Source organism: Exiguobacterium sp. EA-TM-5 (genome assembly GCF_053878415.1).
Genome location: NZ_CM132670.1, coordinates 2,557,126 through 2,614,796 on the forward strand (window position 1 = coordinate 2,557,126; position 57,671 = coordinate 2,614,796).

The window sequence follows — 57,671 nt, forward strand, 5'->3', positions numbered from 1 at the left end:
ACCAAGACTCAAGCTCGATCGGAGTTAATTGTTTCGCACCGAGACGGATGTTTTGTTCGACGTTCAAATGCGGAAATAATAATGAACGCTGAAACATCATCGTCACCCCTCGCTGATTCGGTGAAAGGGCGGTGACGTCTCGGTCACCGAACTGAATCGTTCCACTCGTTACACGTTCAAGGCCCGCAATCAGGCGAAGTAGTGTCGTTTTCCCACTACCGCTCGGTCCGACTAAAGCTACACATTGTCCAGACGCGATCTTTAAATCGATATCAGATAATACATGCTTCGTTCCAAATCGTTTATTGACCTGTTGTATCGTGACTTCCATTTAAACGCCTCCGTACGATTCGTATCCAACTAGAAAAAATAACGGCTTGTAGAGCATAAAAGAAAACGGGCAAACCGATTAACCAAAGTGTTGCCAGTCGAGCCGCCTCCTGAGAATTACCGGAATACGCCGGAAACACTTCCAGTGCGATCATACGGACGATTCCGCCACCGATTAACGCAACGAGCGCATACTGACTGATCGTGATCACCGTGACCAGTAATGTGACCGATTGTAGTGTCGATCGAAGCATCGGTCCCGTCAAATAAAACCAACGTTTAAAACGATTTCCCTCGATCAAGACCATCTGTTCGAGCATCCGTTCTCCAAGCGCCTGAAATCCGTTCGTGTACAAGCGAACCGTATACGGTAAGGTCGGCAGAAGCAAGACGAGGAGGACACCCAAAAACTGATCTGCTAGACCAAGACGAATCCACGTCAAATAAAGACCAAAAGATAGCAACAAGATAGGGACGAACAGCGGTAAACTAATCAAGAACTCCGCTACACGTACACGTTTCCCCGTTTGAAAGGCGATTGCTTTTCCTGCCATGTACCCGAATAGATGATTCAACAACACGACAACACAAATCATTGTGACGGTCGTGCCAAGCGTTGCTTCAAGACGCGGATTCCAGCTCCATTCTCCCGGAATCAATCCAATCAAAGGAAGGATGAAGAGAAGGACAACGAATACGATCACACTGATTTTTTTCATTCACTTCGCCCCCTACTAATCTTCGCTGCAAGCGGGCGCGTCAAACCAGTCATGAGCAACAACAGGACAAAAAGTCCTCCCGTCAAGACGACACTCATTGCAAAAGCGAGTGGTTGCTCTGATAAATCGCCTTGTGTATACAAATCAAACGCATAGACTCCAAGTAACTTCGGATAGGTCACACCAAGCAACGCCGGTATTTCATACGCGAACAAGATGAAGGCAAGTAAGATAAAGGCTGCTTCAAGTATCGGTACAAGTAGAAATACACCTCGCGCATGCCAAAAGCGGCGCACAGGCGACAAACCGAGCATCATACCGAGCTCTTGGTAACGTGGATCAAGACGCCGGACCACCGGTAAGAGATAAAAAAAGACGAACGGAATCTCTTTATATAGATAGGTCAGGATGACACTAAAATAATTTCCTTCATGCGGTCCAATGACAGGCACATCGCTCAAATAGAGGATCGCGAGATACGCCGCTCCTAAATGAGGAATGAATAAAGGAATCGCAAGTAACGCTGCTAATCGTGTTCTACTCAAGAGTCGTGCGAGCACTACTCCAATGATCAGCGCGAGCACCGTACTGACAATCGCCACGTAACTACTAACAGCTAGACTTTCTAAAAAAACGTCATCCGTCAGTAGCTCGTGGTAATCGGCAAGTGACGTCATTGAGATACTTACCCATACCCCGTATAAAACCATTCCTGCCATCAAGATGGCAGCAGGATACGCGTTACCGCGCCACACGAGACGGCCATTCCTTACGAATCATCTCGAAGATAGATGGATCAAGTTCCGTTCGGACCTTTCCTTCAAAGACACTTGGCTTCGGTGTCGACGGTGCAGCCGGTACGTCAGCGAACTGCTTTTGTTCTGATGTATTCAGTGTCGATAAATCAAGACTCGTTCCGTCTCCCCAGTATGTCGCATCATATTTTTTTAGTTGCGCTTCTGGTGACAACAACGTATTGATTGTAACGAGGGCACCTTTCGGGTTCGGCGCGTTGAACGGTACGGACAGGAAATGCGTCGACGCGATCGAACCATCTTTTAGAACGATCGGTCGCGTTTGTTTCGGAAACGTTCCGGATGTTACTTCTTGTTCTGCCCGTCGTTCATTGAAGCCCATCGTGAAATCGACGTCTCCTTTTGCATACAGCTGATCGAGTTGTGCCAATGTTTTCGGATACGTCTTTCCTTGTTTCCAAAGATACGGTTTGATTTCGTTCAAATAAGCCCACGTCTTCTTAAAGTCTGCTTTTGGATCCTTTAACGTTTCATTCGATTCGACCCCATACATGACGTGGCGGACGAAGGCATTGCCCGTAAAGTCCGTCACTTCCGGATAAGTGAAGCGTCCCGGATTTTCCTTGACCCAAGACTTCAACGCTTTCAAGTCGGTCGGTGGCGACTTCACGTCGGCTGCGTCATAATGCAACGTGTATTGAACTTTTCCCCAAGCCGCTTCGAGATCTTCTGTTTTTGTACCACTATCTGAACTTTGCGCGGCAGCATCGACATACTTCATGTTCGGTAGGACTTTTGTGATTTCGCCATACAGTAAGTCATCTTTTTTAGCATTCAGGAAGTTATCGCCATTGATCCAAACGACATCGATGACACCTTTCTCTTTATTCGCCTGCTTCTCAGCACGTAATTTTTGGATGATATCCGCCGTCTCGATTGGTACGCGTTCTAGCGTAATATTGTGTTCCTTTTTAAGGCGAGGTGCCACGTACTCATCGATATAGGCGTTGATTCCGTCATCGCCGCCCCACATATACATCCGGACCGTCGATTTTTCTGCTTCTTTTTCAATTGATTGATAGCTCGTTCCTAAGACACTTTTCGGTTGCGGTGTCGTAGCCGGCGTGCCGCACCCTGCGAGCAGCGTACTTAAGGCAAGAAAGCTGATTACTTTTGTTTTCATTCGTCGTTCTCCTCCGTCATCACTTTTTATCGAAACCCGATTTGCCTAACCACTCGATGAGTCGTGGCATGACGCCGTACCCTTTTGCTGATAGCTCCATCCACCACGGTGCATTGACCTCTCGTTTCCGGTGTCTCATCGCCCGAACGACGGTCTGTGATAGTTGTTCTTTTGATAAGACAATTGATGCGACGTTTTTTTCGTATTTCCGACTGATATCGGCTCGAACAAAGAATTCCGTCGCAATCGGTCCAGGATTGACTGTCATGACGTGGATGCCTTTGGGGCGTAACTCGAGACGTAGTGCATTCGAAAACTGCAACATTGCCGCTTTCGTCATGCAGTAGATCGTCGACTTCGGTGTCGGTAACTTTCCCGCCTGACTCGCGACATTGACGATCATACCCCCCTCTTTCAGTAAAGGCAGACAGGCTTTCGTCAAACGGACCGGACTTAAGACATTGATTCGGTGCATCGACTCGATCGTCTCAATCGAGGTATCGTCTAGGAAACTGAATTCCCCGAACCCCGCATTGTTAACTAGTACATCAATTTGCTTGTAGCGATCAGACAATGTTTGCGCAAGTACTTCCGGTGCTTGTTCTAAGTCGTAGACAAGATAGTCTGCTTGAAGTTCAGACGCGAGCGTTTGTAATCGTTCCTCGCGTCGTGCGACTAAAATCAAGTTTGCCCCTTCCTTGTGTAAAGTACGGGCTAACGCTTCCCCGAGTCCACTTGAAGCTCCTGTGATGACAATCGTCCGATTGATAAGTTGCATTAGATGTCCTCCGTTTTCGAATAGTAGAGGATCCCTAATCGTTTTTCGACCGTAATCGCACCCCGTGCGACAAGCGTATCAAGACGTGCCTTCATTTCACTCATGACGAGCGGGAATGATTTTTTTAATCGATTGCCGTACGTCTCTTGTGCTAATTCGAATAACGTATGCTCTCCTGAAAAATATTTGAGTAGTTGATCGCCACGCGCCTTACGTTGCATCAACCGTTCTTCGACGAGCGTCGCAACATCGCGAATCGGAGCACCATGTCCGGTGTAGGCGATTCGAATGTGTTCGCCTTGTAGTTTTTCTAAGGAGTCAAGGTACGCAAGGACAGGTCGTTTCACGAGCGCATCATCCCCTGGTTGCGGTTGTTCAAGCAACGGGTTCGGCTCGACTCGATCGAGTAGATGATCGGCCGCGAACAACACGCCATCGTCACTTAAAATACCGATTTGGTCACTTGCATGTCCCGGTAGTTCGATGACACGGTATCGCCCAGACGGTGTGATGGCATCGCCTTCTTGTAATGTGAAATCGAGCTGACCTTTTCCAAGCCATTTTAAGGCAGATTGATAGCTCGGTAACATTGCTTGAATGGCTGACGGAACACCAAACGAGGTCGCCAATCGCTGCAAGAACGCATCTCCATTGTTTAAGAAGGACTCATCTTGCTCCAAGTATGGGCGTAAACGCGCATGTCCATAGACAGGAATGCCTTTCTCTGAAAAGCGATGTGCCATCCCAGCGTGATCCGCATGGTGATGCGTCACGATGACACGATCTAAATCCTCGACTTGAAGATCATGTCGTGTCAATGTTTGTTGCATCGCTTGCCACGCTTCAAGTGTATCGGGTCCACAATCAATAAGGATGTTCTCCCCTTCTGTTCGTAATACGTAGCAATTCACGTCTCCTACTGGAAATGGTGTCGGAATCGGAATCGAAATGATTTCGTCTGATACAATCATGCCTACACGCCTCTTTTCTCTCGTCCATTTTCTTTCATTATAGAGAGAATGAAGCTATAGCGCCAAACTTTGTGCGTCAACGGATAATATTTGTTGTCTAGCTTACGTTAGCACTTCAAAAACGGATGCACAAAAAACCGACCTTTCCGCAGATTGAAAGGTCGGTTAAGAACTTATTTTAAGTTAAGAACTGTTAATTTATCGCGTGTCATCGAAGCGAGGCTTCGTCCGACACCTTGTACACCGAGACCCGATGATTTAACACCGATGAATGGGAAGTGGTCAGGACCACGTTCCGTCCGACCATTGATTTGCACAGAACCTGTTTCAAGCGCATCCGCTACAGCAAACGCTGCATCAATGTTTTCTGTGAAGACACTTGCTTGAAGACCATACTCTGATTCGTTTGCGTACGCGATCATTTCGTCAACCGAGTTGACGCGGATAATCGGAAGGACTGGTCCGAACGGTTCTTCCCACGCAACACGCATGTCGCGCGTCACATTATCAAGAAGTGTTGGCTCGATCAAGTTCGATGTACGACCGCCACCTGTGACGAGCGTTGCGCCTTTTTCAGTTGCATCCGTAATCAATCCTTCGACGAAATCAGCAGATTTCGTATCGATGAGTGGAACGACGACACTGTCTTGTTCAGGTGAACCGACTGTCAATTTCGCAATACGCGTGTTGAGTTCTTCAATCAACGCATCTGCTTGATGATCAAGGACGAAGACACGTTTGATTGCTGTACAACGTTGACCCGAGTACGAGAACGCCCCACTGATGATATGATCTGCCGCGAGCGACAAGTTTGCATCTTCAAGGACGAGTGCTGGGTCTTTTCCGCCAAGCTCAAGGACGAGTGGAATCATTGCGGATTGACGCGACAAGTGTTGTCCTGTTCCTGTGCCACCTGTGAATGTGATCATGTTGATCCCTGGGTGAGCCGTCAAATAGTCACCGATGACTGATCCACGACCTGTGACGATGTTGACGAGTCCAGCTGGAAGACCTGCTGCGACGAGCGCTTCGACCATCAAGATTCCGCTGATTGAACCTTGTGTTGCTGGTTTGAAGACGACCGCGTTCCCTGTCATGAGTGCAGGTGCAAGTTTTGCTGCTGCCAAGTTGACTGGGTAGTTAAATGGTGAGATTGCAAGTACGACGCCGAGCGGTGCTTTTTTAATGACCGCGATTTTTTTCGCACTACCGCCTGGGAACGAGTCCCCTTGCATCATCTGACCGTCAAAACGAAGACCTTCTTCCGCTGTATAACGGATGATTTCAGCTGTCCGTTTGACTTCTTTAACGCCATCCGCGCGTCCTTTACCAACTTCGCGCATGATGACTTCACCGATTTCGTCTGCACGTTTCTCAAGTTCCGTTGCCCAAGCATGAAGCAATTCAGCCCGCTTGTTCGCTGGTTGTTTCGCCCACTCTGCTTGCGCCGCTTTCGCTGAAGCGATGGCACGGTCGACTTCTGGTTTTGTCATCGCTTGAACGCGACCGACAAGTTCCTCTTTATATGGTGAAGAGATTTCAATCGTCTCTTTTGATTCACTTTCATGCCATTGTCCATCTAGTAAAAATGTGTAGGTTGTTGCTGTAGTCATTCCACTCTACCTCCATTTATTTTTATCTCTCTCATTTCAGTGTGTGGCTGCATAGCTTATTGTAATCAATTGGTCAGACAAATGCCAAACTTTTTGCTTAACATATTATGAAAGCGATTACAACACTTTTTTTGTCAATTCAGAACTAGAATTTTCAGCGTAGCATGCCGATAACTAGTCAGAAGTGAAGTGAAGGTAATGGAAAGGGGCATAACTACATGTACAATCAGCACGATATTTTATTAGAAGCCGGCACGAACGAACTCGAGATCGTCATCTTCCATTGCGGTCCGTATACGTTTGGTATCAACGTTATGAAGGTCCGGGAAATCATCGTTCCGCTCCCGATGACACCACTCCCGGGTACACCGGATGCTGTCAAAGGATTAATTGAACTCCGCGGCGAGGTCATGACAGTGATCGATTTGCCAACAGTTATTGGTGTTCCTCATGACGAAGCAACCGAGGATCGACTGATTATCTGTGAATTTAATGGAGAAAAGAGCGTCCTACGTGTCGATTCGGTAACAGAAATTCGTCGAATTTCGTGGGAGCAGATCGATACACCAAACGAACTCGCTCGTGGGATCGAGGGACTAACGAACGGAGTCGTCAAAACGGGCGACAAAATGATCATCTTACTTGATTATGAAAAAATCGCCCTTGAGCTCTCACGCAAAGATATCTTCGCCCGCGAAGAAGGACGTCGCGTCCAGTCTCGTGATCGGACTGATAAAGTCATCTGGATTGCCGAAGACTCGGAAATGCTGCGGACATTAATCATCGAAACACTCGAAGAGGCCGGCTATCACGGACTGAAATGGTTCATCAACGGAAAAGACGCCTTTGATGCCTTCGAACAAGGAAGTAATTGTGATCTCCTCATCACGGATATTGAAATGCCGAAGATGGATGGACTTCATCTGACAAAACGGCTTCGTGAAGACGATCGTTATGGTGAGTTACCAATCATTGTCTTCTCGTCATTGATTTCCGACGATTTACGACATAAAGGTGAATCTGTCGGTGTTAACGCTCAAATCACAAAACCGGAAATCGGTCGCCTGATCGAGACAGTTGATTCATTCGTCCTATAAAAATAAAAAAGCCGACGAGATGTCGGCTTTTTTGATGTATGCGATTCCTCAACGCAATGCGTCAAGATTTTTTCCAGTAAAAACATCGAGCCAGACAACTCGGAATTCGACCATATCCTGTTCAATCCGATCAACGATTCCTTGGGTTCCAGTCATCGAACCAGATTCTGCTTCTTTTTCAAGCAGTTCGAATTCATCAGCTAAATCATCGGCAGCGACGGAATAGGAAGCACCTTTTAACAAGTGAGCTAACTTTTCAGTTTGCTCAGCGTCTTGTTTAGCAACGGCATCTTTTAGTTCAGGAAACTTTCGATCGAATTGTGCGATGTACGTCTCTCCGATTTTTTGGAGAAACGCATGGTCCCCACCTGCGATCGATTGAAGTTCTTCGAGCTTTTTAGCATTAAAAAAAGGCATGTCTTTCCCTCCTCTATTTTCATTTTATCACTAATCTTCGTAAAAAAAAATCGGAGAATCATTTACACACCATCGCTTCTATTTCTATAATGAGACAGTGAAGAGCAGGAGGGATAGACAATATGTTGACGATTTATCGAAGCGATGTCACCGGGGCAGTCAACGAGATACAGGAGTTCACGAAAGGTTCCTGGATCCATCTTGTCAATCCGACAAAGGATGAAGCCGACCAAGTCATCGCTGCTACGAAAATTCCAGAGGATTTCATTTATGACCCTTTGGACGTGGAAGAAAAGCCACGTTTTGAAAAAGATGAAGAAGGCTTACTGATGATCGTCGACGTTCCCTACATCGAGGAAGAATCATCAGGACGCCGTTATAATACGATTCCGCTCGGTATCATCGTGACATCTCGTCATTTCATCACGGTCTGTTCGCAACAGCTCGACGTGCTGACGTTATTCTCAAGTGGTAAGTTGCGTGGATTCCGGACGAATTATCGATCGCGATTCGTATTTCAGATTCTCTACAAAGTCAGTTCCTCGTATTTACGTTTCTTGCGTCAAATCGATCGTCGCATGGATGAACTCGAGGAAGAGCTACAACGTTCAATGCGAAATCAAGAAATCTTTCAATTAATGAACCTCCAGAAATCATTAGTCTATTTCATGACATCCTTGAAATCGAACGATGGTGTACTCGACCGGATCATCAAGACACCAAGTCTTGAGAAACACGAAGACGATGAGGACTTACTCGAAGACGTCTTCGTCGAACACCGACAAGCAATGGAAATGGCACAAATCTATAAAGATATCATCAGCTCGACGATGGATACATTCGGTTCCGTCATCTCGAACAATGTCAACTTCGTCATGAAGTTCCTTGCCTCGATTACGATCGTCATCTCGATTCCAACGATGATTTCCGGAATGTTCGGGATGAACGTTCACGTTCCGTGGGAAGGTGAAGTCATTGGTTTCTGGATTGTCTTCGGAATGATGATTTTTTTCTCTGGTCTTGCTGCGTTTATTTTATGGCGGAGAAGGTTCTTCTAGAGAGCATTCATTCGAAACGAAACAAAAGACCAAGCAACGGTAAGATCCGTCGCTTGGTCTTTTTGTGTACTTTAGTTAATCTCGACTGTCACGAGACAAAGATCATCCGCTTCATCGCTCTGATCCGGTTGGATCAACTGGTGAATGTTTGGTCCTTGTTGTTCAATCAAGTTCTGGATCGCGTGGATCCCTTCATCAATGCCTTTACTATAGAGTTCCATGAAGCCGTCCGTATAGAGATAAACACATCCTGGCGAGACGATATCGATCGTCTTACTCGAATATGTGGAGTCTTCGAACATACCGACTGGAAGTCCCGTATTCTCAAGCGGAATGATTTGATCATTCATTCGTAGTAAACCAGGTGGATGCCCTGCGTTCGCATAGCTGAGTTTCATCTCATCTAAGTCGATATACAGGTAGACGGCTGTGAAATAGATTTCTGTCTCGTCCCCTGGGAACAATCGACTCATCTGTTGATTCAACTCTTCAAGGACTTGAGCCGGATCACCGATTCGGTGTACGAGTTCGAACAAAATCGAACTCATTCCCATCGTGATTAAGGCAGAAGAGACACCATGCCCCATAACATCGAACAAGATGATGCCGTATTTATTCTGAGAGATGCGATACCACGCATACATATCCCCCGCTAATTTCTTAGACGGGATATACGTCGCCATGATCCGGATCTCATCATCCTCGATATTGGCACTAAGCACACTTTGTTGTAATTTTTGCGCTAAATCAAAATCTTCTTGCAAGACTTTTTCGTATCGCTTCCGCGCATCGATTGCCTGCTTCAAGCCGACTGCATTGCGAACTCGTGCGAGCAATTCCGTTTTACGGATTGGTTTCGTCGTATAATCTGATGCTCCTGCATCAAGTCCATCAACGATATCTTCTTCATTTGATCGCCCGGAGACAATTAGAATCGGCAACTCATCGAGACCGAATCGCTTTCGAATCAAACGAGTCGCCTCGATTCCGCTGATCCCCGGCATTTCAACATCGAGGAGAACGACGTCCAACTGTTCAATGAATAACGGATCCTCCATCAACTCAATTGCTTCTTCCCCACTCATCGCTTTGACGACGTCATATCCTTCATTTTCTAACAATCGCTCTAGGAGCATCAAATTCGTTAATTCGTCATCTACGACCAAAATACTCATGCGCCGTCACCTCGTTCCGTTTAACATGTTTATCTGACATCAGTTTAGCACACAACCTACAATTTCGTTTAGACGGAAGCTGCGTTTTCCGTCATACTAGAAAGTGAACGAAAGGAGGAGTGGACTATGTGGTTATATGTCGTCTCCATTCTCATCATCGTATTCGTCTTGGTCGCCTCGATCATCGTCATTTCGAAAGGATATGGCTACAAGGGCAACAAAGATGATATCGAAATCGATTATGATGAAATCAACCGAAAACTTCGTCACGAAAATGATGATGATTCATCCAACAAATGAACCTCTTAGACCATCATATCACGATGGTCTTTTTTTATTCATTTCAAATACATGTTATTTTTAGATGTTTTTGATTCACTCACAAGGGTATATCCATATCATGGTTAAATATTATCTCAAGGGAGTGTTCATCATGGAACCGAAACTTCAACATGATCCACACGCAGCGCACGCAGAACATCCGAATCGTCAGTTTGATCAAGAAGAATCATCAGGTCGTCAAGTCAATCTCGTCACAGGGATGTTGCTCGGTGCCCTTGTCGGTGGACTATTGACGCTACTTAGCTCTTCGTCCCGCCAAAACACAAAACAGAGCTTACGTGGTGCGAAGGATTCCGTTTCCACACTCGCGTCTTCCATCAAGGAAGACCCGTCAGGAAAAGCATCACAAGTCATCAATCAAGTGAAAAGTGCTTCAAGTATCATTCAAGAAGTTGCATCTGACGTTCAAAATGTCTATGACAAAGTGAACACAGAACTAGAAACAGTGAAATCAGATGCTTCGACAGTGAAAGACACTGTCAATGAGACGAAAGGTGACTTGAGTGCGATCAGCAATAAAGTCGTCGAAGCGAAGGACGTTGCACTCGGCAAAGAAGAACCACCCGCTGAGCATGATGCTTCTGATCACCAAGCAAGTTCTTCTCAAAACTCTGAGGAAAAGCATAAAGGCGAAGGCATCTAATCACTCCGGTGCACTTCTTAAATCACCCTGACGTGTTCAACACGTCGGGGTTTTTAGCGTAAAAACTGTACAACGATTGCGACGCGTTCGCGCATCCCGAAGCGGAGGACTCCTGAAAGTGGTGTCTCAGCCGGAATCGCATCCGTCTGCAACCCAAGTTGTTTCGCCTCTTGTCGCGCACGATACAGGTGAAAGTCTGAAGTGACGATGGAGACGCGACGAACGTCCTTTGGTAACAAGTCTTTTGAGAACTGCAGATTTTCTGTCGTTGACGTCGAGCTCGACTCAAGTATCAAGCGTTCCTCTTCAATACCAGATGCCACCATCCCCCGTCGCATCGCTTCTGCTTCAGAGATGTCTTCATCCGCTCCTTGTCCACCGCTCAAAATAAAGCGGACTTCAGGATGTTGTTTCCCATATGTCGCTGCCGCCTGAATACGGTTATGTAAGATTTGCGACGGTTTCTCTCCTTTGACACCAGCACCGAGGACAATGACATACGGTGACGTGCCATCAGCAAGTGGTCGTTCTCCTCTATTGACGAAAATTCCAACGCTATACCAGAATGCGACGCAAGCGACGATTCCACTTCCAACTACCCATTTGATATTTCGTTTGTTAAATATGCGTTTGATCATACCGTACGACCTTTCTGATAAAAATGGCTTACGAGATAGTGTACGGCTATTCTTTCCAAAAGGTTTCAGTTCCATGTAACGTGAAGCAAGTTGTTCTGTATCCTAATAAAAAAATGCGATCTTCTCCTCTCCGAGAACATCGCATTTCACAATTTACTGTTCAGGCATCAATTTCCCCAAATTGATGTCACGTATTCCGGATGATCGATGAATGGATTCCGGTTTTTTTGCCACTTCTCGAAGATGACATCATTGCGACGCATTTCGAAGCTATCGACTGGGTCGAGTTTGTTCCATGCTTTTAGCGTTGATAATTTTCCGTGTAACGGATTCGTTCCGTTGTTGACATTCTCTGAAGCTTCGAGGTCGATTTCCCCGCCACCTTCATAACGAACTGCCATGTAGAAGATCATCCGTGCGATGTCACCTTTGACGCGGTTCGGTGGTTCCCACGAATCGCCGTCCCGGTAGCAATCGCATCCACTATACTTCGTACCACCATTGTCGAAGTCAAGGTTGCCCCGTGCACTGTTGACGACGACATCTTCCGGGCGTAAGTGATGCAAGTCTGTTCCTGGTCCGTTAGCTGTTCCAAAATCACCGTGCGACTTTGCCCAGACGTGTTCCCGGTTCCATTGACCGACATTCCCACCATTGTTGCTCTTCGAAATCGATTTCCCCGTGTATAACTCGATGACGTTGTTCGCATTATTTGGATCTTGATCTGTTTCTTTCAGTGCAGTCCATACCGTATCGTATGACACTTGTGTATGGTTATCGATGATATCGTGCAGCGATGCCTTCAACGCTGCCCCTGTTTTTCCTGCTGCTGGTAGATAGTACGCATCGATTGTCGATTGCGACGTGACCATCTGTGGACCTGCCGAAACTTGTTTTGGATCGACTGTTTTTGCTGTGACCGGTGTAAAGACGATTGACCCGAGTGCAAGTGTAGCGGCAAGCGCACCTGTGACCTTTGACTTCCAGTTCATGTGTGTTCCCCCTCGAATGGTATGTATGAAAGCAGTTGTTACACGCTCATTTTCACATCGAATCCATTCATGGTGGAAGATGGACGATAGACCTGCTTTTTTGATGTTGAGCGTTCATTCAGATTATTCATCGAAAGGCAACGGTTAGATGGTCCTGATTTTTTTCATCCAAGACGTCAATATCATTAAAATATTTCCGCTAACGAAATATTCTAGGGTCAAAAGTCATGAACAAAAGAGACTGACAAATAAGAATCCGGGACGATATTCCTTCTCTTCAAGACTTCACTATAATAAATTATGCAAGCGCTTTCACAAATCATAAGGAGGTCTTTACGTGAAACAAAAAGGATGGATTTTAGCAACTGTCGCATCTGCTGCTTTTTTAGCGCCACTTGCGCAACCGATTGCAGTCGGTGCAACAGCTGACAATGGTACGATGATGCAGTACTTCGAATGGTACGTACCAAATGACGGCAATCATTGGAATCGTCTCGGCAGTGATGCGACAAAACTCGATCAACTCGGAATCACATCGGTCTGGATTCCGCCTGCCTACAAAGGTACCTCGCAAAATGACGTCGGGTACGGTGCCTACGATCTGTACGATTTAGGTGAATTCAACCAAAAAGGAACGGTTCGCACGAAGTATGGCACAAAGGCACAGTTAAAGACAGCGATCGGTCAATTGCATACTGCAGGTATCGACGTCTATGGTGACGTCGTCATGAATCATAAGGGTGGCGCTGATTTCACGGAAGCCGTGACGGCAGTCGAAGTCAATCCAGGCAACCGCAACCAAGAAGTCTCTGGTGACTATCAAATCCAGGCGTGGACAGGCTTCAACTTTGCAGCACGGAATAATCTCTACTCAAACTTTAAATGGAAATGGTATCACTTTGACGGTACAGACTGGGATCAGTCTCGCTCAAAAAGTGCTATCTATAAATTCCGTGGAACTGGTAAGGCATGGGATACGGATGTCTCAACTGAAAACGGCAACTACGATTACTTAATGTATGCCGATCTCGATTTCGATCACCCAGAAGTCCAACAAGAAATGAAGAACTGGGGCAAGTGGTACGTCAATGAACTCGGTCTTGATGGGTTCCGCCTCGATGCCGTCAAACATATCAAACATGGATATTTAGCGGACTGGCTCGCGAGCGTTCGTCAGGCGACGGGCAAACCGCTATTCACGGTCGCCGAGTACTGGCAGAACGATCTCGGAACGTTACAAAACTACTTAAGCCGGACGAATTATCAACAATCCGTCTTTGATGCCCCGCTTCATTATAAATTCGAACAGGCAAGTAAAGGTGGCGGATACTACGATATGCGGACGATCTTTGACGGAACACTCGTCAAGAGTAATCCAGTCCAAGCCGTGACACTCGTCGAAAACCATGACTCGCAACCTGGACAATCGCTTGAATCAACAGTTCAATCATGGTTCAAACCACTCGCTTACGCGATGATCCTGACACGTGAACAAGGATATCCATCGGTCTTCTATGGTGATTACTATGGAACAAAAGGCACGTCGACCCGCGAAATTCCAGCACTCGCTTCGAAAATTGATCCGTTGCTCAAAGCACGGAAAGACTTCGCGTTCGGAAAACAAAATGATTACCTCGATAACCAAGACGTCATCGGTTGGACACGAGAAGGTGTTTCAGATCGTACGAAATCCGGGCTTGCGACAATCCTCTCAGACGGTCCAGGCGGTAGCAAGTGGATGTACGTCGGTCTTCAGAACAAAGGAGAAGTCTGGACGGACATCACTGGTAACAATACAGCATCCGTCACGATCAACCAAGATGGCTACGGTCAATTCTTCGTCAACGGTGGTTCGGTTTCCGTCTACCGTCAACAATAATCACGTAAAAAGGTCTCTTCCGCATGATACGGGAGAGACCTTTATCTATCATTCAGCTAATCCAATACTCGATTTGATATGCTCTTCCGTCTCAATCGCCTGTAAGAGGAAATGCGCTACATCCGCTCGATTGATTTGTTTCGCATCTTCCGGTACGCCTACGTCAGCTTGACGATAAAGTCCAGTCAATGGACCGTTCAGTAAACGAAGTGGTCGCGCCACCGTATAGTTGACGTCTGCTTGCTGAAGGAGCGCAATCGCTTGACGGTGATCTTTCAGTGGATTTTTCAAAATACGTTGGGCAAGCATCCCTTGCACGCCCGGTAACTCATCATCAACACCGGCAGAGGCGACGTAACCAATCCGTTCCACTCCCTGTTTTTTCATCGCTGTTACGATTCGGACGAGACTCCGCTCTAAAAAACCACTATAGGCAAGACTCTCCGTACCAAGCGCCGTTAATACAGCATCTTGTCCGGCAACTGCAGCTGTCACTTCTTCTTGAGTGAGAACATCTCCTTTGACGACATGTAACCGTTCGTCGCGTAGCGTTAGTTTTTCCGGACTCCGGACGAATGCCGTGACCTCATGTCCGTGATCGATTGCCTGTTTAACGAGCTCTTGTCCTGTTTGACCAGTTGCTCCAAAAATAATTAACTTCATACAAAAACATCCTTTCCCTTTCAAGATCCACTGATTCAATCATACCCTCAGTGCTTGAAAATGAATCGTCCCACCTTGTCTTTATTTTCAGAAAATTGTTTTTATTTGTTAAGCGTGTATGCTAAAATCTTCCTAAGTACATATGGATATTTTTTCCTTAATTAATCGAATTGTCATTTTCTTGTTCCTTTATACAGACGGAGAGGAGGAATATGTGTGTTACGGCAACGCTTCATCATGTCGCTTGGTGTCATTTTGATTGGACTATTTTTGTTTCAAACTACCGCGACGTATATTTACACGCATTACATCATGCCGGATCCTTTTAAAAAGCCTTCGATGGCAGAGGCTGATGCAAACGGCGAAATCATTTTTAAAAACGATCGCCCATCTTCTAAAGCGAGAGGCAAAATGCCTTTTGAACCGATTGATCCACGACCTGGTCCAAAGGAGCTCTGGAAATCCTTTAAATCGGATGCGTCTAACTCTCCATTTTTTTATCTACAATACATCATTTTAATCACCTTGTTTAGTCTCATGATCTGGAAACTCGTTCAGTCACGTCGCGTGAAAAAACGACGTCATTCTACAGGAGAAGTAACGGATGACGTTCCACTCGCTCAATCAATCTTTCGCCCTGCTTCTTTAAGAAAATCGCCTTATCTGTATTCATCGTATTCGTCTTCACGTGTCCGCGATCTCGTCATCCACTTTGAGAAACGTTTACCTCGCGGTCAACAACGACGCCCGAACGAGACACTTGAAGACTGGTTACGTCGGATTAAGATCCCTGTCGATTTTCAGTTGTACCGGAATATCCGTTACGGCGACATGTCGGAAACAATCGTCACGGACGAAGAGATTCTACGCTTTGAACAACAATTAGCACGCTACTCATCACTTTAACCTTGGAGGGATTTCCTGTGAAACTACAACAATTAAAAGACCAACTCAATTCCATCTATCTCGGTAAACCAGACGTCATCGATCTCTGTCTGACGGCACTTATCGCTGAAGGACACATTCTTCTTGAAGATGTACCAGGAACCGGTAAAACGATGCTTGCGAAAGCACTCGCTCAAAGCTTCGAGAGTGCCTTCTCCCGGATTCAATTCACAGCGGACCTTCTCCCGTCAGATGTCATCGGTTCGGACTTCTTCAACTTAAAGACCCAAGAGTTCGAAAATAAACGTGGTCCGCTGTTCGCGAATGTCGTCTTGATTGATGAGATCAACCGTGCCGTTCCTCGGACACAATCGGCATTGCTTGAAGCGATGGAAGAACGCCAAGTCTCAATCGGCGGTACAACCTATCAGATGCCAGCCCCATTCTTCGTCATCGCGACACAAAACCCAATCGAGTCAGCCGGAACGTTCCCGCTACCAGATGCACAACTCGACCGGTTCATGGTCGCGATCGAAGTTGGTTATCCGGACTTCGAGAACGAACGCCGCTTGTTGACTGAGATTCTAACGAATGTTCGTCGTTCAGCTGTTGGGATCGCGTCAGGTGGAGACTTGATTTCCTGGCAGGAAGAAGCACGTCGTGTCCACGCATCACAAGACGTACTCGATTATCTATTACACATCGTCCAAGCGACACGGAACCATGAACTCGTTGAAGTTGGGGTTAGTCCGCGTGGCGCAATTGCGTTACTCCGTGCTTCCCAAAGTTATGCTTTCTTGAATCAACGTGATTTCATCATCCCAGAAGACATCAAACATCTTGCGAAACACGTCCTCTCCCACCGTTTGACACTGACACTCGAAGGCGGAATCAAAACGACGAAAGCCGGTGTGTTAACACATATTCTCGATGACGTTCCAGTTCCGGTCGAAATGGGGTGATACGTCATGCAGATTGAACGTTCCGTTCCATTTTGGCTAGAGCGTCGGTTATTTCCACTGTACGTCACAATGACGTTCATCTTCTTATTCATTCCAAGTCTTTCCGTCCTCGGTTTTTTGTTCGCAGCTTTGGCGACGATTCATTTCGTCGTCGGTCGAACAGAGAAACAGCTCCGTCGGGACGTGGCAATCGAATGGAAACACTATGAATCGTTAATGTTTAATCAAGAACAGACATCGCTCCACTTACAAGTCTTCGGCGTCGAATCTTTAAGTCAGCTCGGACTCGAAGCGACACTTCGTTTGCATACGGATGGTGTCATCTTTCCAGAGATGGACCCGCTTCACCCAGCAACATTTCATGCGGTGATCGACTCGGAAGATGACGTGACGATCCCGATTCAGACCGTTCGACGTGGACCGGCCGAGTTCGATGAGATCATCTTGACAATTCGCCTGCCTTGGAAGATGGGTGTCTATCTCTTTACGTTCGATACTTATCCGTCGTTTACGGTCTTACCATCCTTGACGGCACAAGCAACACCCTTGCTTTTGCAACGTTTACGAATCGGTGACCGACCAGACCGGTACTCACCGCTCAAGAACAAACTCGTTCAGCTTGGTGCAAAACCTTATACAGCGGAACCGTCAAAAGAGATTGATTGGTATGCGACGGCGAAGACCGGTCGGCTGCAAGCAAAAGTGTTCGAAACGAGTAATCAAGACACGTTTACGATTGCCTTGAATTTATCGGCACCAAGCGGCTACGGGCTCCATCAACAATTCGAGACATTCATCGAACAAGCAGCGTTTTTAATTAGTGAATTGATCAAGGAAGGCTGCAAGATCGAACTATTCCTCAATCGACTCGACGGAGCAAACCGGATGACGCATCTTTCGTTACAAGAAGGACAACCACAATTAAAGCATGTCTTAATGACCCTCTCGACGGTCTCGACGCGCGATTCGTTCATCGCGACACAACAGTTCGAACGCTACGTGCTTCGCCGTAAGCATATGAACAGTCAGTTGATCCAGATTGGGAATGACCGGATCCTCGCTATCGGTTGAGGATCCAAAGAAAGGAGTTTCTCACTTCATGGCTTTTATCGCTCGAAAATCGATGCAGCTCATCGTGGCATTTTTTGTCTTGATTGCGATCAGCGCCCTTCCGGCGCTCGTCGCACAAATGAAGTTCCATCCAGCAAGCTACTGGGAAGGTCTCAAGCAGCAATTTGCTCAATTAACGAAACTTGATGAAATTACTTATTTTAATGTAACGGCTCAAAAACAAGTTCTGCTACTCCCTTCTTTACAACCATACATTCAAGAGACTTTAATCATTTTTACGACAGCTATGCTGATTTCCGCGATAGGCGCCATTCTTTACGCCTATCTGTTTTATCGAAGTGGTCGCCGAACACGAACAGTGTTGAAACAGGCGACACGGACGCTTGAGATGGTCCCAGACTTATTTTGGATTATTCTCTCACAATTCCTCGTCATCTATTTATTTAAGATGACAGGCTATAACAAAATTGAGATTGCAGGAACCTATGCGGATTCGATTCGCTTTTTACCGATTCTCACGCTGACGTTGACAACACTGTTCTTCTTTATCAAATGGTTGACGACTCAAGTCCTTGAACAAGAAGCAGCACCATTCCTTGAACTAGCACGGGCAAAAGGTATTCATCCAACTGCTCTATTCTGGAAACATCTACTGCCAACGATGATCTATCGATTTTATCTATTTTTCCGAGCTAATATCATCACGGTCTTATCGAGTCTACTAATCATTGAGTACACGTTCCAAGTACAAGGGCTGTTTCGATTCGCTCTTTATTTTGGGCAAATGCCAATTTTGATGGTCATTTTATTTTTAATCTATCTACCGATTTTTATCATTGATTTACTGGCAGAATGGCTTATTCCTCAGGCTTGGAAAGGAGGGATTTGATGCGTCGAACGCTTATGCGAGATCCTATCTTTTGGCTCTGCGCCTCACTTCTTATTGGCTTATTACTTCTAAGTTTCGGTAATACGATTTTCCGCGATGGTCATGTTGACCAAATCTCGAATCGTTATGCTGAGGACGGTACATTCCTTGCGACGTCGCCTCTAAAACCATCGAGCGATCAATGGCTCGGTACGGATCGTTCCGGCTATGATCTCTTTCAAATGATGATTGAAGGTTTTAAATGGACCATTGGTGTATGTACGATTGTTGCTCTTAGTCGTATGATTCTCTCGTTAATCATTGCGATTCCGCTAGCTTTCCGAAATGCTCGCGTCAATCAATACTTGAAACTTGTCCTTGACGGCTTTTTAGTCTTACCACTCTCTCTCGTTGCTTTATTGCTGCTCTTCTCATCTCTTTTTTTTACAGACTCGACTGTGGTTCCACCACTATTTAATCGTGTGTCATTTGAATTGACTATTTTAATTCTACTAGGTCTGCCCTCTTTATCGCTCTATCTGATTGCTGAAACTCGTCAGTTACTCAGTCAAGAGTTCATGATTGTCGCCCAGACGCTCGGTGGTAGTCCATGGTATCGATTCAGACGTCACATTTGGCCGCACCTTGTTCCAACGTTGACAATCGTTTTTATGCAACAGTTCATTCAAACATTGATGTTACTGATTCATTTATCACTCTTAGGCATTTTCTTCGCCGGCACAGTCGCTTTATATGAAGGTGTTATGCCAACGATTTTTGAATGGTCATCGATGTTCGGCTATTACTTCAACCAGTTTTCCGCAACATCTTGGCTCAATCATATGTTCCTCGTTCCGCTTATTGGACTAGCATTAGTCGTCTTTTTCAGTAATCTATTCATGAGTCGCCTCGAACGGGCTTTCCGTTTCCGCCAGCAACTAAAACCAATCAAGCTATCGGCATCTCGTGCCCAAGACGAAGCAGCCGCGACGTCGTTGGTTGATCCCTTTACACCCGTTGCACTGAAATCCCATCACGATTCTGATTGACAATCCATTTTTTTCCTCTTACACTAGAAAAAAACATGAAATGAGGGCGTCCGATGTAAATCATTCTGAATTCTCACTCCTAACTAAATACGTACGATATGGAGGTCATTCAGAATGAACCGGTTTACGCTTTTATTGGTCAGTCAATGGATTGCGAATGCGGGAGATGCGCTCTATATCGTCTCCCTGATCGCGATGATTTATCAAACGACAGGGCAAGCGAGTCTCGCTGCCCTGTTTCCTGTTCTCGTCACAGCAGGGATGACAGGAAGTGGCTTTTTATTCGCTCAAGTCGCTCAACGAGTCCCACATGCATCTTTATTATTTAGTAGCCAGCTCCTCAAGACGATTCTTTTAGGCATCATCTGGGGACTTGATTTATCACTGCCACTCGTTCTTGGGCTCGTTGGTTGTATCGCCTTCTTCGACGGATTTGCTCGTCCGATCGAGAGTGCTTTCATCCCTCGACTATGCCAAGACGTTCAAAAGGCAAACAGTCTCGTACAAGGTTCGAATCAAGTGATTCAGCTCGTCATGTGGCCGCTCGGTGCCATTCTCGTCAGTCTGTTATCGCCGCTTTCCGTCTTGTCCGTCTCAGCGGGTCTCTTTTTAAGTGCAAGTGTCATCAGTTATCTGTTTTACCGGAGCGTCCGTACTTTAGCTGATCCAGCAATGGATGGTGAAGATATTTCCTTCCGGTCAAGCATTCGCTATACACGAGCACACCCTTACGCGAAAGCCAACACGTACCTCGTCGGAATCGATGCGTTCGTCAGTACGGCTTGGATTTCTGCATTGTTCCTCGTCTACATCGACACCCACTTCCAGTTATCAGAACGCTGGTGGGGTATTCTAAACGCCTTTTATCTACTCAGTATGATTGCCGGTAGTTATATGATGTTACGTCGTCGCGGGACGCGTTCTTTGCTTTATCGCAGCATCGGCTTATCCATTGGGGCGACTTTCTTGTTCGCCTTCGCTCCGGTCGTCACGCTTGCCGTGATCGCCTGCCTATTTCAAGGCTTCGCCAGTCAAGTCCGGGCAATTGAGCTAAATACGTTGTTGCAAACGACGACACCACTCGAACGGTTACCATATGTCTACAGCATTCAGCAAACCGTTTACGCACTCTGTTTCTGTCTCGGCAGTTTATTATTCGGCTGGCTCGCTGATCTGTTTGCGATTGAGTTCGTCTATGCACTCGCAGGCGTTCTCTCCCTATTGATGTGGCAACCAGCTCGTCAGTTATTAAATCGTTCGATGCCAACACAAAAACAAGTATCGTAATTATCACGCAGAAGGACAAAGGTCATCGCACCTTTGTCCTTCTTTTTGATTCAGTTCCGACGCGTTCGCGTCATAACATACAATAGGAGTAACACAAGTGCGACGAAACCAAGTGCAGCATACGTCATCTGAAGCGAGAAAGTATGTTCGATCAGGATGAACAACATTCCGGTCCCAAGAACTGACACACGTTCGATGACCGAGATCAGCGACGTAAATGTCGCGCGTCCGTTTTCTGGTGCTACTTCTTGAATAATTGTCGTCACATACTGCTCTACCCAGCCGTAACACAAGTACAACAGACCGAGTAACCCGATACTGATCAGCGGTGACGCCACTGACAATCCAGCAAGGCAGACGATGTAGATCATCGCCCACCCGACGGGCGATCGAACCCGTGACAAGGACGCACCGATTGCCTGCATGAGTTGAAGCAACACGAAGACGAGACCCATATAGATCATCGGTATCGACTGGTCACGTAAATAAAGTTGCCAAAACTCATCAACGAAATCAATTGTTGCTGCGTATAACAAGACAAGGCAAAGGATTCGAACATAAACACACCGGATCGAAAACGCTTTGAGCAATGCCAAAAATGAATGAGACTTCTCCTCTGTTATCCGAGGTGCTTCCTTCAGGAAACACGATAACAGCACCGTTCCGAGTAAGACCCACCAAGATACTTGATAATGCCAGATCAAGTCGACGAATCGGACCGCATAACTACCTATGAGCGCTGCAAGTCCTGCCGTGAGCAAACCACAAATCGATATCATCCGCCAAATCACTTCAAATCGCACCGCTATCCCATGCATATGCAATGTTTCATAGACGTGTGCTTCAAGCGCTCCACTAAGTGCTGCGCTACCGATACCAGCAAATACCATCGCTAAGAGGAATGCAGATAGTGAATAGGCTTCAAGCAACACCGTGAACGATAACCACTCGCATACAAAACCAGCCAGAATGAATGGCTTTCTACCCCATCGATCGGATAATAGACCAAACGGCACCTCACAAATCAACATCACCCAAGCAAAGACAACCTCAGCGATGACGACATCAGCAATACTCATACCGCGTGCTTCCCAGTAGAATCGTTCAATCACATAAGCCGGAATGAACGCACTACTCCCTTCCATGAGTGCCCAAAGAATGATCGATCGCCGGACTTAACAAGGCCATCTACTACGCCGCATCTCCTCACTTCCTTTCTTTTTTATATAACTCGATTCCCGTTTCGTAGGTAAAATCAACAAAAAACGTCCGTTTGATTTCATGAACAGTCAAACGGACGTTTTGGATTTTAACACTCGTCAACTGATTCTGTAACCGGGACAACGGACTGAACGATCGGCAATTCGACGATGAACACCGAACCGACACCTTCTGTTGATTCGACATGAATCATCCCTTCGTGTGAACGAACGATTTCCTGACAAATCGCGAGCCCGAGACCCGTACCGCCGATTTTCCGACTATCGGAATTATCAACGCGATAAAACTTACTGAATAGTTGTGGCAACGCATGACGGGGAATACCGATTCCTTCGTCTTCAATTTTTAACTGAACGCGATCTTCGACTTGACGCATCGTGATCGTAATCTGACCACCATCCGGTGAATACTTAATCGCATTATTAATGAGATTCGTAAATAGTTGACGCATCTTTTGCTCATCAGCATGAATCCGTCCTGTCGTTGATTCCTCGAAATCAAGGACGAGTTCATGATCTTTCGCCGAAGCCGTATGGAACTCGGCCGTCTCCTGAATGACTTTTATCAAATCGAGCGGTTTGAATTCATACTGTTGCTGACTCGACTCCATTCGTTGTACGTCTAAGAAGTCATTGACGAGATTCGTTAACCGTTCGGTTTCAGCATGAATCGTCTCGAGATACCGCTGACGTTTGGATTCATTGACGTCTCGCGCAAGCATCAATTCTGTATAACCGTAAATTGACGCAAGTGGTGTCCGCAATTCATGTGATACGGTTGAGACGAACTCCGATTTCATCCGATCGATTGCTGTCTCTGCCGTCACGTCACGTAAGACAAGCATTGTGCCGCGGAAACAACCGCCATAATGAATTTCTTCTGCATACAACGTGATGAATCGTTCTTCTTTATTCAAGGACAACGATAAGCTTTCTGTCGGAATTTCCTGGCTACAGACGTGATCCATATAGGTTAAGAACGCCTCGTGTTGATCGACCTGCACCGCTAGCTCTTCGATTTTAACATCAAGCGTCATCAACCCTTCATCCGCGACTTGATCATGTGCAGGGTGATGGAACAACGCGAGCAACGGTTTGTTCGCAAAGATCGTTTCCCCTTCGATATAAATGACAGCCTCTCGAATCGAGTGAAGGAGTTTCGACGTTTTTTCGCGTTCTCGTTCGACTTCCTCAAAGACACGCATCCGGAGCAAGGAGAGTGCCAATTGACGCGAGAACGACCAAATTTCGTTCGTCTGATCTTCCGTGAAGGCATCTCGGTAACGAACGAGATAGATACTCGCAATCATCGTATTCGTTGCTGGGTCCATGACCGGTACGACAATTTCATACATTGTGTACGGATATGGAAGTGGATGATGACTTGCGACTTGTTTACTTGAGCGAACGGCGCGTTTGTTCAAGCGTGCGCGTTCGATTAACGATGTCGAAGCATGCAGTAACTGATGCTCTTGTGCTGTCGTCATCCCGTACGAGACGATATCCGTATAACGGTCTTGCTCTAAGAAAACAATCGCGCCAAGTTCAGCATCAGTGATCGTAATCAACTTTTCGATGATCGCTGGGTACGCCGTCAACGTTTCACGCGAAGCAAGCGTCTCCGTCAACTCGTTTCGATAACGCAAATGCGTCTCGTTACGTAACGTGATATCAAGCGCTTCTTCGAGTTCTTCCTGTTGCGATTGCAGTTCTTCTTGTTGCGCAATCAACTCTTCCTGCTGACTTTGCAGTTCATCATTACTTGAGACGAGTTGGTATTTTTGACCCGAGATAGCGGCTGCCATCTGGTTAAACGTCGTCGTCAATTCACCAATCTCATCTTGACGGTTCGTGATGACGATTGGTGTCGCATCCTCACCATTCGCGAGTCGTCCACTTTCGCGGTTCAATTGACGCAACTGACGTGTCAAGCGACGAACGAACGGTCGCACGAAGACGAGTGTGATCAATAATAAAATCGCGATATTGACCGCTCCGAGGATTTGTGACGAGTTGACTTGTTTGCCGAGTCGTTCTTGTGCTACCGTCTCTTGATCATTTAAGGAATTGCGATACTTCGTAAAGACCGTCTCCATATCGACGATACTCGAACTCATATCAGCTGCACTTTTCGTTTTGATATTGAACTTCCGCTGTGGATCGAGTGTTTTTGATTTCGTAACTTTCCCGAGTGTCGGCATCTGTAAGAATGGTTCCGTCACCTTACCGTCTTTTTTCGCCGCGACATAGTTGATGAGACTTGGCATGACACGTTGTGTATAGGCGGTATAAAGTTCCCGAGCGTCCGTTGCGTATTGTCGTTCTTCTTTAAAACGTGCATTGCGCTCGAACCAAGTCGTTTGCCGGTTGATACCGTTCTTTTTCGCTTCGATTTCCTTTAACATCTCTTCGTCGCCTAGTAAGACGAAACCACGCACTTCATACTGCATGCTTTGCCACGACTCATATAAATCGGTCGCCCGTGTCCGGTGCTCATTTAGCATCTTCAACTCTTGTCGTGATTCATCCACCTGTTGTTTCGTATATAGGTAAACACCACCAGTCGTTAACAGCAGTGTCAAAAAAATCACATAAAACGCGGACATGATTTGACGTCCAATCGTTCGATTCAGCCATGTTTTCATTGGAGGAATTCAACTCCTTTCCCTTTACCCATATCCAGCAATAAAGGTATTCCCGTCCATTCATTGTAAACTTTTTTCAATCGATACACAGTATTCTGCTCAAAAAGATTTCAATTTCATACAACTTTAATCTAAATCGTTGTATATGACAATTAGATGTCACGATTTGACGGTTTCCAATAAAAAAAGAGCCTCTCAGGACTCTTTTAATGATGATGGTGATGACTATGACTGTGATTACGGACCGGCTGTTCGTCTGCTAAATGATCTGCATCCAAAATACCAAGCCGTAAATACTGGGCTAACACTTGTTTTTTTGTCGTTTCCGAAATCTCGTCCGCTCCTTGAACGAGCTTTAAAATACCCGTCGCAATCCGAAACGGTTCGAGATTCGACTTTTCAACCGGAAAACTTCTTAACGATTCTAAGTAAGCGACGTAATTTAGTGCATCTGATTCCACTGGACTGACAAGACGCGCTGCATGTTCGCGCAGTTGAGTCGTCAAAGAATTCGTTGAGATCCCCTTTGAGGCAGCAGATATAACTCCGAACAGAATGAAACCGATGATGAGAACAAAAAAACCGACAATGAAAATCGGTATGCCTGATAAAAAACCTGCGCCTCCAAACTCATCGTCTATGAATGATAGTGTAAACATAATGAATCCTCCCCTTGAACAAGATGATAACGATAAATCATACTACGTCATCCTGTTCAAGAAAGTTTCACCTAGTTAGGTAGTTTTTGTAATTCGGCTTGGAACCAGTCTTCGACGAAGAACCGTTCTGTATCTGTCTCGATTTGGTACGAATACAACACCTCGAAGTCACCTTCCGTCAACATCGGCAACGTCAACTCCCGCACGAGATGGCGTAACTCTTCCGTCAATTCAGCTTCATAGCGGATGAATCCATCCTCTCGGTGCTCGACTTCCGTCAAATACGGAAGCAAAATGTGCTTGCCGAACGATTGTGGATCGTCAATTACTTCCGCTGTCACACCAAATAATTCTTCTGCTTCTTCGACGAGTCCTTCTGCCGACTGCACTTCGATGTGGTCCGGAAACCAGACCGTCAAACGAAGCCCCTCTTGTAAAAGTCGTTCAAAGACGGGACGAAACGTTTGATTTTGAATCAATTCATATTGCATCAGTCTTCTCCTTTCGTAAATTCGAATTTTAATTGATCTCGTTCGAGATAAAGCATCGCCTTAAACTGACGCGCATTCTTTTTCATCTCAAGCGGCTTTGTCTTCTGACCAGCGAGTACTTTTTTGACTTCCGTCTGCGTCAGTCGGGCACCTAGAATCGTTTTCGGTAATGTAAAACCACAGTTGTTCTTTTGATATCCACTACACCCATAAAACTTCCCACGATCAAGGACTGCTGACTGGCACAGTGGACATGGACCGACCGGGCGATTCGTTGCTCCACGCGGTGATTTGCTTTTGACTTGCGTCGGATCAACAGCGAGTTGTTCAATTCGTTGTTTCGCATCGACGACGAGATGCTCCGACAATTTTTTCGCCTGTTCAATGAACTGGGCGGCAGATGCTTCGCCTTTCCCAATCTGTTCAAGACGGCTCTCCCACTTCGCTGTCATTTCCGGTGAGGCAAGGATACTTCCCGTCACGGCATCGATCAATATTCGACCTTTTGGCGTCGGATGAATCTCTTTTTTGACGAGTTTGATGTACTCTCGCCGTTTTAGTCCGTCGATGATTCCAGCACGGGTTGCTTCCGTCCCGAGTCCTTCAATCTCCTTCATGATCGCTTGCAGATCGTCCTCAAGCAGTTTACCTGCCGTTTTCATACCGAGGATCAGTGTCCCTTCCGTATAGCGTTTCGGCGGTTCTGTTTGTTTCTCAAGCAGACGACAGCCTTTGATTGGCATCTCTTGTCCTTGTTCAACAGCTGGCAATTCGACTTCCTTCGCTTCGATTTGCAGGACCTGTTTAAAGCCCGGATCAATCGTTCGACTACCGCGTGTCAGGAAACGATCCATCTCACGCGTCGTTACGATTTCTGTTTTCTCTGAGACCGCGTCTGGTGCAAATGCTGCTAGAAAACGTCGAACGATCAAATCGTAGACTTGGGCATCGCGACCCGATAACTTAGCGACGGCACCCGCCTCTTCTGTCGGAATGATCGCATAGTGGTCGCTGACTTTCGCCGGATTGACGTAGCGTTTATCATTTGCCGGATTATTCGTCAGGATATCTTTGATTGGGCTGTACTCGGCTTGTTTTAGTAACCGATTGAGTATGATCGGGAACTGACCTGCTTCCTCTTTCGTCACGAAAGACGAGTCTGTTCGCGGATAACTGATCCATCCGCGAATGTAGAGTTTTTGTGCGATATCGAGCGTCTCTTTGGCACCGAGTCCAAAGCGTCGGCTCGCTTCCGTTTGTAAAAGTGACAAACTGAACCAAAACGGTGGACGTTCCGTTTGCCTTTTTTTCTCGATTGATGCGACGATGCCTGTTCCTTTCGTCCGATCGACAATCGCTTGGGCGAGCTCCCGATCACTCAGTTTCGTCTGTTTCTTCGCATTGATGTATTTCCCTTTGTAACGAGTAAAATCTGCTTCGACTTCATAATACGTCTCCGGTTGGAAATTCTCGATCTGTTTTTCTCGTTCGACGATCAAAGCGAGCGTCGGTGTTTGGACCCGTCCGAGCGAAAAGACGTCTGCAATGCCTTTCTTTTTCAGTAACGTCGTATAGGCACGGGACGCATTCATCCCAATCAACCAGTCAGCGCAAGCGCGACTCATCGCCTCGTGGAAAATGTTTTCCGTTTCCTTACCATCAAGTAGATTCGCAAAACCATGATCGACGGCTTGCGGCGTTAGGCTGGAAATCCAAAGTCGTTGCAGTGGTTTCGCATTGTTTGCAAGACGTAAAATCAACCGTACGATTGCCTCTCCCTCTCGTTCGGCATCCGATGCTATAATGATGGAAGTCGTCGTCCGCTCGTTTAATAATTTTTTGATGACTTGATACGGTTTGCTCTTGCCCTTTGCTAGTCGGTAATCAAATCGTTCCGGAATAATCGGCAAATGGTCATAGTTCCAGCGCTTCCATTTGGCGTCGTAATGCGCTGGCTCTTGGAGTTCGCACAAGTGTCCGACCGCATAGGCGAGTTTTGCACCTTGCGGAAACCGATCGCAGGGCTTGATTTCAATGTAGCCGTCTCGTTTCACGGACGGGTACGGAGCCGCCAGTTTTTCAGCTTGTTTTGGTTTTTCAGCAATAATCAATTGCACACGCTTCACCCTCATTTCCTTACTTCAGACATGTGGAGGTACCCATGCCCTATTTTACGTTATTCATGGCTTTATTCTTTATTTCAACATCGGCAATCTTCGTTAAGTGGGCGGAGACCCCGATTGAGGCTGTCGCGTTTTACCGCATGTTGTTCTCGACCTTGTTGTTGCTTCCGCTCATTCGATTGAAGGAACTTTTGCAACTCAGTTCGTCGACGATTCGACACATGCTACTAAGTGGCTTTTTGCTCGCCGGTCATTTTTGGCTGTGGTTCCTCTCTCTTGATTATACGACAGTTGCGAGCTCGACGCTCTTCGTGACAGCAAGTCCGATTTTCGTCCTCGCTGGTAACGCGCTATTTTTCAAACAACATCCGTCGCGTAAAGCACTTCTGTTTGTCGCCGTCGCATTGTTCGGTGGCGGACTAGTCGCTTATGGTGATATCGCTGTCGGCATGCGTGCCTTGATTGGAGACGGTCTTGCTTTACTAGCAACGATTCTCGTCGCCGGTTACTGGCTGCTCGGACAACACGTTCGGACGAGTGTCTCAACGAACCTCTATTCGTTTGGTGTCTATGCCGTCGCGTCAATTGTCTTGCTGTTACTATCATTGATTCAATCGACGAATCTTGTTGCTTCGTTCCAACAGGACTGGTGGCTCTATATTCTTCTCGCCGTCTTCCCGACGTTACTCGGTCACAATTTGTTCAACTGGGCACTCGCGCGCGTCAGCGCCAGTATCGTCAGCATCACGATCCTCGGTGAAGCGGTTTGGGGCATGATTTTTGGTTATTATCTGTTTGATGAAAAGTTGACATGGATTCAAATCACAGGTGCGGCTTTACTGTTGATCGGAATCGGATTGTTCCTCCGACGCAATGAACGCGATATTCGTGAACAGATTGCTCAGCGCGAGAGTGCGAGCAGTCACTCTTCCTAATATGAAAAGCGGACCAGGATGAACATCATCCTGGTCCGCTTTTCATTATGATCGTGGGTCCTCAGGTCGGACTTTTGGTAAACGCCATGTCATCGCGAACGCGAGAACAGCGCAAATGATTCCACCGATGAAGACGTAACGCAAACCGTGAGACAATGCGATTTCTGCTGCATACTGCACGTCTTGTCCGAACATTTTTGCCGTACTTGATTGGAAAAAGGGATCAATCGCGTAATCGGAAAGTTTATCCGACGCTGCAAACGAACGGAGAATCGATAAGTTAAAGATTGTCCCAAAGATCGCTACACCAAGCGTCTGTCCTGTCGTACTCAGGAACGAGTTAACAGCTGTTGCTGATCCACGAAGTGACCAATCGACGGACGTCTGGAGCACAACCATGAAGACCGGTTGCGAGAGACCAAAGCCGATTCCGATTAGTGAAACGGCAAGATAGATGAAGACATCACTCGACTCTCGCGTAATCAACGATAAAATCGTCGTACCGACGATCAGCAATCCCATCCCGGTCATCGTCCGGTATCGGGGTGAAGCGACACCAATCGTGCGTCCACCAATGATTGCCGTTAGCGTCCAAAAAAGGGACAGTGGCATCAACATGAACCCGGCTTCGGTCGGACTCTTTCCGAGCACGCCTTGGGCAAAGATCGGAATATACGCCGACATTGAGACGAGCACCCAGGCGGAAAAGAAGACCGCCAAGTTAATCACAAGAATGACAGGATGACGAATGACCGCTGGCGGCAACAGCGGATCGCTTGCCTTTTTCTCAACACGATAAAACGTAAACAGTAAAACGAAACTAATGAAAAAGCTGGCTAGAATGACTGGACGTAAGAATGTCTCCGATTCACTGCCTGATAATAAGCCATACAGAAATGCACTCATCCCGAGCGCAAACAGTAACGCACCCCGATAATCAATTTTCCGCTCCGTTTCGCGGACCGTCTCTTTGTAGTACACGACAATCATGAAAAAGGACAATAACGCAAACGGCACGTTCAACAAGAAGATATAGCGCCATGAGAGTGATTCAACAAGGAACCCACCGACGAGTGGTCCGGCGACACCCGAAATCCCCCATACTGCACTGAGAACCCCTTGGATTTTCCCGCGTTCCTCATATGTATACAAATCACCGATAATCGTCATCGCAATCGGTAACACGGCCCCTGCTCCAATCCCTTGAACGGCACGGAAGACGATTAACATCTCCATCGATTGAGCGAGTCCACAGGCTAACGAAGCCACCGTAAAGACACCAATCCCGAACAACAGGACGCGTTTTCGTCCATATAAATCGGCCATTTTTCCATAAATCGGTGTCGAGACAGCCATGAACAACAAGAAGCCGGCAAAAATCCAACTGACTAATTTTGCCCCGTTCAGCTCACTCGCCATGACAGGTGTTGCCGTTGCGACGATCGTCCCCTCGATCGCGGCTAAAAACGTTGCGAGCAACAGCGCGACAGTTACTTTTTTCCTCATTTGTTCCACTTCCTCTCTCCTGTTCTATCATACTGGTTGGACCAGTGATAAGAAAAGTAAATGCTTACGAGATAGGATTCGCGGGAACGGTATGGAATGGTATACACTAGACTCAGATTCACGATTTCGAATGGAGGAATGTCCTATGTTACGAAAAACAGCCCTGATTACCGGTGCATCGGGTGGAATCGGACTCGACCTCGCTGTCCTTGCAGCGCGCGATGGTTTTGATTGTGTCCTCGTTGCCCGCAATGAAAAAAAGTTGAAGGAACTGCAACAAGTCCTCGAAAAACGCTATCAGATTAAAGTGTATGTATTTGCTGCTGATTTATCACTAAACGATAGTGTTGATCGCCTTGTGCAGTACTTAGAGGAGCAAGAGTTGACGGTTGATCTGCTGTTCAATAACGCCGGCTTCGCCACATCGGGACGCTTTGCAGAAATTGATCCAACAGAAGATATCAACTCAATCCAAGTCAATGTCGTCGCCTTAACGGACTTGACGAAACGGCTCTTACCGGGAATGGTCGAACGTGGTTTTGGACGCATCTTGAATGTCGCGTCTGTTGCCGCCTTCATGCCAGGACCTTACATGAGTGTGTACTATGCGACAAAAGCCTATGTCCTCTCATTCTCCGAAGCACTTGCAACGGAAGTCGACGGCTCTGGCGTCAGCGTGACATGCCTCTGTCCGGGACCAACTGATACGAACTTCTTCGATCGAGCGAACATCACGCTACCGTTCAAGAGTATGCCGTCTCACCTCGTCGCTTTTGCTGGATATCGTGGCATGCTCAAAGGTCGCCGCGTCGTCGTTCCAGGTGCAAGCAACCGAGCAATGGTTTCCTTGTCTCGTCTCTTACCACGTCGCCTGCTAACAGAAGTGACAGGTCGGATCCAGGACCCGACTCGCCAACAAGAAGGATCAACCGAAGAAGATCTCCTGTACGCCAACTCATAAAAAAAATCCGGAAGAGCCAGATGCCTGGTTCTTCCGGATTTTTGTTTATGCTTCATGATGACGGAATCGTCGCGTCGCGTAACGTTTGACGCGATCAAACGTCGTCGTATACCGGTACAGATAACGAACGATCAGTGCACCCGTAATCGAGACAATGTAACCCGCCGATAAGACGAGTAACCAGGAGACAATCGCAAGGAACCAAGAGCTCTCGAACCGTAAATGTTGAAACAGCAATCCTTCTGACGAGGTAATCAACATAGCACTAGGAAAAATAGCGGCAGCGAGTAAGTAACAAGCAGCATAACGTCCTCTAATCGTACCTTTCATCAACAGAATACTGCCGAATACTAAACCAATACTCGAGACGATGAGCAACATGACGACATAAGCAAGCGAAATCGATGATCCCAGCATATGCCTTCCCTCCTGTTCGTATGTTATTATTCTGTACCCTTCTTTTCATCGAATGAATGCAAAATCCGCAAAAAAATCGGGAATAATATCCAAATGAAAATGGCGTTACTTAATCCGTGAAGCAAATCAAACGTCCCTCCGGTCACTAGCAAGGTGAAGAAAGCCTGCCACGAAAAGTCGGTCAACACTAAGAACCCTAGGTTACTCACCCAACCATATAAAAAACCAGCAAAAAAGGCATACCCCGTCAATAAAATCCGGTAGCGGAGAATCGGTACAAAGCCAAGAATAGCAATCGTCGCATAGGCTAGCGCCTGAAAAAGAACGAACGGACCGCTTCCGAGGAACAAACTTGTCAACACGACGACGAGCATTCCAGCGATCGCTCCGACGATTGGATGGACGAAGACAGCCAATAATAAGATGAGTGCCGTTGCCGGCTGGATATTAGGCAAACTAGAAAACAACAGCCGCCCGACGATCGCCGCTGCCGTAACAATCGCGATGAACCGTAATCGTTGATCCGTCATCGGCAGTTTCTCAAAGAGAATCAAGAGCAGACAGACAATCAGAATCGTTGTTACGATCATAAAAATAGCCGACTTTCCTGTAAAAATTGCTCTGTCGGTCCGTCAAAGGCAATTTCTCCGTGTACGAGATAAATGATCCGTCGCGCTGCGCGAATAAGGGCTGGATCATGTGTCGCCATGACGATGAGTGCCGCCGGATTCATCTTCCACGAATCGATGAAAGCCATCCGCGCTGTGTCTTCAAGACCAGCCGTCGGTTCATCAAAGTAATAGCTATCCTTGCTCCAATCGATGTCGTCTAAAAGACGTTTTTTTTGTATAGCAAAACTACCACTTCGATCGTTTAATGGTGCGAGCATCGGATGAGCTGGTACATATTGCGTGACCCCCGACCGTCTGACTTTGCCGTAAAGTGGTCGCTCAACTCCGAGTACAAGTCGCAGTAACGTCGATTTCCCACTTCCATTTGCACCAACGATCGCAATCCGATCGCCTTGATGAAACGATAATTTCCCTGTCACCAGCGCATAACGCGCCTGTAACGGATAACGATGCTGGACGTTTTCGATCTGGTCTAGGAGACGTCCTGTCGTTTTGACCGGCTCACTTGTACACGTGAGGTCGGATTGTCTCGTCATCGAACAATGGATTTGACAATCAAACCGTCGTTCGATTTCTTCCAGTAACCCCATCAATCGCTTCCGCCGGACATGATCAAGAAAAAGAAACGGTTCTGACAAAAAAAGCGTTCTCGGCGACGAAGACAAGGCATGACCGAGCGCAACGAGCTGTTGCTCTCCGGCTGAGAGTTCACTCGACTCCGCTTCAAAAAAGGCTTCTAGACCAAGTAAGGTCGCGAGTTCTCCAGCTCGAAATAACGAGACGGTTGCAAGAAGATCCCGGACACGTCCATGTAGTAGTCGCTCAGGCGTCAAAACAGCTTGATCATGTTCGTTTGCTTGGTTCCGCAATCGATCTTCTCGATCGGTGTCGGTATACATGATAGGCATCCCGGATTCCTCCTTTTGTGAATAATAGCGATACGGGTAAAATAACCGCTGTAATGATTGCCCATGGTGTAAAACAGAGCACCAAACCAACTGTAAGCAGCATTCCGGTCTGCACATCTCGTCGCGTGACGTGTCTTAAGCGAGATGGTGCTGCTTCAATCGGTAAAATATGATACGCTGCCATCCGCTCTAGTCGAACGGCAAGCGACGCATCCGGATGACTCATCTTGACTTCCGGCCAAGTTCGTAAGAAAGACGGAATTAACGCTAGTACCATACCTGTCAATCGTGTCAGTCGAGGTAAGAAGCGAAACAGCGGTCCCATCTGATCGAGTCGAACCAATGTGAAAATCCATTGACTCGAGGTGATGAATAGCGTCACCTGAATCGTCGTCTCATAAATCGCCACTGTATCGATACTCGCTCCATACAAAAGTGGTACACACATCATGACCGCATAAAGGGCTGGAAGCACTAAGTAACGAAACACACTTCGTTCTTGAACGAATAAAAATAACAGGAAGTGATAGACGACGATGGTCGTTTGGTCACGAGTGAGGACGAACGGGATCATGATCATCCCGATGAAAAAGAGAGCGACGTTCACTGGGTGAAGTCGCTCCCGTTCTGGTTTACTCAAAATAAGCCATTGCATCTTTTTCAAACCGCCATTCGAGACGATCTCCTTTTTTCAGTTCATAGCTTCCGGCACCGACTTCACCCGGTTTGCCATTGACACCGAAGACCCAGCCACTTCCTGCACCGGCTGACTTTTCACGAATCCCATCGACTGCCGTGACGTATGCCATCTCACCTTTACCTGTTTTGACGACATCGAGTGTCGTATCTTCGAGCGCATCAAGTGCCGTGTCTTCTTTATTAAGACAAACGTCTTTATCAAACAACGTCTTATCCTTAACATGATCGACGACCGATACTTTGACTTCCGCATCACATGACGCTGTTTGTTGCTCCTCTTTTGCTTCTGCACAACCGGCAAGTAACACGATACTTGCGGCAAATAGCCATTTTTTCATCGTACGACTCCTTTTCGCCTTGATGTCTCAAAGCTGTAATTGTATAAAAGAATGGTTTTATCTCGCAGTGATTGACCATCAGAACGGTAATATGTCAGACGGATTGCATTCGCTAAGACATCGTCTCCGGTATTGACGTATGGAATCAACTTCCCTTTGTCATCAATCAAAAAGACCGTCGCATCTTGCAGACTGAACGTTTCGTATAGACCATCGAGATCCATCTCGATGTACGGTGTTTTCGAATCATGTAAGATTTCGTGAATCGAGAGCTTTCGTAACATTTCAAACGATTGTTCAGCATCGATCAACTTTTGATAGTACGAGGTCAGTGATTTTGTCGTCAACTCTTCACGCGGTCGATAGGAGATCGTTCCCGTCAGTTCTTGATAACTGACATCATATCGAATAAAACGTTTCGGTGTTTGAACGAGCATCTCAAACGAAGCATTCCGGAGATTTCCACCGCGATCAAACATCAACTGACTTTGTTCCATACGCAGACCATCTTCTCCGACACGTCGTTCGACTTGTGCGAGAAAACTGTCAAATGAATCATCCGTGATGGTCACGCGACCAATCTGTTGCGTTTCTTCCCGCAACATCCCAGCGTCAAACGGACCGAGAAAGAGTTGGAATAAGAAGAACAAGAATCCAAAAAGTGCCATATATCGTTTATAACGCGAGTTCTTTTTGGGGTGCAGAACAATCAAGAAAATAATAATGCCGAGCGGTAGCTGAATATCATAAACGGGAAACGACACGGCACCAAGACACGCATAAAAAACGAACTTCATGTACAAATATTTTTCTTTTTCCGTCCGACGCTCGAGTAAAAAGCCTAAGCCGCTAGCAGCCAGTAAAAAGAGCGCCCATAAAATGAGAAAGTCCATCGCCTATCCTTTGACCGGGACGACCCGGTGATCATACATGAGATGACTGTTCGCGAATAGTTCTCGTGCCTCTTGTTCGAGTACTTCTTCTTGGTCGACATAACGGGCAGATACATGCGTCAACAGAAGTTTTTTCACCTGTGCCGTATCCGCGATTTCGGCTGCCTGACGGGCGGTTGAATGACCAAAGCGTCCGGCGTGTTCGACTTCACTGTCTGCAAACGTTGCTTCATGAACTAACACATCGACGTCTCGCGCGAGTTCAATCGCCGCTTCGCATGGCATCGTATCACCAAGAACTGCTAGCTTGATCCCTGGTTTTGGTGCTTCTAAAAAGTCGGATGATGCATAAGTCATACCATCGAACTCAAATGTTTCTTCGAGTGTGATTCGGCGATAGAGCGGACCAGATGGTACTCCTAACGCTTGCAAGGCATCGACACGTAATGCGCCTCGCTCTTCTGGTCCTTCTAGTCGATATCCGAATGCCGGAAAACGGTGCTCAAGTAATCGGGCCGTCACGCGGAACCCATCTTGTTCATAGGTTTGACCGTCTTCGACTTCAACAATCCGCAGTGGATATCGCAAATACGTTCCTGTGATGCGCAATGTTGCATCCATCCATTCCTTAATCCCTGTCGGTCCATAAATCGTCAATGGTGTCGTTCCTTCTAACGCTGCCCTTGTGCTGATGAAACCTGGCAGCCCAAAGATATGATCCCCATGCAAGTGGGTAATGAAAATCGCGTTGACTTTGCGTGGTTTGATCGGACTGTGTAAGATTTGATGTTGTGTCGCCTCACCACAATCGAATAGCCACGTCATTTTGGGGTGTAACAAGGCAATCGATGTGACGTTCCGTTGTTTCGACGGCATACCGGCTCCTGTCCCTAAAAAATAAAATTCCATCTTTTTCCCCTTTTCGTAAAATTAGCATTTTTTATACACAAAATACACCTTTCTTCTGTTGAAGCATGGTAAACTGTACCTATTCAGATTTGGAAGGTGGTTTTTTCCATGACTAAGATTGAACGGACCTATGCCCGCATCGTCCGGGAAGCCCGCAAACTGAACGAGAGTTACCGGCAAAAATACGGAAAGTCGATTCAAATTGATGAAATCGCTTCGACCTTATTATGTACAGAAGAACTCGTTCTAGAGTCTATGGAATATGTTGATCGTCCTCAAGTAGTTTAATCGTACAATGATAAAGAGTGTACCGCAATGTTGCGGTACACTCTTTTTTGTGTTTCATCGGCTTATTTGTTCGTGATGTAATCGACTAACGTCACGCAAAGTTCCGCTGTTTTGACGAGTTCTTCGATTGGCATCTTCTCATTCGTCGTGTGGATATCTTCATATCCGACAGCCAAGTTGACCGTTGGGATACCAAAACCAGCGATGACATTGGCATCTGATCCGCCACCAGAATGTAAGAGGCGTGGTGTCCGCCCGAGTTGAGTGATCGCTGCTTTCGCGACTTCAACGACTTGATCGCCATCCTCGAACTTAAAGCCTGGGTACATGACTTTGACTTCGACTTCAGCACGACCACCAAGCTCTGCTGCCGCTTCTTCGAACGCCGCTTTCATCTTCTCTGTCTGTGCTTCCATCTTCGGAGCGACGAGCGACCGTGCTTCTGCAAAGATTTCTACATAGTCGCAAACGATATTCGTCGACGGACCACCGCCGCTGAATCGTCCGATGTTCGCTGTCGTCTCTTCATCGATTCGACCGAGCGGCATCTTCGCGATCGCTTTTGACGCGATCGTAATCGCTGAAACGCCTTTTTCCGGTGCTACACCAGCATGTGCTGTTTTCCCAAAAATCTTCGCATTGACTTTTGCTTGCGTTGGAGCAGCCGTAATGATGTCTCCCACTTTTCCATCTGAATCGAGTGCAAAGCCGTAATCAGCATCGATTTTCGATGGATCAAGGACCATCGCCCCAACGAGTCCTGATTCTTCACCGACTGTGATGACGAACTGAATTTTCCCGTGTGGTTGTTTCGTTTCATTCAATACATGCACGAGTTCGATTAGGGATGCAAGCCCTGTTTTATCATCTGCCCCAAGAATCGTTGTTCCGTCCGTCTTGACGTAACCATCCTCGATGATTGGTTTGATTCCTTGCCCCGGGAAAACAGTATCCATATGGGAAGTGAAATAAATTTTGTCGACCCCTTCTTTTGTTGCTGGAAGCGTAACGATCAAGTTATTTCCTTTATGTTCCGTCTTCGACGAAGCGTCATCTTCAAACACGTCACATCCGAGATCCTCAAACGTTTTTTTCAGATGAGCACAAATACGTGCTTCTTCTTTTGATTCCGAATCGATTTGGACAAGCTCCAAAAACGTATCTAATACTCGTTGTTCATTGACCATGACAAAACCCCTCCTCTAATATTCATCAATCCACTAGCGCTTTATTAGTATACCATCCCGATCGTCATTTGCACTTCTGAAAGGTTGTTTGTACAATGGCAGTAATCAGTTGATGTAAGAGAGGAGTAGTGGATATGGCAAAACCATCGAAACAACAACGCATCATTAAATGGACGACAATCGGGATTTTAGCAATCTTTCTGATTGGTACGTTCGCTTCGACGATGTTTTATTTCTTTTGATTGACGTAGCGTTGTTTGAGACGCAAGTATTGTTCCGCTTCTTGTAGCATGTGTAGCAACGCGGAGCGGACCTCGAACTCCTCCCGCGTGACGGGTAAGGCAGAGGCACGAAAACGTGTCAATAATGCTTCTAGTTCTGAAATGTACACCATTGCGTCGGCTTCAGGTCGGACATTGTCACCAATCGTCCGAAAGAAGTCGGCGACTTTTTTTCCTTCTTCGACGACAAGGACAAGTTCTTCAGCGTGATGGACGATGCCACGTAAAAGTTCGAATTGTTGCTCGCGCATCCGGAAGTAAGCATAATCCTCATCGTCATTGCGACGACCGATTGCGTTCCCCATCCGTTTTAAGGCAGCATCCTTTCCTTCACGTAGCAGACGTTCTGTCTCGTCAAGCGTCAACGCATGATGATTGACTCGCCCCGTCTCAATCGCGGCCGCGACTTCAAAAAATAAGGCAGCAATCCGTTGATCGATTTTTTCCCGTCGGTCATCGATCAATAGATCGAGACTTGGCATGTACATATTGACAAGCATTCCGACACCAACACCGATGCCAAGCAGTAAGGATTCGTTCAACAAGATGTGTGCGTTGAGTTGTCGTTCCGTGTATAAATGTGTCAGAATGACGACACTCGTGATGAAACCGTCCTGAAGTCGGAGGCGTTGAACGGATGGAAGGAATAAAATGAAATAGATCAATAACGTAACCGGACGGTAGCCGATGACTTCGAATAGAATGAATCCAAGTACGATGGCAAGTAACGATGCCATGATCCGTTCGTAAGAAGACCGAAACGTCTTCTTTCGCGTCGACTGGATGCTCAAGATGGCGATGATAGCTGCGAAGACGTAATAATCAAGTTTGAGTCGTTCCGCAATCCACATCGCGAGCGCGGCAGCGACCGCTGTCTTCAGTGTACGATAACCGATTTGCATCAGGTTCACCCCCTTTTATTTTTCTTTGTTAGACTACCTACGTTGGACGTGAATGTCCATTGCTTTTTAAAGGACGTGATTTTCTTTGACGACACGCACTATCCGTCCCGGTCGCCCAGTGCGCCGGACCGGTTCACTAAAAGGATTACTTTTCTTCTTCCTCATCGGTGTTCTCTTATTCTTTTGGCTCCGTGATGAGCCGAAGACCGTCTTAACACCACCGGCACCGTACACGGCAGAACGATATGATAAGGGTAAGATTAGCGAACAAGACTTCCAGACGTTTGCGGAAGCGAAGGCGCACGCCGGAGAGAACGGTGCTGTCAAACGTTCGTCAGATGATCGTTATGTCTACCTCGGTGGACAAGGGACTGGAATCGTCGACGATCGCGGTATTCTGTCGATTCATCGCGATGCTGATTTGAAGAAACGACTCACCTACGTCGCTTCCGGAACACGCGTCCAGTTGCTTGAGTTCGGGGAAAAGACGAGTCGCGTCAGCATTGCCGGTGTGACGGGTCATGTACCAACAGATCGCTTACGCCCGTTCCCTGCAGAACGTGTCTCGAACGCATCCTACTATCAGACGAAGGGTGATCGCCTCCTTCACTATATCGTTGCGGACAGTGGGCTCGGTGGATTGATTGTCGCTGGTGAAGCGACGAACGCGACGTCTCGGACGACGAAATATGTTGAATCGAAGACACTAACGCGTGATTTGACGAAACCGACGCGGCTCAGCGCCAAACAACTCGACGCATTCATCAAGGATCAAGCACCGGATAGCCCTCTGATCGGTAAAGGGAAAGTTTTCAAATCCGTTGAAAAGAAATACCGAGTCAATGCGGCCTATTTACTTGCACACGCCATCCACGAATCCAATTATGGACGGTCTGAGATTGCACGTGAGAAAAATAACCTGTTCGGTGTCAATGCGACAGATTCCGCACCAGGAGAAGATGCAACCGTTTATAAATCCTTGACGGACTCAATCGAGCAAACTGGTCGTTTCATCGCAAATGACTATCTTGATCGGGACGGTCGCTATTACCGTGGCGCCTACCTCGGAAACAAACAAAAAGGAATGAACGTCTTTTACGCGTCTGACCCTTTTTGGAGTGAAAAAATCGCTGGTATCATGGTGAAAATGAACGCTTTCTAAATCAGAGATATGATACACTATAGGGCGAGACAACAATCATTGAGGAGTGAACACGTCATGGAAAAAGTTTTAGTATTTGGTCACAAAAATCCTGATACCGATACGATCACATCGGCAATCGCTTATGCAGAATTAAAGAAGGCACTCGGTGTCAATGCCGAAGCCATCCGTCTTGGTGAAATGAATGATGAAACGTTATTCGCACTCGATACGTTCAAAGTATCAGCACCACGTCTAGTGACAGAAGTGGCAACAGAAGCGTCACACGTTATCTTAGTTGACCACAACGAACGTCAACAAAGTGCAAACGATATCGATGCCGTTACCGTCACAGAAGTTATCGACCATCACCGAATCGCAAACTTCGAAACATCAGATCCTGTCTACTACCGAGCAGAACCAGTCGGTTGTACGGCAACAATTCTCAACAAGCTCTATAAGGAACATGGTGTCGCGATCAAACCAGAAATCGCTGGTCTGATGCTGTCAGCAATCATTTCCGACTCGCTCCTGTTCAAATCACCGACTTGCACGGAGCAAGACATCATCGCTGCGCGTGAACTTGCAGAAATCGCTGGTGTCGATGCAAATGTCTACGGTCTTGAGATGCTTAAAGCCGGAGCTGACCTCTCGAAGAAAACTGTTCCGGAATTGATTTCTCTTGACGCGAAAGAATTCACGATGGGAACACTCAAAGTCGAAATCGCTCAGGTCAACACAGTCGATACGGCTGAAGTCTTGCTTCGTCAAGAAGAGCTCGAAACCGCAATCAACGAAGTCATTCTTGCAAAAGGACTTGATCTGTTCGTATTCATCGTCACAGATATCTTGACGAACAACTCTGTTGGACTCGTTCTCGGTAAAGAAGCAAACCTTGTCGAGCGTGCTTACGGTCTTGAAGCGACGAATAACCTTGTCTACCTCGAAGGTGTCGTCTCACGTAAAAAACAAGTCGTTCCTGTTTTAACAGATACAGCTCTTGCAACACAATAAGTAAAAAAAGAAGGAGTTCGCTCCTTCTTTTTTGAATAAAGAATATGAATGGCTGTTCATTCATTATATAAAGGAGGAAGCAATATGACACAAACAATCATGGTAACGGGTGGAACGAACGGTATGGGGAAAGCGATGGCGCTTGCCTTAAAGGAAGCCGGCTGGAATGTTGTCGTCACGGGACGAGACGCGGAACGTTTGCAACTCATGGATGAAGCATTAGCACAAATTAAAGGCGAACACTTGACGATTCAGATGGATGTCCGTGACGCAGATGCTTGTCTCGCAGCAGTTAATCAAGCACGCGAACGTTTCGGTCGTCTTGAAGCATTAATCAACAATGCTGCTGGGAACTTCATCTGTCCGACGGATGAATTATCGCCGAATGGTTGGAAGACCGTCATCGACATCGTCCTCAACGGGACATTCAACTGCTGTCACGCGCTTGTCAAAGGCTGGCAAGAAGATCAGGTCGTTGGCGGACAAATCGTCAACATCGTTGCCTCTTATGCCTGGCAGGCAGGTGCTGGTGTCGCTCCGAGTGCCGCTGCAAAAGCTGGCGTCCTGAACTTGACGCGTACGCTAGCCGTCGAGTGGGGTTATAAATACCAAGCCCGTGTCAATGCAATCAGTCCAGGACCGATCGAACGAACGGGTGGTGCTGATAAACTCGCTTTATCACCGGAACATGCAGAACGGATTCGTCGCAATGTGCCGCTCGGTCGATTTGGTACACCCGAAGAGATCGCGACACTCGCTACCTGGATGGTATCGGATCAAGCACGGTACTTAAACGGAGAATGTATCACTCTTGACGGTGGTCATTGGTTAAATAAACAACCCTTCTAATCTTTTGATCGCTCCATTCCTTTTGCTATGTTTATGAATTATCTAGAACAGGTACAAAGGACAAGAAGGAGGTGATCGTATGTGGGAAGCGTTCGGTTGGGGTGCACTAGCAGGTGGTGCCGTCGTGATCGGTGCTCTGTTTGGACTATACTTACCGCTAAAACAACGACTAATCGGTTACATCATGTCGTTTGGGACTGGAATCTTGATTGGAGCAGCGACATTCGAATTACTAGATGAAGCCTTAAAGAAGTCAACGACGCTTGTCGTTGCGGTCTCCTTTATCGTCGGAGCACTCGTCTTCACTGGTTTCGACCTATTCGTTTCGTCACGCGGCGCGAGTAAACGGAAACGCTCATCTGGTGGGAATGAAGGCACAGGAACAGCGATTTTCTTCGGGACGATTCTGGATGCGATTCCGGAATCCATCATGATCGGTGCCAGTCTGTTATCCGGAAATGTCAGCGCGGCACTCGTTGCAGCCATTTTCGTCAGCAATATCCCGGAAGGCTTATCGAGCACGACGGGCTTGCGAAAAGATGGATTCTCAAAGAACAAAGTCCTACTGATGTGGGGCATCGTCTGGTTAATCTCCGCTTTCGCCTCTCTTGCCGGTTATACGATCCTCGCCGAACTACCAGACATGCAGTTTGCGATGATTGGTGGATTTGCAAGCGGTGGAATCATTGCGATGCTCGCCTCGACGATGATGCCGGAAGCCCATGAAGAAGGTGGCGCGATCGTTGGTCTGTTCGCCGCCCTCGGTCTGATTACAGCGATTATCCTTAGTTAATGACAAAAACAATGCGCGTTCTCCGTAAGCTTCATCGGAAACGCGCATTGTTTTTAGTTACTTCGAAAACAAGTCTTAGCTGGATATAACGCCGTCCCACTCCTCTTTAAAACGAACAACGAACTCCTGCATATAGCGGTGGCGCTCCTCGGCTAACTGACGTGCTGTTTTCGTATTCATTAAATCTTTGAGTCGAAATAGCTTCTCTTCAAAATGATTCAAAGCACTCGTCTCCCCTGTCCGGTTACCTGGCTCTCGCGGTGCTAGTCCAGGTACATGCATCGGTTCCCCGAACCGACCAGCAAACTGAAACGTTCGCGCAATTCCGATTGCCCCAATCGCATCAAGGCGGTCGGCATCCTGAACGACTTGCCCTTCGATTGTATCAATTGGTGGACGTGTACCGTCTTTATACGACAGACTCGTGATAATGGCTAGAATCTGTTCCTGTTCCTGCTCCGTTACTTTTCCTTGTAAAAAGGTTGCGACCGTTTCAACCGTTCCCCCGAGTTTGCTATCTGCTACGTCATGAAGTAAGGCTGCTAATTCGATGATCCGAGTATTCCCACCTTCTTGTTTTGCAATATGTAACGCTAAACGACGAACCCGTTCAATGTGGGCATAATCATGGCCTGAAAAGTCTGTCGCGTGAAATGATTTGACGAACGCTTCCGTTTCTTGAATCATTGTCGTTCCCTCCATTCTGGTTCAAGTAGTCCATACAGTAACATGTCATGCCGCTCTCCGTCTCGTCGTAAAAAAGACCGGTATCTCCCTTCCTGGACGAATCCAAGCCGTTCATATAATTCAATCGCACGCGTATTATACTCAAAGACCGTCAATTGAATCCGGTACAGATTCAGCTCTAAGAAAGCATAATCAAGCAGTGTCTCCATCGCATCCGTTGCATATCCTTGCCCTTCACAATCCGGATCGATGCCAATCATCAGCCAGGCCGTTCCATGTGTAAATAGAATATCTTCTAGTGCAACGACGCCGATCATCCGTTCATCTTCAAAATTACGAATCGCAAATCGGAATGTCTCCGGTGCATCCGTCGCCATCATCTTTTCAATCTTGTCCGTCGATAAATGACGATATGGTGTCGCACTGAACTGGCGGGCAAACGTCGCATCGTCAAGCAACCGTTGCATCACTTCGGTATCTTCCGATTGAAAGCGCGTCAGACGAGTGTGATGACCTTCAAGTAGTTTTTTCATCGATTTTCCCCCTTTATACTAAAAACCGAAAAACGCTAACTCTTTTTCAGAGTTAGCGCACTGTGATCATAAAACTTTTTCGAGGAACTTTTTCGCTCGGTCTGTTTTCGGATTGTCGAAGAGTTCAACCGGTGAACCTTCTTCCATCAGAATTCCTTCATCGAGGAAGAGGACACGATCCGCGACTTCTTTTGCAAAGCCCATCTCGTGCGTGACGATTACCATCGTCATTCCACTCTCAGCAAGCTGCTTCATGACATCAAGCACTTCGTTGACCATCTCTGGGTCAAGGGCTGATGTCGGTTCATCGAATAGCATGACGTTCGGTTCCATCGCAAGGGCGCGCGCAATCGCGACCCGTTGTTTTTGTCCACCTGACAACTGGTTCGGATAATTATCGCGTTTTTCGGCTAGACCGACACGATCCAGTAACGTCTCCGCTCGTTTGATTGCTTCGTCCTTTGAGATACCGAGGACGTTGATTGGTGCATACGTCAGGTTATCGAGGACAGACTTATGCGGGAATAAGTTGAATTGTTGGAAGACCATCCCGATGTTCTGACGTGCTTTTGAGATATTCGCCTTTGGTTTCGTCAGTTCGAAACCATCAACGATGATCGTTCCACTCGTTGGTTGTTCAAGTAAGTTGATACAACGTAAGAATGTTGATTTACCAGACCCCGACGGTCCGATGACAGCGACGACTTCTCCGCGCGTAACCGTCGTCGAGATACCTTTTAATACTTCTAATTTTCCGAACTGCTTATGCAAATCGGTGACTTGGATCATAGGTTCCATCTGATTACCCACTCTTTCTCATAGCTTTTTCGACTTGTTGGCCTATCAAGCTCAATCCCATGACGAGAACAAAATATACGAATCCGGCAAACAATAACGGTTCAAAATAAATCGCCTTTTCTCCTCCGACGATTTGAGCGCGACGCATGACATCGAGAACACCAACCGTCGAGACGAGTGCCGACTCCTTCGTCAACGTGATCAATTCGTTCATGATCGCAGGAAGGATATTTTTAAAGGCTTGCGGCAAAATGATCGAACGTAGTTGTTTGAAATACGAAATACCAAGTGCATCTGCTGCTTCCCATTGCCCACGATCAACAGCTTGAATCCCTGCCCGAATGATTTCCGAAATATAGGCTCCAGAGTTCAAGGAGAAGGCGATGATCGCCGATTGGTACCCTGTCGTGACATACCCTGTTAATTGCGGTAAACCAAAGTGAACGATCGCGAGTTGTAAGATCAATGGTGTTCCCCGGAAAATGGCTGTATACGCATGACCGATGAAACGGAGGAAACGACTCTTCGTGATTTTTAGTGCCGCGACGACGATTCCAATCAGCATCCCAGCGATAGCCGCTACGATGACAACTTGGAAGAGGACCGGAATCCCCTCGAGAATATATGGAATTGAATCTTGAATCTTTGTAAAGTCTATCATAATCAATCTCCTAACGTCGCACAAAAGGGATGAGGTTACCCCCACCCCCATGCACTTGACTTATTTTGCTTCTTTTTGGAACCATTCTTCCGCTAATTTATCGATTTCACCACTGTCGATCATCTTTTTCAGCTCTTTGTTGAAGTCGTCACGCATCTTGTCCCCTTTTTTGAAGGCGACTGCTGAACCAGCTGGACCATCTTCTTTAATCTGGTACGTTTTCAGAGATGCATCTTGATCCATGTATTTAACAGCAACCGCGTCCTCGATGATGAGGGCATCGATCCGTCCTGTATTCAATTCTTGAATGATTTCTGGAATTTTGTTTAATGGAACGGCTTCACTATCCTTGAAACGATCCTTCGCAAGTCCCTCTTGGATTGAACCAAGCTGGACACCGATTTTTTTACCTTTGAGTTCATCTTCTGAACTAATGGCCTTATCTTTTGTCATGACTAAGTTCTTTGATTCGAAGTAGATATCTGTGAAGTCGGCGTTTTTCTTCCGTTCTTCAGTTGGTGTCATCCCTGCCATGACGAAATCAACACGACCTGAGCTAAGAGCACCAAGTAGGCTTCCGAACTCCATGTCTTCAATTTTTAAGTCATAGCCAAGATTTTTTGTGACTTCCTTGGCGATCGCAACGTCGAACCCGACGATGTCTTCTCCTTTTTTCGTATCGATGTATTCAAATGGGAAGTAATCCGCTGACGTTCCCATCGTCAACACTTTATCGCTGTTACTTGATCCACCTGTTGATTCTTCCGACGCGCCACATGCTGCCATCGTGACTGCCAGAATGCCTGCCATTGCCGTTGCTAATAATTTTTTCATTCGAGTTTTCCCCTTCCAACGCTCAATTGTCAGAACTTTAACAATAGTATGACTTATGTGTATGTCCAATTCAATACCGAAAAGCCTGACCTGTTCTATTGCTTTTAGGATATACGAATATTTATTCACTGTAAAGCATAAATATATAAAATTTTTTTATTTTCTATTCATAAATCATGCATAAATGACTTTTTATACATTTTTGCAAACGCTTTCAAAAATAAAATTTATTATGCTAATCTCATGAATGTACAAAAAAAGACTCCTTTTCAGGAGTCTTTTTCGCTTATGCGTAAATTTCAATCAATGATTCGAGTTTCTCGACGACTTCTTCTGCCGTGAATGACTCGATATCGAACCGCTCGACCATCGAGAGGATGTTTCCATCTTGCATTAATGCGAATGATGGAGATGAAGGTGGATATCCTTCGAAGTACTCTCGTGCTCGGTCTGTTGCTTCGCGATCTTGTCCAGCAAATACTGTAACGAAATGATCAGGCTTAATGCCCTCTTTCCGGTTGACGTACGCTGCAGCAGGACGGGCGATCCCGCCAGCACATCCACACACTGAGTTGACAAGAACAAGTGTTAATCCTTCGCGTTTCATTGCTTCATCAACGCTCTCTGGCGTCGTTAATTCTTCAAATCCAGCAGCGTTTGCTTCTTTGCGGGCTGTTTGGACGACATCTTCAAAATACATTTGGAAATCCATCGTATTGCCTCCTTTGATTCGTTCTCCTTCTTATTGTACGAGTTTCGGTGAAATCTGTCCAAGTCTGTCGCTCAATTCATTTTCTAAAAACGGTCGCGCGTGTAACAAATCACGGAAAGCGATGTAACGGTCGATTTTCTCTTCCATTGGTCGTTTGTTTTGTTTGTATGCCCGAATCAAGACGTTTTTCGGTGTATGCTCGAGATCGATGAATTCGAGTAATTGTGCTTCATAACCGACAAGTGTCAGTAATTCCGCTCGTAACGAATCCGTAGCAAGTGATGCAAATTTTTCTTTGATCAATCCATGTTGCAACATGACGTCAAGTGGAGAACAATCGAGTTGACGGTTCAATTCCTTTTGGCAGCACGGTACGCTCAGAATGACCGATGCATTCCAGTCGACAGCTCGCGCGAGAGCAACGTCTGTCGCGACATCACAGGCGTGAAGCGTCACCATCAAGTCGACTTCTGTCTCACCCGTGTAATCGTGAACGTCTCCGACACGGAAGGTCAGATCGGTATAATCAAGATCTCGCGCAATTTGCGTACATTCCTCGATGACTTCCTTTTTTAAATCAAGACCTGTGACTTCAAGGTCGAACCCTTTGACGACTTTTAAATAATGATAGAGGGCGAACGTCAAATACGACTTCCCACATCCGAAGTCTAGAATCCGAAGTTTTTTTCCTTTCGGCAAGGCAGCGATGCTGTCCTCGACGAATTCAAGGAACCGATTGATTTGTTTAAACTTATCGTACTTCTGCTTTTTGACCTGCCCCGCTTCCGTCATGACGCCCAGGCGGATCAAAAATGGAACCGGTACACCATCTTCTAATAGATAGGTTTTTTTTCGGTCGTGCGACAAGAGAGCTTTCATCGGCTCTTTTTTGGACGTCTTGATCGCGACCTTCATTTTTTTGGAGAGCTGGAATTGCCACTCTTCTTCTTCAAAACGGAAGAGGAATTGGCGGAATTCTGCAAACCAATCATCGAGTCGACCGATGAAATCGTCAATTAAAATATTTTCATGCTTCATAATACGTTCAAATTGAAACTCAACCTGCATCAGCACCGTATCTCTTAATAGAATCGGTTTTACCTTGATTCGTCGGAGATCATTTGATTTTTGACGCGGATTACTCATCGTCGCATGGATCAGTGCTCCTTGCGTGATTTGCGAGGCAAGGCTCGCTTTTAATTCATGTAGTTCCACTAGTCGTCCCGTCCTTTTCTAATGTTCTTTCGAAACTGTAGCAAATTCGTTCCCGTTCGACAAGTGTACACGCTTCATCATTCGTACGTAATCAAAAGGAGGAATTCATCATGTTTAAAAAAATTCTCTCACAAATCGGAATCGGTGCTGCAACGGTCGATACACGCTTAACGGACGACCGGTGCGAACCAGGTGGTCAAATTAACGGCGTCGTCCACATCAAAGGCGGAAACGTCGATCAAGAGATTGACCGGATTTACCTTGAATTTAACACGCAGTACAAACAAGAAGTAAATGATAGTACAACATTTACGACGTTTACGCTTGATCGATTTGCCCTTAACGAAGCGAAATTCACGATCGAAGCTGGTGTCGAACGCGAAATTCCTTTTACATTACGTGTTCCGCTGAATACGCCACTCTCCGTCAGCCAATCGAAATCGTGGATCGAGACAGGTCTCGACATCGCACAAGCCGTTGATCCGTCAGACCGCGACGCTGTCATCGTCGAAGCGAACCGTTACCAAACGACGGTCTTAAATGCGATGGAGTCACTTGGCTTCCGATTGAAGAAAGCCGACACGGAAAAATTACCTGGACGGTTCCGCAAAGATTTACCGATTGCTCAGGAACTTGAATATTCAGCACGCAATACACACTATGCCCATAAACTCGATGAGATCGAGATCATCATGCTTCAAGACAGCTCAGGGATTGATTTAATCGTCCAAGTTGACCGTCGTGCGCACAGTCTCGGTTCATTGTTCAGTGAAATGGCTGGAGCGGATGAGTCGATGATTAAACTCCGCCTGTCGAATAATGAACTGCAGGATCAGTCGTTTGTCGAACGCCAGCTGACAAACATCGTAGAGCGCTATAGCTGATCAATCGAATGACTTGAAAGTGATTCCTCTTCAGGGGAGTCACTTTTTTTGTTCAACTCGATATAACTAAAAAATCATTAGAAATTTATTTCAATATGAAATCGTTTACAAATAAAATATTGTTTTAAAATAATCCACTTGCTATACTGTCCGTATTGAAAAGAATTCCAGTCGTGATTTGCTTAGAGGAGGACGTACACCATGAAAAAAATCGGTCAGTTCACGTTAACAGCCGGACTTGCAGCAGCACTTGTCTCAAGTAGTTTGCCTGTCATGGCAGCAACAGAATCATCAACAGAGCGGATCAGTCAAAAGATTGACGCGATGACGCTCGAACAAAAAATCGGACAGATGATCATGCCGGACTTCCGGCAGTGGAATGGAAGCAATCATACATCCCTTGCCCCAGAAGTCGCAAACATCATTGACCGCTATGATTTAGGCGGCGTCATCTTGTTTGCTGAAAATGTTAGTGAAACTGAACAGACGACGAAACTCGTCCACGATCTGCAAGAAGTCGTCAAGCAGGACGTTAGCAATGATATTCCGCTCTTCGTCACGATCGACCAAGAAGGTGGAATCGTTACTCGGCTGGGGACAGGGACGAACTTACCTGGCAACATGGCGTTAGGTGCGACCCGCAGTAGCACATATGCCAATGATGCGGGTCATATCATCGGTTCCGAACTGCATGCGCTTGGCATCAATGTCAACTTCGGTCCAGATCTTGACGTCAACAGCAACCCTTCAAATCCGGTCATTGGTGTCCGTTCGTTCTCAAGTGACCCCGCACTCGTCGGCACACTCGGTTCCGCTTTAATGAAGGGAATTCAGTCTGAAGGCGTCGCAGCGACTGCCAAACACTTCCCGGGTCACGGCGATACGGCGACTGATTCCCACTATGGCTTACCGATCGTTGATCGCTCCCTTCAAGAGCTAGAACAAGTCGAACTCGTTCCCTTCAAGCGAGCGATCGCTGAAGACATCGATATGATTATGACCGGACACATCGGAATGCCACAAATCGAATCTGAAGTCGTCACCTCGAAAAACGGTACCTTCCCTTTACCTGCGACGTTATCGGATGACGTCATCACGGGTGTACTTCGTAAAAAACTTGGCTACGATGGCATCGTCATCACGGACGCGCTGAACATGCAGGCGATCGCTGATAACTTTACGGAATCAGAAGCCGTTCTGAAGACGTTTGAAGCTGGTGTCGACATTGCGCTCATGCCGACGATCCTCCGTTCCGAGCAGGATGTCACAAAACTCGACCGGATTTTCAAAGACGTGATTGAGGCAGTCAAAAATGGTCGTCTATCAGAGAAACGAATCAATCAATCAGTCGAGCGGATCCTAACGCTGAAAGCAGAACGCGGAATCTGGAACGGTACGACGGATACGACATCGTTAGCCGATAAACTCGCGCAAGCAAAACAAATCGTCGGTAGTCCCGACCATAAAGCAAAAGAACGCGCGATGACAGAAGCATCCGTCACACTCGTGAAAAATGATCAACGGACGTTACCATTCAAACCGAAAAAGAATGCAAACGTACTGGTGATCGCTCCTGCGGCGGATCAAACGGACAGCATGAAAAAGACGATCGCTTCACTACCGAAGAATCGGAACTGGCACGTGACGACAGCTAATTATTCGGCTACTACGCTTCCACTTGACCAAAACCCGACACTACGGGCGCAACTCGATGCAGCGGACTATATCATTGTCGGCTCAAACGTCAATACGAGTGCTAAACTGCTATCAACCGCACCAGAACAAGCGATTCCGGCTTCAATCTTCCGCTATGCGAACCAAACAGACACCCCCTCCGTCTTACTTAGCCTCCGTAATCCATACGATGTCGCCGTTCAACCGGACGCACCGGCGCACGTCCTCGTCTATGGCTTCAAAGGGGATCCGAACGGACCAGACTCCGAAGCTGGTAATCTGAAATCTGCAGGACCTAACCTGCCTGCTGGTATCCGTGCGATTTTCGGAACGTTTAAGCCGCAAGGCACCTTACCAGTCGATGTACCGGTCTTTAAGAACGGTGCCTTTACCGATCAACTGCATCTCGAATTCGGTGACGGCTTTAAAAACTGGAAAAAATGAGAATATGATACACAAAAGACCGAGACTCCTTTAAAGGATGCCTCGGTCTTTTAACGATTGATACGGATATACCGCTTCTTCTTTCGCACGATAGTAGACGCGGTATAACCAATAGGTCAGTAATGCATAGACGACAATGACAAGAACAGCAGAAATGTAGCTCCCCATGCTATATGCTACCTTGAAGTTTCGAGTCGATGCGGATATACCAGATAATACGATCAACGCTGGAATGATGAGTCCTACAAATCTTACTTTAACTTTACCCAGCATGCGTTGCACGGCATACGCGGCGCTGATCGCAAGTACGATCACGATGATTTCCATTCCTATCCCTACTTCCGCTAAATGATATACCTAATTCTACCATCTAACCGTTTAGGAAGATACTGTTCGCGCCGGAATCGTCTCGTACACCGACGTGAATGTTTCTTCTGTCCATCCCATATGCCAAAACAGCAACTCATAATAACAGCTCGTCACGAAATGACGTTTCATCCGTTCGCGTTCTGTAGGACTGGCTTGTTCAGCCAAAGCATCGAGCCGTGCAATCTGTTCAAAGACGACCTTTTCGAACCACTCCGAACTATACGTGTCGATCCATTGCTGATAGATTTTTTCTTCTGGCGTACATGTCAGTAATTGTTGACCGACTTCATAATACAACCAGTAACATGGCAAGATGGCAGCAATTGTCTCACCGAGTGTCCCCTCGCTCGCATGATGCATATGCGACACATAGGCATATGCTGTTGGTGCTGGTTCGAATGCTTCAAGGTCTGCTTTTGTAATACCAAGCGGTTCAAAAAACGATTGATGTAGACTCAGTTCTGCCCCATATGTCGAAGTCGCATGCTCGGCAAGCGTTGCGATTGTCGCAAAGTCGTCTGCTTTTGACGCTGCCTTCGCTTGAATCTTCGCAAAGTGTTTTAAGTAGTAAGCGTCCTGCATCACGTAATGCCGAAATTTCGAGAGTGGTAATGTCCCTTCCCCGATTCCTTGCACGAACGGGTGCGTAAAACTACTCTCCCAATACGCTTGTGCTGCTTGTTTGATTTCTTGTGTGAATGTCATGATCTCATCCTCCTCGTTTTTTATGAAACGAAAAAACACCACCCCGAAACACACGGGCATGGCGCAAGAAGAACAAGACTTGACGCCACTTCCCTCCGTAAGTACGAACTTAATCAGGTTCAAAGGGTCCGAACGTCTTCGTTCGTCTCAGTCAGCCTACCGACTCCCCTAGTGGTCATTATTCGATTCCCATCCACTATAGCATGCTGAAAATGGAAGTCAAGTTGTCCTCTTTTCGCTATACTATGGAGTGTCAGAAGGCGGATACCGTCTCCTTCTACAGACCGATTCCGAATGGATCTTGTTCCCGTACACTAATTTTAGTACCTGATACTATATTCAATACTCTTACTTATACATTGGAGGATTTCATCATGCATACACCAACAAAAATCATGGCGTCAGCCATCATCGCTTCTGCTTTATTACTCCCGACAGCCGCATCCGCCGAACAAGTCGTCGATAAGACGATCGTCACACTCGGGGAGTCGCTCGGCGCAAAAGATAAGGCTTGGGTCCTTTCACGTCTCAATGCACCGGAGGGCATCACGCCGATTATCGCAACCTCTGCCGACGAAGAAAAATACCTCGGGAAAAACATTCCACAGTCGCAAAAAGGTGGCAACATGTATTCGTCGGCTAAGATTGAACTGACGGAAAAAGGCGATGGACTTTCCGTCTCGACGGAGAACATCACGTGGGTGACGAAGGATATGTATCTCAACGCTCTCGTCACAGCAGGTGTCAAAGATGCCGACATCACGATCACTTCTCCCTACAAGGTGACCGGGACATCGGCCCTGACAGGAATCATGAAAGCCTATGATCAAACTTCTGCTGAGACTGGAATCAAGCTGAGTGACGAACGCAAGGATTTAGCACAGCAAGAATTATCGGTCACATCTGACGTCGGGAAGACCGTTGGAACGGATAAAGTCGCTGACTTGATGAATGAGATCAAGGCTGAGATTGCAAATCAAAAACCGGAAACTAAAGTCGAGATTGAAAATCTGATCGTCCAAGTCATTCAAAACAACAACATCCAATTATCTGATGCACAGATGGATCGATTGACGAACTTGTTCAATCAAATGGAGCAAGCGAACATCAACTGGGGACAAATTGAGAGCGGCTTGAAAAATGCCGGTCAAGACATCCATGCGTTTGCAACGTCTGAGGAGACGAAAGGATTCTTCGCTAAATTATTTGATGGTCTGAGTGACTTCTTTAGCTCGATTGCTGGGGTATTCAAATAATTCAGACTTTCCCATTTAACAAAATAATGGTAAACTACATGTATCTGAAACGAAAGGTGGGGTGAAAAGATGGACTTTGCCGCGTGCAAACACTGGTTAATGGAACAATTATATCTGTTGCGCGCGATTTTTCATGGAATGGCGTTCTAAGGCACCCGTCTGCCCTTTTTAGAACTTCATGAACGAAAAATACAGCAAAGCGCATCTTTCACACGTCAAGGAGAGTGCTATTTGCGCTCTCCTTTTTTTGATGCGCGCGAAAGGATCAATTGATTATGATGATTTGCGACATTCAACACCTGACAAAACAATTTGGAGGCGAAACGATCTTGACAGACGTTTCCCTCTTCTTAAACGAACACGACCGTGTCGGTTTGATCGGACGAAACGGTAGTGGCAAAACGACACTACTTCGCCTACTTGCTCGACTCGACCAGCCGGACGGTGGTGTCATCTATCAAAAGAGTGGTTTGACAATCGGCTACCTGGAACAACTTCCAGTTTACGCCGAAACGATGACCGGACTCGACGTCCTATGGACAGCGTTTGACGAAATCCTCTCGATTCGTTCTCGGATGCAACAGTTGGAACAATTGATGGCAACAGCACCATCCGACCTCGAGGCATTACTCGTCCGATATGCGGACGTGACGAATGCATTCGAACAAAAAGATGGGTATCTACTCGATTCGAAGATTGAGCGCATGGTGAACGGTTTACATCTCCGTCCTTTACTTACTCGCCCCTTCCATCAGTTAAGCGGCGGTGAGCAGACGAAGATTTGTCTCGGTCGTATGTTGCTGATGGAACCGAGTCTCCTCATTCTTGACGAACCCACGAACCATCTTGATTTAGCTGCCGTTGAATGGCTCGAGCAATTTTTACGCGATTATACCGGAACCGTCCTACTCGTCTCTCACGACCGAGTGTTCTTAGATGCTGTCGTTACCTCAATCGTTGAACTTGAGGATGGTGAATTGACATCTTACACGGGCAATTACAGTGCGTTCGTTGCCGAGAGAGAACGTCGTCTGCTCGAACAGTTCCATGCTTATCAAGAGCAGCAGAAAAAAATCAAGAAGATGAAAGAAGCGATTCGTCGACTTAGACAATGGGCGAACGAAGCGTCTCCACCGAGTGAAAAATTATTCCGTAAAGCAAAATCGATGGAGCGGGCGCTCGAGCGAATCGAACGGATTAAACGACCGCAACTCGAAGCTAAAACCGCTGACGTCTCCTTCACTTCTACCGATCACACGAGCCAAGTCGTCTTTCGTGCTGAAGCACTGTCTTTTGCTTACAAGACGCGACAACTTTTTGATGCGATTTCGTTTGAAATCATGGCCCAGGATCGAATTGCGATCGTTGGAACGAACGGAAGCGGAAAGTCGACATTACTATCACTACTACTTGACGAATTATCACCGGACGCGGGCACACTCACGCGTGGACCATCAAATCATGTCGGTTACTTGTCTCAACACGCCCATTTCGAAGAGGACGCTCGATTGATTGACTGGTTCAGGCAACGGATTGCCATCCCGGAAGCGGAAGCCCGCCATATTCTTGCTCGGTTTTTGTTCTTTGGACCGACTGTCTTCCGGTCTATTTTTTCACTGAGCGGCGGCGAACGTGTGCGATTGCAACTCGCCGTCCTCGTTCATTCGTCGATCAACGTATTGATTCTTGATGAGCCAACGAATCATTTGGATATTGAATCAAGAGAGACACTTGAAGAAGCACTCGAGAATTTTTCTGGAACACTGATTGCTGTCTCGCACGATCGCTATTTCTTGAATCGTCTTTTTCCGCAGATCCTTTGGCTTGAAAATGGTCTGACGCGTTATCACGGTACGTATACGTATGCCCAACAGAAGCGTACTGAGTTCGCTGCGTCTTCCCCACTCCACGTAACCCCACAAAAACCAAAACGCTTGGCACAACATGAGTTAGAAGTACAGATCGAGCGACTTGAACGAAAACTAGCCAAACGTGAGTGCTTGACTGACATGGTCTCTAAGACCATTCAAGAGAAACTCGATGACCTTTACGAACAATTGTTACAATATGGATAATCTTGCTTCACTTGACTGTCGTCCTTATTTAAGGGACGGCAGTCTTTTGTATATCTTCCCTGTGTGAGACTCCTGTTTTTTAGTTAACCTTATTAAGTTTTAAAATTTTATTTTAATTTCTTATTGCATATTGTCAGAAAATTCGTATAATTTAGCGTATAGCTTTTTATTATTCTTTGGGAGGAATACACCATCATGAACGCCATTCAGCAAGTCATTCAAGGAAGTGTCGATTACGCCAACAATATTTTAGGTGCGTACGTGCTAGTTGCCGTATTGATCGGCGGCGGGATCTACTTCACGATCCGAACTAAATTTATCCAGTTTACGTACTTAAAAGAGATGTTCCGGGTCACGCTCGATAAAAGTGAACAAACAACAGACGATAAAGGGGAAAGTATCACTTCTCTCCAGTCGTTCTTCATCGGTGCTGCGACACGGATCGGTACTGGTAACCTTGCTGGTGTCACGATTGCCGTCACACTTGGCGGACCAGGTGCTGTCTTCTGGATGTGGATGGTCGCTCTTCTCGGTGGTGCGACAGCGCTCATCGAAAGTACACTTGCTCAAGTCTATAAAGTACGCGATACGAAATCAAATGCGTACCGTGGTGGTCCTGCCTATTACATCGAAAAGGGCTTAAAAAATCGGGCTCTCGGAATCGTCTTTGCTGTCTTGATTGCCGTTACATTCGGACTTATTTTCAACTCCGTTCAATCAAACACGATCGCCGCTGCTTTTGACAATGCGTTTGGCATCAATACAGCTGTCGTCGGTGCTGTACTTGTCGTCTTGACGGGACTCGTCATTTTTGGTGGTGTTCACCGCGTCGCGAAATTCTCTGCAATCGTCGTTCCCATCATGGCAGGACTTTACTTGCTTGCTGCCCTTTATGTCGTCGTCACGAATCTCACTGAGCTTCCTGGTGTATTCGCAATGATTTTCAAGAGTGCCTTCGGGATCGAGCAAGCATTCGGTGGCTCGGTCGGTGCTGCGATTTCACTCGGTGTTAGACGTGGATTGTTCTCGAACGAAGCTGGTATGGGATCTGCTCCGAACGCCGCTGCTGCTGCTGAAGTCTCACACCCAGCAAAACAAGGTTTCTTGCAAACACTTGGTGTATTCCTTGATACGTTGATCGTCTGTACAGCAACAGCAACGATCATTCTCCTTAGTGATAGTTATGCCGCTGGAAACGGCGAAGGAATCGGCATGTTACAAAACGCACTCTCTGAACAATTCGGCGCAATCGCCCCACCGTTCATCGCACTCTGTGTCTTCTTGTTCGCATTCAGTTCGATTGTAGGTAGTTACTACTATGGTGAAACGAACATTGAGTTCATCAAACAAAGTCCGGCAGCCGTCTTCAGTTTCCGTATTGCGACAATGGGCTTCGTCTTCATCGGATCTGTTCTCAGCCTAGGTATGGTATGGAGCTTTGCCGATTTATTCATGGCAGGTATGACATTAATCAACATGACGTCAATCCTTCTCTTGAGCGGTATTGCCCTCAAAGTCATAAAAGACTACCAGGACCAACGAAAGCAGGGACTCGATCCTGTCTTCTCTGCCAAAGCACTCGGTATTGAAAACACGGAATGTTGGGATGTCGAAGAAGAAGCTCGTCCTGCTGCTGGTGAACTTCCACCGTCACAGTA

59 protein-coding genes and 1 riboswitch (2 of these 60 only partly in view) are annotated in these 57,671 nt (G+C 46.6%); of the genes, 23 read left to right on the forward strand and 36 right to left on the reverse strand.

Annotated elements, in window-relative coordinates; genetic code table 11:
• The 7 genes from ACV3PA_RS13505 to ACV3PA_RS13535 form a co-directional block, all read right to left on the reverse strand.
• Nucleotides 1-331, reverse strand: partial view of an ABC transporter ATP-binding protein gene (locus ACV3PA_RS13505; RefSeq protein WP_053452877.1) — the start only. Its footprint begins 557 nt before the window's first position; only the first 331 of its 888 coding nucleotides appear in the window; the start codon lies at nt 329-331; its stop codon lies beyond the left edge, outside the window.
• Nucleotides 303-1,049, reverse strand: coding sequence for an ABC transporter permease subunit (locus tag ACV3PA_RS13510; protein ID WP_053452876.1), 747 nt, complete (start codon nt 1,047-1,049; stop codon nt 303-305). Before ACV3PA_RS13510 ends, ACV3PA_RS13505 begins: the two co-directional genes overlap by 29 nt.
• The gene (locus ACV3PA_RS13515; RefSeq protein ID WP_053452875.1) at nt 1,046-1,804 is read right to left on the reverse strand and encodes an ABC transporter permease family protein; all 759 of its coding nucleotides are present in this window, start codon (nt 1,802-1,804) and stop codon (nt 1,046-1,048) included. The genes ACV3PA_RS13510 and ACV3PA_RS13515 overlap by 4 nt, the downstream gene beginning before the upstream one ends.
• The gene (locus ACV3PA_RS13520; protein ID WP_053452874.1) at nt 1,791-2,987 is read right to left on the reverse strand and encodes an ABC transporter substrate-binding protein; all 1,197 of its coding nucleotides are present in this window, start codon (nt 2,985-2,987) and stop codon (nt 1,791-1,793) included. The genes ACV3PA_RS13515 and ACV3PA_RS13520 overlap by 14 nt, the downstream gene beginning before the upstream one ends.
• 19 nt (nt 2,988-3,006) lie before the next feature.
• Nucleotides 3,007-3,765 (reverse strand): SDR family NAD(P)-dependent oxidoreductase, encoded by a 759-nt coding sequence (locus ACV3PA_RS13525; RefSeq protein WP_053452873.1) that lies wholly within the window; start codon nt 3,763-3,765, stop codon nt 3,007-3,009.
• The gene (locus tag ACV3PA_RS13530; RefSeq protein WP_053452872.1) at nt 3,765-4,736 is read right to left on the reverse strand and encodes an MBL fold metallo-hydrolase; all 972 of its coding nucleotides are present in this window, start codon (nt 4,734-4,736) and stop codon (nt 3,765-3,767) included. The genes ACV3PA_RS13525 and ACV3PA_RS13530 overlap by 1 nt, the downstream gene beginning before the upstream one ends.
• Nucleotides 4,737-4,909: 173 nt before the next feature.
• Complete coding sequence (locus ACV3PA_RS13535; RefSeq protein ID WP_456125062.1) at nt 4,910-6,349, reverse strand: NADP-dependent glyceraldehyde-3-phosphate dehydrogenase; 1,440 nt, start codon at nt 6,347-6,349, stop codon at nt 4,910-4,912.
• A 218-nt stretch (nt 6,350-6,567) separates the two neighbouring features.
• On the opposite strand from ACV3PA_RS13535, the gene ACV3PA_RS13540 reads away from it, so the two are divergent.
• On the forward strand, nt 6,568-7,446 hold the full coding sequence (locus ACV3PA_RS13540) for a chemotaxis protein CheV (protein WP_053452870.1): 879 nt from the start codon (nt 6,568-6,570) through the stop codon (nt 7,444-7,446).
• 48 nt (nt 7,447-7,494) lie between these two features.
• Here ACV3PA_RS13540 and ACV3PA_RS13545 read toward each other — a convergent pair whose 3' ends face one another.
• Nucleotides 7,495-7,863 carry an Hpt domain-containing protein gene (locus ACV3PA_RS13545; protein ID WP_053452869.1) on the reverse strand — a complete coding sequence of 123 codons (369 nt, stop codon included), beginning with the start codon at nt 7,861-7,863 and terminating at the stop codon, nt 7,495-7,497.
• A gap of 122 nt (nt 7,864-7,985) precedes the next feature.
• Here ACV3PA_RS13545 and ACV3PA_RS13550 point away from each other — a divergent pair, with 122 nt between their 5' ends.
• Entirely contained in the window at nt 7,986-8,921 is a 936-nt protein-coding gene (locus ACV3PA_RS13550) for a magnesium transporter CorA family protein (RefSeq protein ID WP_029341164.1), read from the forward strand.
• Between the two features lie 71 nt (nt 8,922-8,992).
• On the opposite strand, the gene ACV3PA_RS13555 is transcribed toward ACV3PA_RS13550, so the two are convergent.
• The gene (locus tag ACV3PA_RS13555; RefSeq protein ID WP_053452868.1) at nt 8,993-10,096 is read right to left on the reverse strand and encodes a PP2C family protein-serine/threonine phosphatase; all 1,104 of its coding nucleotides are present in this window, start codon (nt 10,094-10,096) and stop codon (nt 8,993-8,995) included.
• Nucleotides 10,097-10,222: 126 nt separating this feature from the next.
• On the opposite strand from ACV3PA_RS13555, the gene ytzI reads away from it, so the two are divergent.
• Together ytzI and ACV3PA_RS13565 are read left to right on the forward strand one after the other, a co-directional pair.
• Complete coding sequence (gene ytzI, locus ACV3PA_RS13560) at nt 10,223-10,396, forward strand: YtzI protein (protein ID WP_023467656.1); 174 nt, start codon at nt 10,223-10,225, stop codon at nt 10,394-10,396.
• 133 nt (nt 10,397-10,529) lie between these two features.
• Complete coding sequence (locus tag ACV3PA_RS13565) at nt 10,530-11,081, forward strand: hypothetical protein (RefSeq protein WP_053452867.1); 552 nt, start codon at nt 10,530-10,532, stop codon at nt 11,079-11,081.
• A gap of 53 nt (nt 11,082-11,134) precedes the next feature.
• Here ACV3PA_RS13565 and ACV3PA_RS13570 read toward each other — a convergent pair whose 3' ends face one another.
• Both ACV3PA_RS13570 and ACV3PA_RS13575 read right to left on the reverse strand, forming a co-directional pair.
• Nucleotides 11,135-11,719 (reverse strand): YdcF family protein, encoded by a 585-nt coding sequence (locus ACV3PA_RS13570; RefSeq protein ID WP_053452866.1) that lies wholly within the window; start codon nt 11,717-11,719, stop codon nt 11,135-11,137.
• A 167-nt stretch (nt 11,720-11,886) separates the two neighbouring features.
• Complete coding sequence (locus tag ACV3PA_RS13575; protein WP_456125063.1) at nt 11,887-12,711, reverse strand: endonuclease I family protein; 825 nt, start codon at nt 12,709-12,711, stop codon at nt 11,887-11,889.
• Nucleotides 12,712-13,066: 355 nt separating this feature from the next.
• Between ACV3PA_RS13575 and amyS the strand changes: the two genes are divergently transcribed.
• Nucleotides 13,067-14,590 carry an alpha-amylase gene (gene amyS, locus ACV3PA_RS13580; protein WP_456125978.1) on the forward strand — a complete coding sequence of 508 codons (1,524 nt, stop codon included), beginning with the start codon at nt 13,067-13,069 and terminating at the stop codon, nt 14,588-14,590.
• A gap of 48 nt (nt 14,591-14,638) precedes the next feature.
• On the opposite strand, the gene ACV3PA_RS13585 is transcribed toward amyS, so the two are convergent.
• Complete coding sequence (locus ACV3PA_RS13585) at nt 14,639-15,253, reverse strand: NAD(P)-dependent oxidoreductase (protein WP_456125064.1); 615 nt, start codon at nt 15,251-15,253, stop codon at nt 14,639-14,641.
• A 216-nt stretch (nt 15,254-15,469) separates the two neighbouring features.
• On the opposite strand from ACV3PA_RS13585, the gene ACV3PA_RS13590 reads away from it, so the two are divergent.
• The 6 genes from ACV3PA_RS13590 to ACV3PA_RS13615 all read left to right on the forward strand — a co-directional run bounded on the left by ACV3PA_RS13590 (nt 15,470) and on the right by ACV3PA_RS13615 (nt 21,375).
• On the forward strand, nt 15,470-16,159 hold the full coding sequence (locus ACV3PA_RS13590; RefSeq protein WP_456125065.1) for a hypothetical protein: 690 nt from the start codon (nt 15,470-15,472) through the stop codon (nt 16,157-16,159).
• A gap of 17 nt (nt 16,160-16,176) precedes the next feature.
• Nucleotides 16,177-17,100: an AAA family ATPase gene (locus ACV3PA_RS13595; RefSeq protein WP_456125066.1), complete on the forward strand. Its 924-nt coding sequence runs from the start codon at nt 16,177-16,179 to the stop codon at nt 17,098-17,100.
• Between the two features lie 6 nt (nt 17,101-17,106).
• Nucleotides 17,107-18,171 (forward strand): DUF58 domain-containing protein, encoded by a 1,065-nt coding sequence (locus ACV3PA_RS13600; RefSeq protein ID WP_456125067.1) that lies wholly within the window; start codon nt 17,107-17,109, stop codon nt 18,169-18,171.
• Nucleotides 18,172-18,199: 28 nt separating this feature from the next.
• Complete coding sequence (locus ACV3PA_RS13605) at nt 18,200-19,060, forward strand: ABC transporter permease subunit (RefSeq protein ID WP_456125068.1); 861 nt, start codon at nt 18,200-18,202, stop codon at nt 19,058-19,060.
• Nucleotides 19,060-20,088, forward strand: a complete 1,029-nt coding sequence (locus ACV3PA_RS13610) for an ABC transporter permease subunit (RefSeq protein WP_456125069.1) — start codon at nt 19,060-19,062, stop codon at nt 20,086-20,088. Before ACV3PA_RS13605 ends, ACV3PA_RS13610 begins: the two co-directional genes overlap by 1 nt.
• 114 nt (nt 20,089-20,202) lie before the next feature.
• A complete protein-coding gene (locus ACV3PA_RS13615) occupies nt 20,203-21,375 on the forward strand; it encodes an MFS transporter (RefSeq protein ID WP_456125070.1) in 1,173 nt (390 codons plus the stop codon).
• Nucleotides 21,376-21,425: 50 nt separating this feature from the next.
• Here ACV3PA_RS13615 and ACV3PA_RS13620 read toward each other — a convergent pair whose 3' ends face one another.
• The 5 genes from ACV3PA_RS13620 to ACV3PA_RS13640 all read right to left on the reverse strand — a co-directional run bounded on the left by ACV3PA_RS13620 (nt 21,426) and on the right by ACV3PA_RS13640 (nt 28,507).
• Entirely contained in the window at nt 21,426-22,520 is a 1,095-nt protein-coding gene (locus ACV3PA_RS13620) for an MFS transporter (protein ID WP_456125071.1), read from the reverse strand.
• 164 nt (nt 22,521-22,684) lie between these two features.
• On the reverse strand, nt 22,685-25,240 hold the full coding sequence (locus tag ACV3PA_RS13625; protein ID WP_456125072.1) for an ATP-binding protein: 2,556 nt from the start codon (nt 25,238-25,240) through the stop codon (nt 22,685-22,687).
• Between the two features lie 206 nt (nt 25,241-25,446).
• Nucleotides 25,447-25,899 (reverse strand): hypothetical protein, encoded by a 453-nt coding sequence (locus tag ACV3PA_RS13630; protein ID WP_053452855.1) that lies wholly within the window; start codon nt 25,897-25,899, stop codon nt 25,447-25,449.
• A gap of 71 nt (nt 25,900-25,970) precedes the next feature.
• On the reverse strand, nt 25,971-26,390 hold the full coding sequence (locus ACV3PA_RS13635) for a hypothetical protein (RefSeq protein ID WP_053452854.1): 420 nt from the start codon (nt 26,388-26,390) through the stop codon (nt 25,971-25,973).
• On the reverse strand, nt 26,390-28,507 hold the full coding sequence (locus ACV3PA_RS13640; RefSeq protein WP_053452853.1) for a DNA topoisomerase III: 2,118 nt from the start codon (nt 28,505-28,507) through the stop codon (nt 26,390-26,392). The genes ACV3PA_RS13635 and ACV3PA_RS13640 overlap by 1 nt, the downstream gene beginning before the upstream one ends.
• Before the next feature lie 44 nt (nt 28,508-28,551).
• Here ACV3PA_RS13640 and ACV3PA_RS13645 point away from each other — a divergent pair, with 44 nt between their 5' ends.
• Entirely contained in the window at nt 28,552-29,448 is an 897-nt protein-coding gene (locus tag ACV3PA_RS13645) for a DMT family transporter (RefSeq protein WP_456125073.1), read from the forward strand.
• 45 nt (nt 29,449-29,493) lie between these two features.
• Here the strand turns inward: ACV3PA_RS13645 and ACV3PA_RS13650 are convergent, their stop codons facing one another.
• Complete coding sequence (locus tag ACV3PA_RS13650) at nt 29,494-30,954, reverse strand: MDR family MFS transporter (protein ID WP_053452851.1); 1,461 nt, start codon at nt 30,952-30,954, stop codon at nt 29,494-29,496.
• A 145-nt stretch (nt 30,955-31,099) separates the two neighbouring features.
• On the opposite strand from ACV3PA_RS13650, the gene ACV3PA_RS13655 reads away from it, so the two are divergent.
• The gene (locus ACV3PA_RS13655; protein ID WP_053452850.1) at nt 31,100-31,915 is read left to right on the forward strand and encodes an SDR family NAD(P)-dependent oxidoreductase; all 816 of its coding nucleotides are present in this window, start codon (nt 31,100-31,102) and stop codon (nt 31,913-31,915) included.
• 45 nt (nt 31,916-31,960) lie between these two features.
• Here the strand turns inward: ACV3PA_RS13655 and ACV3PA_RS13660 are convergent, their stop codons facing one another.
• Genes ACV3PA_RS13660 through rnz form a run of 7 tightly spaced genes read right to left on the reverse strand, consistent with a single transcriptional unit; the run spans nt 31,961 to nt 36,711 of the window.
• Complete coding sequence (locus tag ACV3PA_RS13660) at nt 31,961-32,332, reverse strand: hypothetical protein (RefSeq protein ID WP_456125074.1); 372 nt, start codon at nt 32,330-32,332, stop codon at nt 31,961-31,963.
• 26 nt (nt 32,333-32,358) lie between these two features.
• A complete protein-coding gene (locus tag ACV3PA_RS13665) occupies nt 32,359-32,922 on the reverse strand; it encodes an ECF transporter S component (RefSeq protein WP_456125075.1) in 564 nt (187 codons plus the stop codon).
• Complete coding sequence (locus ACV3PA_RS13670; protein WP_235504845.1) at nt 32,919-33,872, reverse strand: ATP-binding cassette domain-containing protein; 954 nt, start codon at nt 33,870-33,872, stop codon at nt 32,919-32,921. Before ACV3PA_RS13670 ends, ACV3PA_RS13665 begins: the two co-directional genes overlap by 4 nt.
• Nucleotides 33,808-34,527 carry a hypothetical protein gene (locus ACV3PA_RS13675; RefSeq protein WP_053452847.1) on the reverse strand — a complete coding sequence of 240 codons (720 nt, stop codon included), beginning with the start codon at nt 34,525-34,527 and terminating at the stop codon, nt 33,808-33,810. The genes ACV3PA_RS13670 and ACV3PA_RS13675 overlap by 65 nt, the downstream gene beginning before the upstream one ends.
• Nucleotides 34,505-34,909, reverse strand: a complete 405-nt coding sequence (locus ACV3PA_RS13680; protein ID WP_053452846.1) for a DUF4430 domain-containing protein — start codon at nt 34,907-34,909, stop codon at nt 34,505-34,507. Before ACV3PA_RS13680 ends, ACV3PA_RS13675 begins: the two co-directional genes overlap by 23 nt.
• Nucleotides 34,906-35,802: a hypothetical protein gene (locus tag ACV3PA_RS13685; protein ID WP_053452845.1), complete on the reverse strand. Its 897-nt coding sequence runs from the start codon at nt 35,800-35,802 to the stop codon at nt 34,906-34,908. The genes ACV3PA_RS13680 and ACV3PA_RS13685 overlap by 4 nt, the downstream gene beginning before the upstream one ends.
• 3 nt (nt 35,803-35,805) lie before the next feature.
• Nucleotides 35,806-36,711, reverse strand: a complete 906-nt coding sequence (gene rnz, locus ACV3PA_RS13690) for a ribonuclease Z (RefSeq protein WP_053452844.1) — start codon at nt 36,709-36,711, stop codon at nt 35,806-35,808.
• A gap of 108 nt (nt 36,712-36,819) precedes the next feature.
• Between rnz and ACV3PA_RS13695 the strand changes: the two genes are divergently transcribed.
• Nucleotides 36,820-36,999, forward strand: a complete 180-nt coding sequence (locus ACV3PA_RS13695; RefSeq protein WP_023467629.1) for a hypothetical protein — start codon at nt 36,820-36,822, stop codon at nt 36,997-36,999.
• A 62-nt stretch (nt 37,000-37,061) separates the two neighbouring features.
• Here ACV3PA_RS13695 and ACV3PA_RS13700 read toward each other — a convergent pair whose 3' ends face one another.
• Nucleotides 37,062-38,186, reverse strand: a complete 1,125-nt coding sequence (locus ACV3PA_RS13700) for a M20/M25/M40 family metallo-hydrolase (RefSeq protein WP_029341139.1) — start codon at nt 38,184-38,186, stop codon at nt 37,062-37,064.
• A 229-nt stretch (nt 38,187-38,415) separates the two neighbouring features.
• Nucleotides 38,416-39,369 (reverse strand): aromatic acid exporter family protein, encoded by a 954-nt coding sequence (locus tag ACV3PA_RS13705; protein ID WP_053452842.1) that lies wholly within the window; start codon nt 39,367-39,369, stop codon nt 38,416-38,418.
• Nucleotides 39,370-39,454: 85 nt separating this feature from the next.
• Between ACV3PA_RS13705 and ACV3PA_RS13710 the strand changes: the two genes are divergently transcribed.
• The 4 genes from ACV3PA_RS13710 (at nt 39,455) to ACV3PA_RS13725 (ending at nt 43,166) form a co-directional block, all read left to right on the forward strand.
• Nucleotides 39,455-40,531 carry an N-acetylglucosaminidase gene (locus tag ACV3PA_RS13710; protein ID WP_456125076.1) on the forward strand — a complete coding sequence of 359 codons (1,077 nt, stop codon included), beginning with the start codon at nt 39,455-39,457 and terminating at the stop codon, nt 40,529-40,531.
• A gap of 57 nt (nt 40,532-40,588) precedes the next feature.
• Nucleotides 40,589-41,524, forward strand: a complete 936-nt coding sequence (locus ACV3PA_RS13715) for a manganese-dependent inorganic pyrophosphatase (RefSeq protein WP_035409025.1) — start codon at nt 40,589-40,591, stop codon at nt 41,522-41,524.
• A gap of 84 nt (nt 41,525-41,608) precedes the next feature.
• Nucleotides 41,609-42,373, forward strand: a complete 765-nt coding sequence (fadH, locus tag ACV3PA_RS13720; protein WP_456125077.1) for a 2,4-dienoyl-CoA reductase — start codon at nt 41,609-41,611, stop codon at nt 42,371-42,373.
• A 79-nt stretch (nt 42,374-42,452) separates the two neighbouring features.
• A complete protein-coding gene (locus ACV3PA_RS13725; RefSeq protein WP_053452838.1) occupies nt 42,453-43,166 on the forward strand; it encodes a ZIP family metal transporter in 714 nt (237 codons plus the stop codon).
• 75 nt (nt 43,167-43,241) lie between these two features.
• On the opposite strand, the gene ACV3PA_RS13730 is transcribed toward ACV3PA_RS13725, so the two are convergent.
• From ACV3PA_RS13730 to ACV3PA_RS13760, 7 genes are all read right to left on the reverse strand, one after another.
• Nucleotides 43,242-43,868, reverse strand: a complete 627-nt coding sequence (locus ACV3PA_RS13730; protein WP_053452837.1) for an HD domain-containing protein — start codon at nt 43,866-43,868, stop codon at nt 43,242-43,244.
• Entirely contained in the window at nt 43,850-44,386 is a 537-nt protein-coding gene (locus ACV3PA_RS13735) for a GNAT family N-acetyltransferase (protein WP_456125078.1), read from the reverse strand. Before ACV3PA_RS13735 ends, ACV3PA_RS13730 begins: the two co-directional genes overlap by 19 nt.
• Before the next feature lie 66 nt (nt 44,387-44,452).
• Nucleotides 44,453-45,175, reverse strand: coding sequence for an amino acid ABC transporter ATP-binding protein (locus ACV3PA_RS13740; RefSeq protein ID WP_053454500.1), 723 nt, complete (start codon nt 45,173-45,175; stop codon nt 44,453-44,455).
• Between the two features lie 13 nt (nt 45,176-45,188).
• A complete protein-coding gene (locus ACV3PA_RS13745) occupies nt 45,189-45,848 on the reverse strand; it encodes an amino acid ABC transporter permease (RefSeq protein WP_041255309.1) in 660 nt (219 codons plus the stop codon).
• Nucleotides 45,849-45,905: 57 nt separating this feature from the next.
• Complete coding sequence (locus tag ACV3PA_RS13750; protein ID WP_053452835.1) at nt 45,906-46,679, reverse strand: transporter substrate-binding domain-containing protein; 774 nt, start codon at nt 46,677-46,679, stop codon at nt 45,906-45,908.
• 286 nt (nt 46,680-46,965) lie between these two features.
• Nucleotides 46,966-47,391, reverse strand: coding sequence for a BrxA/BrxB family bacilliredoxin (locus tag ACV3PA_RS13755; RefSeq protein ID WP_053452834.1), 426 nt, complete (start codon nt 47,389-47,391; stop codon nt 46,966-46,968).
• A gap of 30 nt (nt 47,392-47,421) precedes the next feature.
• Nucleotides 47,422-48,606, reverse strand: a complete 1,185-nt coding sequence (locus ACV3PA_RS13760; RefSeq protein WP_456125079.1) for a class I SAM-dependent methyltransferase — start codon at nt 48,604-48,606, stop codon at nt 47,422-47,424.
• A 110-nt stretch (nt 48,607-48,716) separates the two neighbouring features.
• Here ACV3PA_RS13760 and ACV3PA_RS13765 point away from each other — a divergent pair, with 110 nt between their 5' ends.
• Nucleotides 48,717-49,490: a sporulation protein gene (locus tag ACV3PA_RS13765; protein WP_456125080.1), complete on the forward strand. Its 774-nt coding sequence runs from the start codon at nt 48,717-48,719 to the stop codon at nt 49,488-49,490.
• A gap of 201 nt (nt 49,491-49,691) precedes the next feature.
• The gene (locus ACV3PA_RS13770; protein ID WP_456125081.1) at nt 49,692-51,608 is read left to right on the forward strand and encodes a glycoside hydrolase family 3 protein; all 1,917 of its coding nucleotides are present in this window, start codon (nt 49,692-49,694) and stop codon (nt 51,606-51,608) included.
• Nucleotides 51,609-51,638: 30 nt separating this feature from the next.
• On the opposite strand, the gene ACV3PA_RS13775 is transcribed toward ACV3PA_RS13770, so the two are convergent.
• The gene (locus ACV3PA_RS13775) at nt 51,639-51,935 is read right to left on the reverse strand and encodes a hypothetical protein (RefSeq protein ID WP_456125082.1); all 297 of its coding nucleotides are present in this window, start codon (nt 51,933-51,935) and stop codon (nt 51,639-51,641) included.
• Nucleotides 51,936-51,986: 51 nt separating this feature from the next.
• A complete protein-coding gene (gene tenA / locus ACV3PA_RS13780) occupies nt 51,987-52,682 on the reverse strand; it encodes a thiaminase II (RefSeq protein ID WP_053452829.1) in 696 nt (231 codons plus the stop codon).
• Between the two features lie 73 nt (nt 52,683-52,755).
• Nucleotides 52,756-52,862, reverse strand: a riboswitch (TPP riboswitch).
• A 194-nt stretch (nt 52,863-53,056) separates the two neighbouring features.
• Here tenA and ACV3PA_RS13785 point away from each other — a divergent pair.
• The 3 genes from ACV3PA_RS13785 to ACV3PA_RS13795 all read left to right on the forward strand — a co-directional run.
• A complete protein-coding gene (locus ACV3PA_RS13785; protein ID WP_053452828.1) occupies nt 53,057-53,938 on the forward strand; it encodes a DUF1002 domain-containing protein in 882 nt (293 codons plus the stop codon).
• A gap of 275 nt (nt 53,939-54,213) precedes the next feature.
• On the forward strand, nt 54,214-56,013 hold the full coding sequence (gene abc-f / locus ACV3PA_RS13790) for a ribosomal protection-like ABC-F family protein (RefSeq protein WP_456125083.1): 1,800 nt from the start codon (nt 54,214-54,216) through the stop codon (nt 56,011-56,013).
• 195 nt (nt 56,014-56,208) lie between these two features.
• Nucleotides 56,209-57,671, forward strand: the 5' portion of a protein-coding gene (locus tag ACV3PA_RS13795; protein WP_456125084.1) for an alanine/glycine:cation symporter family protein. 1 nt of this gene lie beyond the right edge of the window; the window shows 1,463 of its 1,464 coding nt (coding positions 1-1,463); its start codon is at nt 56,209-56,211; only part of the stop codon is in view: it crosses the right edge, with 2 bases visible at nt 57,670-57,671.

Coding starts and splice junctions, on each gene's coding strand:
- ACV3PA_RS13740 (WP_053454500.1), bottom strand. CDS start 45,175: ATGATCCAAGTCACCGATTTGCATAAGCAGTTCGGAAAATTAGAAGTA.
- ACV3PA_RS13730 (WP_053452837.1), bottom strand. CDS start 43,868: ATGGAGGGAACGACAATGATTCAAGAAACGGAAGCGTTCGTCAAATCA.
- ytzI (WP_023467656.1), top strand. CDS start 10,223: ATGTGGTTATATGTCGTCTCCATTCTCATCATCGTATTCGTCTTGGTC.
- ACV3PA_RS13575 (WP_456125063.1), bottom strand. CDS start 12,711: ATGAACTGGAAGTCAAAGGTCACAGGTGCGCTTGCCGCTACACTTGCA.
- ACV3PA_RS13620 (WP_456125071.1), bottom strand. CDS start 22,520: ATGGAAGGGAGTAGTGCGTTCATTCCGGCTTATGTGATTGAACGATTC.
- ACV3PA_RS13650 (WP_053452851.1), bottom strand. CDS start 30,954: ATGAGGAAAAAAGTAACTGTCGCGCTGTTGCTCGCAACGTTTTTAGCC.
- ACV3PA_RS13680 (WP_053452846.1), bottom strand. CDS start 34,909: ATGAAAAAATGGCTATTTGCCGCAAGTATCGTGTTACTTGCCGGTTGT.
- ACV3PA_RS13670 (WP_235504845.1), bottom strand. CDS start 33,872: ATGCCTATCATGTATACCGACACCGATCGAGAAGATCGATTGCGGAAC.
- ACV3PA_RS13530 (WP_053452872.1), bottom strand. CDS start 4,736: ATGATTGTATCAGACGAAATCATTTCGATTCCGATTCCGACACCATTT.
- ACV3PA_RS13605 (WP_456125068.1), top strand. CDS start 18,200: ATGGCTTTTATCGCTCGAAAATCGATGCAGCTCATCGTGGCATTTTTT.
- rnz (WP_053452844.1), bottom strand. CDS start 36,711: ATGGAATTTTATTTTTTAGGGACAGGAGCCGGTATGCCGTCGAAACAA.
- abc-f (WP_456125083.1), top strand. CDS start 54,214: ATGATGATTTGCGACATTCAACACCTGACAAAACAATTTGGAGGCGAA.
- ACV3PA_RS13695 (WP_023467629.1), top strand. CDS start 36,820: ATGACTAAGATTGAACGGACCTATGCCCGCATCGTCCGGGAAGCCCGC.
- ACV3PA_RS13660 (WP_456125074.1), bottom strand. CDS start 32,332: ATGCTGGGATCATCGATTTCGCTTGCTTATGTCGTCATGTTGCTCATC.
- ACV3PA_RS13645 (WP_456125073.1), top strand. CDS start 28,552: ATGCCCTATTTTACGTTATTCATGGCTTTATTCTTTATTTCAACATCG.
- ACV3PA_RS13510 (WP_053452876.1), bottom strand. CDS start 1,049: ATGAAAAAAATCAGTGTGATCGTATTCGTTGTCCTTCTCTTCATCCTT.
- fadH (WP_456125077.1), top strand. CDS start 41,609: ATGACACAAACAATCATGGTAACGGGTGGAACGAACGGTATGGGGAAA.
- ACV3PA_RS13755 (WP_053452834.1), bottom strand. CDS start 47,391: ATGGATTTCCAAATGTATTTTGAAGATGTCGTCCAAACAGCCCGCAAA.
- ACV3PA_RS13610 (WP_456125069.1), top strand. CDS start 19,060: ATGCGTCGAACGCTTATGCGAGATCCTATCTTTTGGCTCTGCGCCTCA.
- ACV3PA_RS13535 (WP_456125062.1), bottom strand. CDS start 6,349: ATGACTACAGCAACAACCTACACATTTTTACTAGATGGACAATGGCAT.
- ACV3PA_RS13520 (WP_053452874.1), bottom strand. CDS start 2,987: ATGAAAACAAAAGTAATCAGCTTTCTTGCCTTAAGTACGCTGCTCGCA.
- ACV3PA_RS13765 (WP_456125080.1), top strand. CDS start 48,717: ATGTTTAAAAAAATTCTCTCACAAATCGGAATCGGTGCTGCAACGGTC.
- tenA (WP_053452829.1), bottom strand. CDS start 52,682: ATGACATTCACACAAGAAATCAAACAAGCAGCACAAGCGTATTGGGAG.
- ACV3PA_RS13540 (WP_053452870.1), top strand. CDS start 6,568: ATGTACAATCAGCACGATATTTTATTAGAAGCCGGCACGAACGAACTC.
- ACV3PA_RS13750 (WP_053452835.1), bottom strand. CDS start 46,679: ATGAAAAAATTATTAGCAACGGCAATGGCAGGCATTCTGGCAGTCACG.
- ACV3PA_RS13665 (WP_456125075.1), bottom strand. CDS start 32,922: ATGATCGTAACAACGATTCTGATTGTCTGTCTGCTCTTGATTCTCTTT.
- ACV3PA_RS13700 (WP_029341139.1), bottom strand. CDS start 38,186: ATGGTCAATGAACAACGAGTATTAGATACGTTTTTGGAGCTTGTCCAA.
- ACV3PA_RS13725 (WP_053452838.1), top strand. CDS start 42,453: ATGTGGGAAGCGTTCGGTTGGGGTGCACTAGCAGGTGGTGCCGTCGTG.
- ACV3PA_RS13775 (WP_456125082.1), bottom strand. CDS start 51,935: ATGGAAATCATCGTGATCGTACTTGCGATCAGCGCCGCGTATGCCGTG.
- ACV3PA_RS13550 (WP_029341164.1), top strand. CDS start 7,986: ATGTTGACGATTTATCGAAGCGATGTCACCGGGGCAGTCAACGAGATA.
- ACV3PA_RS13705 (WP_053452842.1), bottom strand. CDS start 39,369: ATGCAAATCGGTTATCGTACACTGAAGACAGCGGTCGCTGCCGCGCTC.
- ACV3PA_RS13655 (WP_053452850.1), top strand. CDS start 31,100: ATGTTACGAAAAACAGCCCTGATTACCGGTGCATCGGGTGGAATCGGA.
- ACV3PA_RS13715 (WP_035409025.1), top strand. CDS start 40,589: ATGGAAAAAGTTTTAGTATTTGGTCACAAAAATCCTGATACCGATACG.
- ACV3PA_RS13735 (WP_456125078.1), bottom strand. CDS start 44,386: ATGAAAAAACTACTTGAAGGTCATCACACTCGTCTGACGCGCTTTCAA.
- ACV3PA_RS13630 (WP_053452855.1), bottom strand. CDS start 25,899: ATGTTTACACTATCATTCATAGACGATGAGTTTGGAGGCGCAGGTTTT.
- ACV3PA_RS13625 (WP_456125072.1), bottom strand. CDS start 25,240: ATGAAAACATGGCTGAATCGAACGATTGGACGTCAAATCATGTCCGCG.
- ACV3PA_RS13565 (WP_053452867.1), top strand. CDS start 10,530: ATGGAACCGAAACTTCAACATGATCCACACGCAGCGCACGCAGAACAT.
- ACV3PA_RS13675 (WP_053452847.1), bottom strand. CDS start 34,527: ATGCAATGGCTTATTTTGAGTAAACCAGAACGGGAGCGACTTCACCCA.
- ACV3PA_RS13545 (WP_053452869.1), bottom strand. CDS start 7,863: ATGCCTTTTTTTAATGCTAAAAAGCTCGAAGAACTTCAATCGATCGCA.
- ACV3PA_RS13555 (WP_053452868.1), bottom strand. CDS start 10,096: ATGAGTATTTTGGTCGTAGATGACGAATTAACGAATTTGATGCTCCTA.
- ACV3PA_RS13525 (WP_053452873.1), bottom strand. CDS start 3,765: ATGCAACTTATCAATCGGACGATTGTCATCACAGGAGCTTCAAGTGGA.
- ACV3PA_RS13570 (WP_053452866.1), bottom strand. CDS start 11,719: ATGATCAAACGCATATTTAACAAACGAAATATCAAATGGGTAGTTGGA.
- ACV3PA_RS13635 (WP_053452854.1), bottom strand. CDS start 26,390: ATGCAATATGAATTGATTCAAAATCAAACGTTTCGTCCCGTCTTTGAA.
- ACV3PA_RS13785 (WP_053452828.1), top strand. CDS start 53,057: ATGCATACACCAACAAAAATCATGGCGTCAGCCATCATCGCTTCTGCT.
- ACV3PA_RS13615 (WP_456125070.1), top strand. CDS start 20,203: ATGAACCGGTTTACGCTTTTATTGGTCAGTCAATGGATTGCGAATGCG.
- ACV3PA_RS13770 (WP_456125081.1), top strand. CDS start 49,692: ATGAAAAAAATCGGTCAGTTCACGTTAACAGCCGGACTTGCAGCAGCA.
- ACV3PA_RS13685 (WP_053452845.1), bottom strand. CDS start 35,802: ATGGACTTTCTCATTTTATGGGCGCTCTTTTTACTGGCTGCTAGCGGC.
- ACV3PA_RS13600 (WP_456125067.1), top strand. CDS start 17,107: ATGCAGATTGAACGTTCCGTTCCATTTTGGCTAGAGCGTCGGTTATTT.
- ACV3PA_RS13585 (WP_456125064.1), bottom strand. CDS start 15,253: ATGAAGTTAATTATTTTTGGAGCAACTGGTCAAACAGGACAAGAGCTC.